The organism is Brachyspira murdochii DSM 12563 (assembly GCF_000092845.1).
In the GTDB taxonomy this organism is placed as follows: Bacteria; Spirochaetota; Brachyspiria; order Brachyspirales; family Brachyspiraceae; genus Brachyspira; species Brachyspira murdochii.
Genome location: NC_014150.1, coordinates 1614802 through 1672472 on the forward strand (window position 1 = coordinate 1614802; position 57671 = coordinate 1672472).

General features: G+C 27.2%; 58 protein-coding genes, 1 tRNA gene and 2 pseudogenes (2 of these 61 only partly in view). 54 read left to right on the forward strand and 7 right to left on the reverse strand.

Annotated elements, in window-relative coordinates; all coding sequences use genetic code 11:
- The 11 genes and pseudogenes from BMUR_RS07070 to BMUR_RS07120 form a co-directional block, all read left to right on the forward strand.
- On the forward strand, positions 1–368 hold the end of the coding sequence (locus BMUR_RS07070) for a hypothetical protein (RefSeq protein WP_013113918.1). 427 nt of this gene lie to the left of the window's left edge; only the last 368 of its 795 coding nucleotides appear in the window; the start codon falls outside the window, past its left edge; it ends in the stop codon at positions 366–368.
- Between the two features lie 8 nt (positions 369–376).
- Positions 377–1955, forward strand: a pseudogene (locus BMUR_RS07075) (hypothetical protein).
- Positions 1956–2013: 58 nt separating this feature from the next.
- Positions 2014–2895 carry a hypothetical protein gene (locus tag BMUR_RS07080; RefSeq protein ID WP_013113921.1) on the forward strand — a complete coding sequence of 294 codons (882 nt, stop codon included), beginning with the start codon at positions 2014–2016 and terminating at the stop codon, positions 2893–2895.
- Between the two features lie 155 nt (positions 2896–3050).
- Entirely contained in the window at positions 3051–5213 is a 2163-nt protein-coding gene (locus tag BMUR_RS07085; protein WP_013113922.1) for a hypothetical protein, read from the forward strand.
- A 9-nt stretch (positions 5214–5222) separates the two neighbouring features.
- Positions 5223–5837, forward strand: coding sequence for a glycoside hydrolase family 19 protein (locus tag BMUR_RS07090; protein ID WP_013113923.1), 615 nt, complete (start codon positions 5223–5225; stop codon positions 5835–5837).
- A 294-nt stretch (positions 5838–6131) separates the two neighbouring features.
- On the forward strand, positions 6132–6926 hold the full coding sequence (locus tag BMUR_RS07095; protein WP_013113924.1) for a hypothetical protein: 795 nt from the start codon (positions 6132–6134) through the stop codon (positions 6924–6926).
- Positions 6927–7187 (forward strand): hypothetical protein, encoded by a 261-nt coding sequence (locus tag BMUR_RS07100; RefSeq protein WP_013113925.1) that lies wholly within the window; start codon positions 6927–6929, stop codon positions 7185–7187.
- A 17-nt stretch (positions 7188–7204) separates the two neighbouring features.
- The gene (locus BMUR_RS07105; RefSeq protein WP_013113926.1) at positions 7205–7552 is read left to right on the forward strand and encodes a hypothetical protein; all 348 of its coding nucleotides are present in this window, start codon (positions 7205–7207) and stop codon (positions 7550–7552) included.
- Positions 7539–7748, forward strand: coding sequence for a hypothetical protein (locus BMUR_RS07110; protein ID WP_013113927.1), 210 nt, complete (start codon positions 7539–7541; stop codon positions 7746–7748). Before BMUR_RS07105 ends, BMUR_RS07110 begins: the two co-directional genes overlap by 14 nt.
- Before the next feature lie 172 nt (positions 7749–7920).
- Positions 7921–9807, forward strand: coding sequence for a methyl-accepting chemotaxis protein (locus BMUR_RS07115; RefSeq protein WP_013113928.1), 1887 nt, complete (start codon positions 7921–7923; stop codon positions 9805–9807).
- A 272-nt stretch (positions 9808–10079) separates the two neighbouring features.
- Entirely contained in the window at positions 10080–11930 is a 1851-nt protein-coding gene (locus BMUR_RS07120; RefSeq protein ID WP_013113929.1) for a methyl-accepting chemotaxis protein, read from the forward strand.
- A 71-nt stretch (positions 11931–12001) separates the two neighbouring features.
- Here BMUR_RS07120 and BMUR_RS14455 read toward each other — a convergent pair whose 3' ends face one another.
- Positions 12002–12169, reverse strand: coding sequence for a HepT-like ribonuclease domain-containing protein (locus tag BMUR_RS14455; protein WP_280513019.1), 168 nt, complete (start codon positions 12167–12169; stop codon positions 12002–12004).
- 102 nt (positions 12170–12271) lie between these two features.
- Here BMUR_RS14455 and der point away from each other — a divergent pair, with 102 nt between their 5' ends.
- The 22 genes from der (at position 12272) to BMUR_RS07230 (ending at position 30729) form a co-directional block, all read left to right on the forward strand.
- Complete coding sequence (der, locus tag BMUR_RS07125; RefSeq protein WP_013113930.1) at positions 12272–13726, forward strand: ribosome biogenesis GTPase Der; 1455 nt, start codon at positions 12272–12274, stop codon at positions 13724–13726.
- Positions 13727–13730: 4 nt separating this feature from the next.
- Entirely contained in the window at positions 13731–14378 is a 648-nt protein-coding gene (gene plsY / locus BMUR_RS07130) for a glycerol-3-phosphate 1-O-acyltransferase PlsY (protein WP_041750086.1), read from the forward strand.
- A gap of 135 nt (positions 14379–14513) precedes the next feature.
- A complete protein-coding gene (locus tag BMUR_RS07135) occupies positions 14514–14930 on the forward strand; it encodes a DUF3592 domain-containing protein (protein WP_013113932.1) in 417 nt (138 codons plus the stop codon).
- Between the two features lie 359 nt (positions 14931–15289).
- Positions 15290–16789, forward strand: a complete 1500-nt coding sequence (locus BMUR_RS07140; protein ID WP_013113933.1) for a DUF2828 family protein — start codon at positions 15290–15292, stop codon at positions 16787–16789.
- 141 nt (positions 16790–16930) lie between these two features.
- Entirely contained in the window at positions 16931–18172 is a 1242-nt protein-coding gene (locus BMUR_RS07145; protein ID WP_013113934.1) for a hypothetical protein, read from the forward strand.
- Between the two features lie 205 nt (positions 18173–18377).
- Positions 18378–18620, forward strand: a complete 243-nt coding sequence (locus BMUR_RS07150) for a hypothetical protein (protein ID WP_008728951.1) — start codon at positions 18378–18380, stop codon at positions 18618–18620.
- 5 nt (positions 18621–18625) lie between these two features.
- Positions 18626–19015, forward strand: coding sequence for an ImmA/IrrE family metallo-endopeptidase (locus BMUR_RS07155; protein WP_013113935.1), 390 nt, complete (start codon positions 18626–18628; stop codon positions 19013–19015).
- 832 nt (positions 19016–19847) lie between these two features.
- Complete coding sequence (locus BMUR_RS14955) at positions 19848–20108, forward strand: hypothetical protein (protein WP_244833407.1); 261 nt, start codon at positions 19848–19850, stop codon at positions 20106–20108.
- Positions 20109–20156: 48 nt separating this feature from the next.
- Positions 20157–20828, forward strand: a complete 672-nt coding sequence (locus tag BMUR_RS07160; protein ID WP_244833409.1) for a hypothetical protein — start codon at positions 20157–20159, stop codon at positions 20826–20828.
- A gap of 37 nt (positions 20829–20865) precedes the next feature.
- Positions 20866–21234 carry a hypothetical protein gene (locus BMUR_RS07165; protein WP_013113936.1) on the forward strand — a complete coding sequence of 123 codons (369 nt, stop codon included), beginning with the start codon at positions 20866–20868 and terminating at the stop codon, positions 21232–21234.
- A gap of 268 nt (positions 21235–21502) precedes the next feature.
- Complete coding sequence (locus tag BMUR_RS07170; RefSeq protein WP_008721534.1) at positions 21503–22546, forward strand: hypothetical protein; 1044 nt, start codon at positions 21503–21505, stop codon at positions 22544–22546.
- 662 nt (positions 22547–23208) lie between these two features.
- A complete protein-coding gene (locus BMUR_RS07175; RefSeq protein ID WP_013113937.1) occupies positions 23209–23505 on the forward strand; it encodes a hypothetical protein in 297 nt (98 codons plus the stop codon).
- Positions 23506–23568: 63 nt separating this feature from the next.
- Positions 23569–23952, forward strand: a complete 384-nt coding sequence (locus BMUR_RS07180) for a hypothetical protein (protein ID WP_013113938.1) — start codon at positions 23569–23571, stop codon at positions 23950–23952.
- A gap of 30 nt (positions 23953–23982) precedes the next feature.
- Positions 23983–24540: a hypothetical protein gene (locus BMUR_RS07185; RefSeq protein WP_013113939.1), complete on the forward strand. Its 558-nt coding sequence runs from the start codon at positions 23983–23985 to the stop codon at positions 24538–24540.
- Positions 24524–24796: a hypothetical protein gene (locus tag BMUR_RS07190; protein ID WP_013113940.1), complete on the forward strand. Its 273-nt coding sequence runs from the start codon at positions 24524–24526 to the stop codon at positions 24794–24796. The genes BMUR_RS07185 and BMUR_RS07190 overlap by 17 nt, the downstream gene beginning before the upstream one ends.
- 207 nt (positions 24797–25003) lie before the next feature.
- Positions 25004–26401, forward strand: a complete 1398-nt coding sequence (locus tag BMUR_RS07195; protein WP_013113941.1) for a hypothetical protein — start codon at positions 25004–25006, stop codon at positions 26399–26401.
- Between the two features lie 666 nt (positions 26402–27067).
- Positions 27068–27424 (forward strand): hypothetical protein, encoded by a 357-nt coding sequence (locus tag BMUR_RS07205; RefSeq protein ID WP_013113943.1) that lies wholly within the window; start codon positions 27068–27070, stop codon positions 27422–27424.
- A gap of 8 nt (positions 27425–27432) precedes the next feature.
- Positions 27433–27726, forward strand: coding sequence for a hypothetical protein (locus BMUR_RS07210; RefSeq protein WP_013113944.1), 294 nt, complete (start codon positions 27433–27435; stop codon positions 27724–27726).
- Positions 27727–27781: 55 nt separating this feature from the next.
- Positions 27782–28096 carry a hypothetical protein gene (locus tag BMUR_RS07215; RefSeq protein WP_013113945.1) on the forward strand — a complete coding sequence of 105 codons (315 nt, stop codon included), beginning with the start codon at positions 27782–27784 and terminating at the stop codon, positions 28094–28096.
- 76 nt (positions 28097–28172) lie between these two features.
- Entirely contained in the window at positions 28173–29321 is a 1149-nt protein-coding gene (locus BMUR_RS07220) for a hypothetical protein (protein ID WP_013113946.1), read from the forward strand.
- A gap of 290 nt (positions 29322–29611) precedes the next feature.
- On the forward strand, positions 29612–30163 hold the full coding sequence (locus BMUR_RS07225) for a hypothetical protein (RefSeq protein ID WP_013113947.1): 552 nt from the start codon (positions 29612–29614) through the stop codon (positions 30161–30163).
- A gap of 23 nt (positions 30164–30186) precedes the next feature.
- Positions 30187–30729, forward strand: coding sequence for a hypothetical protein (locus BMUR_RS07230; protein WP_013113948.1), 543 nt, complete (start codon positions 30187–30189; stop codon positions 30727–30729).
- Positions 30730–30806: 77 nt separating this feature from the next.
- Here BMUR_RS07230 and BMUR_RS07235 read toward each other — a convergent pair whose 3' ends face one another.
- The gene (locus tag BMUR_RS07235) at positions 30807–31643 is read right to left on the reverse strand and encodes a bifunctional 5,10-methylenetetrahydrofolate dehydrogenase/5,10-methenyltetrahydrofolate cyclohydrolase (RefSeq protein ID WP_013113949.1); all 837 of its coding nucleotides are present in this window, start codon (positions 31641–31643) and stop codon (positions 30807–30809) included.
- Positions 31644–31736: 93 nt separating this feature from the next.
- Here BMUR_RS07235 and BMUR_RS07240 point away from each other — a divergent pair, with 93 nt between their 5' ends.
- The 3 genes from BMUR_RS07240 to BMUR_RS07250 all read left to right on the forward strand — a co-directional run bounded on the left by BMUR_RS07240 (position 31737) and on the right by BMUR_RS07250 (position 34571).
- The gene (locus tag BMUR_RS07240; protein ID WP_013113950.1) at positions 31737–32933 is read left to right on the forward strand and encodes a tetratricopeptide repeat protein; all 1197 of its coding nucleotides are present in this window, start codon (positions 31737–31739) and stop codon (positions 32931–32933) included.
- Positions 32934–33005: 72 nt separating this feature from the next.
- Entirely contained in the window at positions 33006–34418 is a 1413-nt protein-coding gene (locus BMUR_RS07245; RefSeq protein ID WP_013113951.1) for an alanine/glycine:cation symporter family protein, read from the forward strand.
- 79 nt (positions 34419–34497) lie between these two features.
- Positions 34498–34571: transfer RNA gene (locus BMUR_RS07250), tRNA-Ile, on the forward strand.
- A 129-nt stretch (positions 34572–34700) separates the two neighbouring features.
- Here the strand turns inward: BMUR_RS07250 and BMUR_RS07255 are convergent.
- The 3 genes from BMUR_RS07255 to hisF form a co-directional block, all read right to left on the reverse strand.
- The gene (locus BMUR_RS07255) at positions 34701–35018 is read right to left on the reverse strand and encodes a hypothetical protein (RefSeq protein WP_013113952.1); all 318 of its coding nucleotides are present in this window, start codon (positions 35016–35018) and stop codon (positions 34701–34703) included.
- A gap of 419 nt (positions 35019–35437) precedes the next feature.
- A complete protein-coding gene (locus BMUR_RS07260; RefSeq protein ID WP_013113953.1) occupies positions 35438–37045 on the reverse strand; it encodes a peptide ABC transporter substrate-binding protein in 1608 nt (535 codons plus the stop codon).
- A gap of 234 nt (positions 37046–37279) precedes the next feature.
- Positions 37280–38035 carry an imidazole glycerol phosphate synthase subunit HisF gene (gene hisF, locus BMUR_RS07265; RefSeq protein WP_013113954.1) on the reverse strand — a complete coding sequence of 252 codons (756 nt, stop codon included), beginning with the start codon at positions 38033–38035 and terminating at the stop codon, positions 37280–37282.
- 660 nt (positions 38036–38695) lie between these two features.
- Here hisF and BMUR_RS07270 point away from each other — a divergent pair.
- From BMUR_RS07270 to BMUR_RS07315, 11 genes are all read left to right on the forward strand, one after another.
- Positions 38696–39382, forward strand: coding sequence for an ankyrin repeat domain-containing protein (locus BMUR_RS07270; protein ID WP_041750088.1), 687 nt, complete (start codon positions 38696–38698; stop codon positions 39380–39382).
- A gap of 772 nt (positions 39383–40154) precedes the next feature.
- Positions 40155–41096, forward strand: coding sequence for a TIGR01212 family radical SAM protein (locus BMUR_RS07275; RefSeq protein WP_013113956.1), 942 nt, complete (start codon positions 40155–40157; stop codon positions 41094–41096).
- A 79-nt stretch (positions 41097–41175) separates the two neighbouring features.
- On the forward strand, positions 41176–41400 hold the full coding sequence (locus BMUR_RS14960; RefSeq protein ID WP_244833411.1) for a winged helix-turn-helix domain-containing protein: 225 nt from the start codon (positions 41176–41178) through the stop codon (positions 41398–41400).
- 42 nt (positions 41401–41442) lie between these two features.
- The gene (locus BMUR_RS07280) at positions 41443–42132 is read left to right on the forward strand and encodes an HrgA protein (protein WP_244833413.1); all 690 of its coding nucleotides are present in this window, start codon (positions 41443–41445) and stop codon (positions 42130–42132) included.
- A 248-nt stretch (positions 42133–42380) separates the two neighbouring features.
- Positions 42381–43415 (forward strand): ankyrin repeat domain-containing protein, encoded by a 1035-nt coding sequence (locus BMUR_RS07285; protein WP_013113957.1) that lies wholly within the window; start codon positions 42381–42383, stop codon positions 43413–43415.
- A 343-nt stretch (positions 43416–43758) separates the two neighbouring features.
- Positions 43759–44628, forward strand: a complete 870-nt coding sequence (locus tag BMUR_RS07290) for a hypothetical protein (RefSeq protein WP_013113958.1) — start codon at positions 43759–43761, stop codon at positions 44626–44628.
- Between the two features lie 268 nt (positions 44629–44896).
- The gene (locus BMUR_RS07295) at positions 44897–45733 is read left to right on the forward strand and encodes a hypothetical protein (RefSeq protein WP_013113959.1); all 837 of its coding nucleotides are present in this window, start codon (positions 44897–44899) and stop codon (positions 45731–45733) included.
- 357 nt (positions 45734–46090) lie between these two features.
- Positions 46091–46648, forward strand: a complete 558-nt coding sequence (locus tag BMUR_RS07300) for a DUF4234 domain-containing protein (RefSeq protein ID WP_013113960.1) — start codon at positions 46091–46093, stop codon at positions 46646–46648.
- A 114-nt stretch (positions 46649–46762) separates the two neighbouring features.
- Positions 46763–47806: an AAA family ATPase gene (locus BMUR_RS07305; RefSeq protein ID WP_013113961.1), complete on the forward strand. Its 1044-nt coding sequence runs from the start codon at positions 46763–46765 to the stop codon at positions 47804–47806.
- Positions 47807–47808: 2 nt separating this feature from the next.
- Positions 47809–48345: a DUF3226 domain-containing protein gene (locus BMUR_RS07310; RefSeq protein WP_013113962.1), complete on the forward strand. Its 537-nt coding sequence runs from the start codon at positions 47809–47811 to the stop codon at positions 48343–48345.
- A 48-nt stretch (positions 48346–48393) separates the two neighbouring features.
- On the forward strand, positions 48394–50565 hold the full coding sequence (locus BMUR_RS07315) for a peptidase U32 family protein (RefSeq protein WP_013113963.1): 2172 nt from the start codon (positions 48394–48396) through the stop codon (positions 50563–50565).
- A gap of 20 nt (positions 50566–50585) precedes the next feature.
- On the opposite strand, the pseudogene BMUR_RS07320 reads toward BMUR_RS07315, so the two are convergent.
- Together BMUR_RS07320 and BMUR_RS07325 are read right to left on the reverse strand one after the other, a co-directional pair.
- Positions 50586–51247: pseudogene (locus BMUR_RS07320) on the reverse strand (Rpn family recombination-promoting nuclease/putative transposase); the annotation flags it as partial.
- 42 nt (positions 51248–51289) lie between these two features.
- Positions 51290–52864 carry an aryl-sulfate sulfotransferase gene (locus BMUR_RS07325; RefSeq protein WP_013113966.1) on the reverse strand — a complete coding sequence of 525 codons (1575 nt, stop codon included), beginning with the start codon at positions 52862–52864 and terminating at the stop codon, positions 51290–51292.
- A 387-nt stretch (positions 52865–53251) separates the two neighbouring features.
- Between BMUR_RS07325 and BMUR_RS07330 the strand changes: the two genes are divergently transcribed.
- The 7 genes from BMUR_RS07330 to BMUR_RS07355 form a co-directional block, all read left to right on the forward strand.
- On the forward strand, positions 53252–53971 hold the full coding sequence (locus BMUR_RS07330) for an ankyrin repeat domain-containing protein (protein WP_013113967.1): 720 nt from the start codon (positions 53252–53254) through the stop codon (positions 53969–53971).
- On the forward strand, positions 53874–54140 hold the full coding sequence (locus tag BMUR_RS14965) for an ankyrin repeat domain-containing protein (RefSeq protein WP_244833417.1): 267 nt from the start codon (positions 53874–53876) through the stop codon (positions 54138–54140). The genes BMUR_RS07330 and BMUR_RS14965 overlap by 98 nt, the downstream gene beginning before the upstream one ends.
- Positions 54107–54328, forward strand: coding sequence for an ankyrin repeat domain-containing protein (locus BMUR_RS14970; protein ID WP_013113968.1), 222 nt, complete (start codon positions 54107–54109; stop codon positions 54326–54328). Before BMUR_RS14965 ends, BMUR_RS14970 begins: the two co-directional genes overlap by 34 nt.
- A 30-nt stretch (positions 54329–54358) precedes the next feature.
- Positions 54359–55138 (forward strand): zinc ribbon domain-containing protein, encoded by a 780-nt coding sequence (locus BMUR_RS07335; protein WP_013113969.1) that lies wholly within the window; start codon positions 54359–54361, stop codon positions 55136–55138.
- A 675-nt stretch (positions 55139–55813) separates the two neighbouring features.
- The gene (locus BMUR_RS07345) at positions 55814–56194 is read left to right on the forward strand and encodes a DUF1232 domain-containing protein (protein WP_013113971.1); all 381 of its coding nucleotides are present in this window, start codon (positions 55814–55816) and stop codon (positions 56192–56194) included.
- Positions 56195–56222: 28 nt separating this feature from the next.
- A complete protein-coding gene (locus tag BMUR_RS07350; protein WP_013113972.1) occupies positions 56223–56630 on the forward strand; it encodes an A1S_2505 family phage non-structural protein in 408 nt (135 codons plus the stop codon).
- 578 nt (positions 56631–57208) lie between these two features.
- A protein-coding gene (locus tag BMUR_RS07355) for an alkaline phosphatase family protein (protein ID WP_244833419.1) crosses the window boundary here: on the forward strand, positions 57209–57671 show its 5' end (the start). Its footprint extends 1931 nt past the window's final position; only the first 463 of its 2394 coding nucleotides appear in the window; it begins with the start codon at positions 57209–57211; its stop codon lies beyond the right edge, outside the window.

A 57671-nucleotide genomic window follows, 5' to 3' on the forward strand; every position in this document is an offset into this window, starting at 1 on the left:
TTTTAATGCAAAAAGAAGAGGAGTATGAGATTGCCGTTACAGAAGATAATAAACAGGATATTAATTATAAATCATTAAGTTTAGTTCCAGTGCCTTTATGTTTTAATTTGGAGTTTATAGTTGTCGGGGGAGTTTTAGAATTTTTATTTGCCAATAGGGATAATTTCGGAATACAGTGCTATGCAGAATTAAGAAACGGAGTTTATAATATAGACTTTGACGGAGAGAGACTAAATATAAACGGTGTTTCATATGATTATAAAGGTATTCAGCCTGAGCTTAATGTCGGAAATAATATTTTTTATTTAGAAAGTAATCAGACATGTATTAAAGCGTTAGTAAGATATAAGAGAGGTATTTTAATATAATGCGAAAAATGCCTTATCATTTTTTAAGAAACAAAATATATAAACTTCCTCCTAGTCCTTATGTTAGTTTTGAAGAGTTCGGCAATTATATAAAGATTAATGATAATATATATGCAGAAAATGCTTATAATAGTTATTTAAGTTATGAGTTTATAGTTAATAAAAGAGGAGGCGATACAAGCAAAATAAGTTTCAGTATGCCTTTAAATTATTTTAGTATTAATGATAAAGTAGAATATTATCTTAACGGTAAAAAAAAGATTTGCTGGATATATTGAAAGTATAGATAATGCAGGACTTAATCTGAGTATTATACCTATATGGGGAAAACTTCTTCATCAGTATATACAGGGTGATTTGATATTGGAATCTACTAAAGGGGCATTGGATATAGTTTTGTCATTAAGAGAAAAAATTGAAGAGATGGGTATAATATTTGATGAAAAAAATATCACTCTTAATAATGATAAAAAAATAACAATGTCTTTCAGCGGAAAAAATATTTCGGATATACTTGATGAGGTTGAAGAGAGTATGTCAGATACTTGGTGCTGGGGAGTAGATTTTGACGGTTATTTTTATTTTAAAGAGTTTTCTGATATACCAAGTAAAAAATTAAATTGGCATAATAATGATTTTTCAGAAAGCGATTATGAAGAGGATTCTTCCGATTTGGTAAGCCGTTATATTATAAAGATGAAAGATGTTATTACAGATGATGAAGGAATTGAGAAAGAAGTATACAGAACTCTTCCAAAAATAGTAGGTGCTGATGAGTTTTATCCTGCTATACCTTTGGAAAAAGAAATAGGTATAAAGACTGATATATTTGAGATAGAATACAAGTTAGAAAATTATGATTTAGCTTATGAGTTTGCCTATAAGTTTTTAACTAGTCAGTCAAAAAAAGAGACTGTAAAAATAAAAGGACTAAACAGTAAAAATAATGATTTGAGTATTAATGAATGCGTAGAGTGCATATTAAAACCTACTAATAACTTTTATCAGATTATAGATTTTAATGATTTTACAGTATCAGAAAGCAGATTAAATGAAGTGTATTCATCAGATATAATAGATATTGATGAGAGTATAGAATACAGAAAATATCCCAATTATAAACAGCAGCATTCAGTAACACTCACAGATATAGACAGATACTATAAAGAGGTTTGCAATCAAAGCTATAATATCACAAAGATAGTAATATTTTTCTCAAACGGAATTGAAGGTGAGGATAATAAAAATATTTCAGCAGTGTTTCAAATAGAAGATAAAAATCATTTTCAAAGAAAGTATTTTCAGAATGGTTTCGGAGTATTTGATGTAAGAGGCTATGATAAAAGAGATATAATAATAACTTCAGAAAGAGGAAACATACTTTATGAAAAGTTTATTTGCTTTTTTGATGCAGCTTCTAGAATTACAGACATGAATATACGAACTATAGATTATAAATTTGAAAATAATGCTCTTAATATAGATTTGGAATTATCAAAGATGAATATAAAACTCACAAATTATTTATATAATCAGGAAGAGAAAAGAAAGAATCTTGAAAAACTTTTAAGCTATAGCGATTATTAAACTAATATTGCATGAATAATTTTATACAAATAAGTTTAAATAATAGGAGTAAATGTTTATGATATCAAGCACTAAAGGAACTATATTAAATTATTTCGGACTTGCAAATACATACAATCCTTTTACAGATGAAAACTCTCTCTATACAGCAGAAAATCTATATTTTGAAATACCTAATGACGAGCCTTTTGAGAATGCAGGATACGTAGCAGTATCAACAGGACTTTTAACCAATTCTCTAGCTTTTCTTAATGACTGTACATTTGAGATATATGATGATAATACAAAAATAGCTGATTTAGTAAATGTAATAGGAGAGGTGGGAAATAATAAATATATGCCTCAGAATGGGCAGATATTTTGGTTTAATAAAGACGCTCTTAGAGGCACTTATTTTTTAAATAGCACCTATAAAGGAAAAAAGCTGAAGATAGTAAGAGGGCGTTTTGTAACTACTTCAATAACTTCTGGAGTTTTAAATGATATTTTTGAAAGGACAGTTGGAGTTCCTTCATATATAGAGGAGATTAATAGTATGATAGACAGCATAAAAAATAATTCTGCTTTTATAATAAAAGAAACTATAACAAAAACAGACTCAGGTACGCAATATTGGGAATTGACTTTTAGAGATGATTTAGAGTATTTGCAGGTGTCTGGATATGTAAGAGGTAATACTGATGCTTTACTTTCTCTTTCTTCTTACGGACTTTATCAAAATATAAATGATTCTGCTCCTTTTATAGGCTGGTTTGGAAGCAGCTCATCTTATTATTATTATGGCGGAGAGTTTCAAAAAAGTTTTAGTAATTATCAGACAGGACTTCCTAATTTAAAATGGTTTCCTATACTTGAAAATAAACCAGTAGTTGGAATAAAAAATAATAGCGAAAATACTATAACAGCATATTTGTATTTTTTGGTAAGATATAAAGAGTAATTTTTTAATTATCATATTTATTGCAAATATGTAGTTTTTATATTTAAAGCAAATTTTTTATCATAGTTCTATTATATTTTTTAATTGCAACAACTCTAATTTAAAAATCTAGTAAAAAAATAAATAATAAATGAATAATGAAGGAAATATTATAAATGAATCTTAATGAAAATAATATACAAGCTCCTTTTCAGTATAAAATAAGCGAAAATACTTTTGAGCTTAAAACAGTTTCAGGAGGGTTTTTACTTAATGCTGATAATGTACAGGTAAAAGTGTTTTCTGGAGAGAGGCTTTTTTGTGCTGATATTGGTTATGCCATTGATGGGGCGGTTGAGGAAATGGAGTTTTTAATAGACAGTATAAAAGTTTATCCTCAAGTTTTAGAAAATCTTGATAATTTACAAACTGCAGAAGTTAAAGACAATGAAGTATACTTGATAAGAAATGAACTTGATTTTAAGAGTATAGTTTTCTTTCCGCCAAGTGATTTAAATAAAAATTTTAAATATACAATCACAACTTACAGCAATACATTTTCTTCTTTTATGTTTGATGATATTGCTAAAAAGTTAAATAGTTTAGATATAAATTATCCCATTAAAAATTATTATGAGAATACAGATTATAAAATTAATGACATAATAAAATACAACGGCTATTTATATAGAGTTTTTAAAGATTTTACAAGCGACAGTACGGATTATTATTTAAAAAGTAATTGTAATATTTTAACACCTTTCAAAAAATTAGAACTAGATACTGATTATAAAGCTAATGAATTAATAGAGTATAATAATAATTTTTTTATAGTTCAAGAGGATTTTTTATATAATCAGTCAAGCGGTATATTAACTAATTTAAACGGATTATTAAAGCCTTTACAGGATATAATTATTTGGTTTGACGGTATAAGTAAAATATATAAAAATCAAATAGTTATAAAAGATGATGTATTATATAAAGTGCTTGAAGATATAGAAAATCCCATTTGGGACAGTATTCAAAATAAAATAAATAGATTAATAAAAGCAGAAAATACTTTTTATGATGACAGCAATTCTTCTTTTGGAAATAATACTAATACGGTTCAAAAGGCAATAGAAAAATTAAAGTCAGCTAAGCAGGATAGTTTAATAGCAGGAAATAATATTAATTTATACGGTAATGCTATAAGTGTAGACGGAGGAGTAAATAAAGAATATATAATAGGAAAACAATATTTTATAAATGATTTAATAGTAAAAGAAGATACAATATATAAGGTAAATGAAGACTTTACTGCTTCTGACTTCAATACAGATAGAGCTAAACTTACATTAATAAGTTCAGTCATAGGCGTAGCTTCTTCAGCAATAGATGTGAGTTTTGATAATTCAAAAACTAATTTAGAATATTTATCAGGTTATGATTTTCCAAAGTTCAAAATAGAAATACCAGAAACTATTAATTTGGTATTAGCAGATGCTGATAATACAGCAGAATATCAAGCTGCAATTATAAAGCAGGCAGATGGTAGTTATGTATTGAATGCCAGTATAGAAAATTATACTCTTACTAGTCATAGTCAAAGTATATTTTTTATAATAAAAAGTATAGATTCTAATATTAATGTTTATCAAATATATTCTATATTGTCTCAATTCTTTAGTTTTAATTCTATATATAATTTAGAATTAAATGAATGTAGAATCTCTAATATAGAATATGAATTAAAAAGTACTATTGGCTTTATCACAGAAAGTTATACAGTTATTGCTATTTCAAAACAAGACTTAACAAATTTTAATCAAGGCAGTTATAATATAACACTTAATATAAAAAATAGAGTATTAAGAAATGAAGATAGAAATATATTTGCTTCTAGTTTTGCCTTTATGTCTAGTCAGTCAGTATTGGATTTTTATAATTTTACTTTAGAGCAAAATAATAATTCGGTAAAATTAAAAGGAGAATATTCTTTAAAAGAAGGAGCTGGAGTTGTTATTGGTTTTTACAGCCCTATTATAGAGAATTATTTTAATGTATCATCTGGGACAGTCAATATACAAAATACAACTGGTATAACTTCAAGCAATGGTAATCCTATGAAGTTTGGAATATATAAAAGCAGTAATAATGAAGTTTACAGAGGAATACCTCCTTATATTTTATTTGTAGGTTATCAAGATGACAGTACTATACAAGTTGGAGATACTATTACCTTTAATCTAACACCTGATAAAAACTCTACGCTTAATCCTATTTATCAGAATGTTACTAATGTTCAAGAGGCTGTAGAGGAAATAGTTAGGCGTTTAGCTATACTTGAAAGTTAAGGAGTTTATATGATAACTAAAGAACAAATAATAAAAATAGGCATTAATGAAAAATGGTTAGAGCCTTTGAACAATGCTTTTGAAAAATATGATATTACAAACACCGAAGGCGGACAGTCGTCTAAGAACGAAGTTTCTATGTTTTTAGCTCAGACTACTCATGAAAGCAATAATTATAAAAGGCTTGAAGAGAGTTTTAATTACAGACCCGAAAGGCTTTTTCAAGTGTTCAAAAAAAGAGTTGGAAGTTTGGATAAAGCTAAAGAGTTATGCTCTAAAGGTGCCAAAGCTATAGGAGACTTTGTTTATGGCGGTAGATTAGGAAACGCTCAAGATGAAGGATACAAATACAGAGGCAGGGGCATTATTCAGCTTACTGGAAAAAATAATTATAAATATTATGGGGAAAAATTAAATATTGATTTGGTAAACAGTCCAGACTTAGCTAAAGAGCCTGATACAGCGATAGAAATAGCTTTGCTTTTTTGGAGAGAGAAAGGATGCGGTTTATTGGCATGTAAAGGAGATGTTAAAGGAGTTACCAAACTTATTAACGGCGGTTACAACGGACTTGAAGATAGGCAGAATAGATTTGAGAGAATATTAAAAATATTGGGAGCATAGCAATAAAAAAGAAAGTGAAAACGAGCCAGCTAGTAACTTCGCCAAAGGCGGACACAGTCAGTTGCTAGCTATTAATTGGCGAGTTTGACCAAGTAGTCACCCTTTGGGTGGCATAGCAATAAAGGAGGAAAGCGAATGCGAGCCTCAAAGTAAGTTCACTTGCTTTGAGTTTATAGGCGAGCACGAGCATAACAATAAAGGAGGAAAGCGAATGCGAGCCTCAAAGTAAGTTCGCCGAAGGCGGACACAGTCACTTGCTTTGAGTTTATAGGCGAGCACGAGCATAACAACAATATGAGCGACTTTGCTATTGTATTTATTTGTATTTCTTCTATGGTAATAGCTTATTTCGTTTTTAATATTATTAAAAGCGGAAGACATGCTAATATGAAAGCTAATATTAAGGACGGCACTATAGAGTTTGGAAATGATAAAATTATTACAGAAAAAAGTATAGATAAGCAAAATAAAATAGTATCTAATGCCTTTGAATCGCCAAAAGAACTTTCTGCTTTATCAAATAAAAATAATAATGAGATAATTAATTATTATAATAATTTGAAATATGATGATAAAATTACTTCTTTAACTGTGTATAAAGAATATAGTAATATTATTAGTCAAAGCACACTTGAAGTACAAAGTAAAATTATAAGCTATATAGCCAGAAATCATATACTTAATAAAAATAAATCAGAGTTTGAAAGTTATTTAAAAGAAAAAAGAATTGAGATAATAGATATATATAATTCCGCTTTGTTTAATAGCAGTATAGAAAGTATAAAAAAACTGCAGTTGGAAAATATTTGTAATTTTTATTATATGATTATATTGGATAATATAAAAAATACTTATAAATCTATTTATAATAATCATAAAGTACAGTATATAAAGCGTAGGGATTTTATTAAGAACTTAAAAAATATTAAGCCTTCTGACAGATTAAAAAGCTATGATGTATTTATAAATAATAACTTTACAGAAACTGCTATAAGAGACAGTGAAATAGTTTTGGATAATTTAAAGCATTTACAGAAATTTTTATTAGGCATATTTCATGACAACTTAAAATACAATGGAGTTAGATAAATGAGCATATTTAATTTTACAGACAAGCATAATGCTAATAAAAAACTTTCTATATATACAAGCATAATAAGTTTTTTATTAGGCTGTATTTGGCTATTTGTTAATCTTATTTGGCGAGGCAGGGCTGTTAATAAAGAAGAGGCAATAGCTGTTGTAATAATTCTTCTTGGGCTTAATGCTGTGAGTTTCGGCAGTGATTTAAGAGGTTTTTTAAAGATATTAAGAAATAATAAAGATAATAGTAGAGAAGATATTAAATAAATATTTAAGGAAATTACATGTTTATAACGGTATTGATTAATATACTTAAGTCAAAGTATTTTTATATAGCTTTGATATTAATTGCTTTACTTGCTTATGTATCTTCTTTAAATATTAAATTAAATATAAAAAACAAAGAGATATATAAATTAAATAATGAAATATATAAGTTGGAGTATTCTAATATATTATTAAGTAAAGATAATGATTTTAGGAAAAAGCAGATTAATATATCAGAAACTTTTTCAAAAAGTGATGAATATATTAATGTTATAGAAGAAAAAAAATTAAGTGATAATACTATTAAAGCATTCAATAGTATTGTAAGTAATTATTATAGAAGTTTTGAATATGAAAAAAATTAGCTTTTTATTATTATTAATATTTTTAGTGAGCTGTTCCAGTGTAAAATATGTAACTGTTCCTATGTCAGACCCTCCAGAAATATATAAGCCCAATCTTATAAAAACTGAAAAAGATTTTTTATATGAATATAAACGATCCTTAATGAAAATAAGCGAATGGCAGAATTGGTATGCTATACAAACTAATAAATTTTAGTTTGATTAATAAACTCATAATTTTTATTATCGATAACAAAAAACATTGATTTTCTAAAATGTAAAGGTATCATATTTTTTATTAAATTATGAAAATTATATTGACATATAAGTGTTTTTTTGTATAGAATATGTGCGAATTTTCATAATGTTTTTTTGGGGTAATATATTATATGAGTAAAATAAACCTATCAAGTGTAAAATTAGGCACTTTTAAAATGGGTAAATTAAACAGCATAATGTTTAAAATACCATTTATGGTAACAGTAATGATAATTATGTTATCGGTTGTAATAATATCTGTATCCATAAGCCTTGCAACTAAAGAAATAAATGCAGCAACAGCTTCAGGTTTTGAAACTTCGGTAAATGGTTTTTCTTCCTTGATAGATAGCATACTATCTTATCAGTCTATTCTTATAGAGTCCTATGCTAATATTCCTACAATAAAAGAATATATGTCAACTAGAAGCGAAGCAGTTCAAGACAGGGCTATCAAAACTATGACAGTATTATTTGATAATAATTCTTATATAGTAGATTTATTTATGTTGAGTTTAGACGGAAAAGTAATAGAGTCATACAATGGAAACAAAGAAGAGGCAGGAGAGAATATCTCTTCAATGTATCCTGCATTGTGGCAGTCATTTGTTTCTAAAAATTATAATACAACATTATCATTTAATATATACAATCATGAAAACTATATTATACTTCCAGTTTTACAAGGTGTAAGAGATGATAATAATAATGTAGTAGGTGCTTTTATAGCGTATGTAAATTGGGGTAAAATCATAGATGAAAGTTTAAAAGATTCAAAGTCTCAGTTTTCAGAGGAAAAAACACTTTTTGTTATTAATAATGAAATGGATATAGTTTATCATAATGATAAAAACAGATTATTTTCTAAGGCTACAGGAGCTCTTGTAATACCTAGTAATGAAGATTCTGGTCTTCTTAGTTATATAAGGGAAGGAGAGGCAATATCAGCATTCTTCAAAAAATTATCTTCTACAGAATGGGTAATGGTTGAAAGAACAACAGACAGATTATTATATGCCCCCGGAAGAAAGATGACACTTATAGGTATTATTATAGGAATTATAGGAGTTACTATATCTGCAGCCATAACTATATGGTATATACATGGCACTATTAAGCCTATGAAGTTTATAGTTGAAGAGGCAAGAGAGATGTCTGAGGGTAATTTTTCTATAACTTCTTCTATAAATGATAGAAAAGATGAGATAGGGGAGCTTTCTCATTCTTTCCAAGTAATGCGTGAAAAAATAGTAACAGTTATAACCGATGTATTAGCCGCTTCTTCAGAGATAGCAAATGCTGCTAATGAAGTTTATCAGGGTACTGAGGATTTGGCACAGAGAACGGAGTATCAGGCATCAAGTTTGGAAGAGACTGCTTCTTCTATGGAAGAGATGGCTTCTACTATAAAGTCATCTGCACAAAACTCAGTAGACGGTAATAAAGTTATGATAGATTCAAAAAATGCTGTTAAAGAGGGCGGTATTGTAATAAGCGACACTACAAAGATGATAGAAGATGTTTATTCGGCAAGTGCCAAAATTAAAGATATTACTAAAGTTATAGAAGACATTGCTTTTCAGACTAATATACTTGCTTTAAATGCGGCAGTAGAGGCAGCCAGAGCAGGAGATCAGGGCAGAGGCTTTGCGGTAGTAGCAAGTGAGGTAAGAAACCTAGCACAAAACTCCCAGACTTCAGCTAAAGATATTACAGTTCTTATAGAAGATATTTATGAAAAAATAAATAAATCAGCCGAAATGGCAAGACATTCTCAGGATATTTTTAATAATATTGAGCTTAAAATAGAAGAGACTTCACAGATTATGAATGATATTAGTCAGACAGCAGTAGAGCAGGAAGCTGGAGTTGATCAAGTTAATACAGCGGTTACAAAAATGGATAGTATTACTCAGCAAAATGCAGCATTAGTAGAACAGTCTACAGCAGCTACAAAATCGCTTCTTGACCAAGCTAAACATTTGGAGGATTTGGTTGCTTTCTTTAAAGTGAAATAATATTATATTATCATATTATACAAAATAATACTTTATTGTTTTTCTGTATAATATGATAAGTTTTTTATACTACATAATACTATACAAATGTCATTTTTTGTATTTTACAGTAATTACTATAAAATATTTATATCATCAGAATTGACTTTTTTTAATAATTAAATTATACTATACAACTATAGTGTTAGTAGTTTTTATGTTTTAATTTTCATTATTAAACAATAACTATTTTTATAATATCTAATTTTTTGTTTTAGAGAGAGTGTTTATTTATGAGAAGATTTAATAGTATAGTTGTAAAAATTCCTTTAATAGTTAATATAGTTATTGTAATATTATCTTTTACAATAATTTTCACTTCAATAAAAATAGCTAATAAAGCTATAAATAATGCAACATATTCAGGTTTTGAAACTTCAGTTAATGGTTATTCTACATTGTTAGATACTATACTTAATGATCAATTAATCATTATGGATGCATATTCAAGAATACCCGAGGTAATAGAATATATGCAGACAAGAAACGAAGCTGTAAGGGAAAGAGCATTAAGTACTATGATAAATTTATTTGATAATAATGATTATATAGTAACATTAGATTTAATAGGTTTAGATGGTAAAGTAATAGAAGCATACAATGGAGATACTAAAAATGCAGGACTTGATATGTCTTCAACTTATCCTAAAATGTGGAAAGAGTTTGTAGCTTCTGGTTATGATCATGCTACAAGCGATAACATATACAAGTCAGATATAAATAAAGGGTATGTTCTTCCTATAGTGCATTCCATTTATAGTTTGGAAGGCGAGCTTATAGGAAGTTTTGTAGCGTTTGTTGATTGGTCAAGAATTATTAATGAAACTTTGGCAGATGCTAGAAATGAATTATCAGAAGCTAGAAGTATATTTGTTTTAAATGAAGATGACTTGCAGTGTGTATATCATAATATTAATGAAACTATAGGTGTTATTCCGAATGCTTCATTAAAACCTCCTGCAGGACAGTCTTCTGGTATATTTGCATATAATTTTGACAATTCCCCTAGAACAGCATTCTTTAAAAAGATGAAAAGTCAGCCTTGGTTTATGATGGCTGCAATTACACATAATATATTGTATGCAGAAAGCAAAAAAATGACAATTATTGGTATATTATTAGGTATAGCTGGCGTTATTATTTCTTCTTTGGTATCTGGATTTTATATAGGAAGAACTATTAAACCTATAAGCAATATAGTTGATGAAGCTCATCAAATGGCCAAAGGTAATTTCATGTTTAAATCTCAATTATCAAAAAAAGATGATGAGATAGGCGAGTTATCTAATTCATTTGATACTATGAGAAACAGATTTGTAGAGGTAATTTCAGAAGTACTTGCAGCTTCAAAAGAGATAGCAAATGCAGCTTCAGAGCTTCATAAAGGAAGTGAAGATTTGGCACAGAGAACAGAATATCAGGCGTCAAGTTTGGAAGAGACTGCTTCTTCTATGGAAGAGATGGCATCTACAATAAAATCATCAGCACAAAATTCAGTAGATGGTAATAATGTTATGATAGCTTCAAGAAATGCTGTTGTTGAAGGCGGAAGTGTTATAGCGAATACTACCAAAATGATAGAAGATGTTTATTCAGCAAGTGCTAAGATAAAAGACATTACTAAAGTTATAGAAGACATTGCTTTTCAGACTAATATACTTGCTTTGAATGCGGCAGTAGAAGCAGCTCGTGCAGGAGATCAGGGCAGAGGCTTTGCGGTAGTAGCAAGCGAAGTAAGAAATCTAGCACAAAACTCTCAGACTTCAGCTAAAGATATTACAGTGCTTATAGAAGATATTTATGAGAAAATAAATAAATCGGCAGAAATGGCAAGACATTCTCAGGATATATTTAGAGATATAGAAGTAAAAATAGAAGAAACTTCAAAAATTATGAGCGATATTAGTCAAACAGCTTTAGAACAGGAAGCTGGAGTTGACCAAGTTAATACAGCGGTATCAAAAATGGATGGCATAACTCAGCAGAATGCTTCTTTAGTAGAAGAGGCTACTGCAGCTTCAAAATCGCTTCTTGAACAGGCTAATCATTTAGAAGATGTTGTATCTTTCTTTAAGGTGCAGTAAATTATTTTTAATTATATATTTTAAGAAAGCCTGTAATTTACGGGCTTTTTTGTTTTTTAATAAGTTTATATTTATTTTAGTTTTATGCTGTTAATATACTCTTTTAATTTTGGAATATCTTTTTTTACTGTTTCCCAAATTATATCATTGCATACATCATAATATTGATGTATTAAAAAATTTCTCATATATGATAATAAACTCCATTCTATTTTAGGATTATTATTTTTGTGAAATATATTTTATTTATGATAGTATTATTATTATAAAAATATAATAGCAATATATTCAAAACTATGATATTATTTTATTTACACTTGATTATATAAAGGTTTTTATAAATGAAAAATATCGCTATACTTGGAAGACCTAATGTTGGTAAGTCCACACTGTTTAACAGATTTGCTGGAAGAAGAAAATCTATAGTTGACCCTACTGCTGGAGTTACCAGAGATATAAGTATGTCTTTAGCATATATTGATGATATAGCTTTTAATGTTTTTGATACTGGGGGACTTCTTGATATAAGCGATGATACTTTAAATGAAAAGGTGAGAGAGAAGGCATTAAAAACCGCTGCAGAAGATGCAGATATACTTCTCTTTTTAGTAGACGCTCATCAAAGCCACCCCGATGACAGACACTTTATTAATATCATAAGAAAATCTGGAAAGCCCATCATACTTGTAATTAATAAAGTAGATGCTGATTCTCATAACAATTTGATTAATGAATTTTATTCTTTAGGTATAAATGATGTTGTTCCTATAAGTGCTGAACATAATAACGGCATTGATGATTTGAGAGAGAAAATACTTGAAGTGCTTGAGAGAATAGGTGTTGATTTGGAGGCTGAAAGAGAAGAGCAGATTAATCAGATAAAAGATAGTAATAAAAGTTCATACAATTCAGAAAAGATGGATATTGAATATAATGAATTATTAGAAGAATATGATGAATATGATGAAGAAAGCACAATAGAAGAAGATGAAAATAAAATTATAAATATAGCAATAGTAGGTAAGCCTAATGCTGGTAAATCTACTTTATTAAATACCTTAATAGGAAAAGACAGAAGTATAGTTTCAGATATTGCAGGTACAACTCGTGATGCTATAGATGAAACTTTTAATTTTAAAGGCGATGATATTTGTCTTGTAGACACTGCTGGTATAAGAAAAAAGAAAAATGTTAATACAGATGTTGAATATTACAGCGTAAACAGAGCAATAAAAGCAATAGAATCTTCCGATGTATGCATACTAATGCTTGATGTATTTGAAGGTTTAACCGACCAAGATAAAACAATCGCCAATCTAATAATAGAGAGAAAGAAGGGCATTGTTATAGCTGCAAACAAATGGGATATAAGAGAGAAAGGCACTACTTGGAATGATTATGAGGCATATATGAAAAGTGCCTTTCCTATACTTAATTATGCTTTTTATGCTAGGGTTTGTGCTGCTAGAAAAAATGATGCTGAAAAACTTTTATCGCTTGCTGTACGTGTGGCAAAAACTAGAATGCAGAGATTTGAAACTCATGCTCTTACAGAGACTATGGTTAGAGCTACTAGAGAGTATACTATATCTGCAGGAGGAAATCCTTTTAAGATTTTTTATGTTACTCAGACTGGAGTAAATCCGCCAGCATTCGCTGTGTTTTGCAATCATCCGCATAAATTAAATTCGCATTATAAAAGATATTTAGAAAATAGATTTAGAGAAATGTTTGATTTCAGAGGAACTCCGATTATTCTTAATTTCAGGAAGAGGGGTAAAAAGTATGGAGGTTAAAAATATGCTTTTAAAAATTATCATAAGTATAGCAGTATCCTATATAATAGGAGCTATTCCTTTTTCATTTATAATAGGAAAAATAAACGGTCATGATGTAAGAAAAGAGGGAAGCTGTAATCCCGGTGCTAGTAATGTTCTTCGTGTATGCGGGAAAAAAGCTGGAATTCTTGCATATATACTTGACATAGGAAAGGGTATGATTGCTGTATTAGTACCTTCTTTTATACTTGCTGATATGGTTTCTACTCATAGCTATATTTTAGTGGCATGTGCTGTGGCTTCTATACTTGGGCATGTATTTTCTATATTTTTAGGATTTAAAGGCGGTAAGGGTGTTGCTACAAGTGCAGGTTCCATGTTTATGCTTGCTCCTATAAGCCTTCTTATTACTATGGTATTTTTCTTTATAGGATTATTTTCTTCCAAAAAAACTGTTGCTATAGGTTCTACATGCGGGGCTATAGCTTTTCCTATAGTTTTAAGTATTTTATATTTTAAGGCTAATTTCTTATACAGAATATTTTTTAATATAAATTATATTGTTCTTCTTCCTATAGCGATACTTCTTGCTATATTTATAATAATAAAGCATATACCTAATTATAAAAGAATGCTTAAAGGTGAAGAAAATAGTTTTTCTAAAAAATAATTAATTATTTATATTTTTGTAAGGCTCTTGCAATCTTAAAAATATTATAAAATAACTTTCACAAAGTTTTTATTAGATTTCAAACTTAAATTTCGCATATTGTTAAAATTATTAAAAAATATTGGAGTTATAACAATGTATAAAAAAAGATTTTCAATTATAACAAAAATATTAATATTTTTTGCAGGAATAGTTTTAACTTTAGATGGTGTAAGGGGATTGTTTTCTTTTATTAATACAAAAAATTATATTCATACTGTAGGAGTAGTTGAAGAGTGCGGTATAAAAAGGGTATATGAATCTGGAAAAATTAAATATAAAAATTCAATGGTAATAAGTTATGAAGCTGATAATCATGGAACATTATATGCTGCTTTAAGAAGTCATTATCCATTTAGAAAAGCAGGCGATGAATTGCCTTTATGGTATGATGCTGATGAACCAAAAAATATAAAACTTCCTTTTTCTGATAGTATTTCTAATATATTCACTATTGTTTTAGGACGTATATTAATTTCTTTTGGACTTGATATTGTAAAGAAAAATAAATAGCTATATTGCTGTTATTATCAATGCTTTTAATACTTGATACTTTGAAAGATTATAGTATTGAGATAAAAGACTAATGAGATAGTTTATAATTTACATACTCCATCTAAAAGATTGACAAAATTAATAATCAGTAATATAATGAAAAATAGATTCCAACAGCAATATATTTAAGCCACAATCTGGATTAAGTGGAATCTAGTTTTTTATTTTTTAGACACGAACAGCAATTTTATTTTATGGCAGTAAGAAGGTTCAAATCCTTTAGCCATTTTTAATGGTGTATATCGTGTCTAGTTTTTTATTCTATGCTTATTTTATTATAGGCATGGAATATTTTTTATTATAGGAGAATTAATTTTATGTCTTTTTTAGATTTGCTTAAAACTTCCTTTAATAAAACTTATACGCAGAATTTTGCTGATACTAATATTTCATCATTAAGCGGTGTAATAGATTTATTTGCAACTATGGGAGCAAGCAGACTAAAAACAGACGATGAATTATTAAAATATTTTATAGATGCTTGGAGAGAAAGTCCTGAACTTACAGCTAAATCTATAATGTATTTGAGAGATATAAGAAGAGGCATTGGCGAGAGAGAAGTTTTTAGGAAATATATAAATATTATGATTAGGCAAAATCATACTCTAACAGCAATAGAAATCTTAAAAACTATACCTGAGCTTGGAAGATGGGACGATATTATTTATATATGGTATAAAAACAGACAAAACAAAAAAATTTCTGATTTTACAAAAAATATAATATTAGAGCAATTAGAAAAAGATAAAACGGCTGATAATGTTTCGCTTCTTGCTAAATGGCTTCCTAGTGAAAACACATCATCACAAAATACAAGAAACATTGCAAAAGAATTAATACAACTTTTAAATATAAACACTAAAGAATATAGAAAAACTTTATCTTCTTTAAGAAATAAAATAAAAATAGTAGAAAATAATTTAAGAGAAAAAGATTATACATTTGATTATTCATCTGTTCCTTCTCTTGCTATGAGAAAATACTCTAAAGCATTTATTAGAAATGATGAAAAAAGATATAATAATTTTTTTGAAGATGTAAAACTAGGAAAAGTAAAATTAAATACTAGCGTCTTAACTCCATTTGATGTTATAAGAGAGATTTTAGACTGTGATGAAGAAGATAAAAAATCGAGAAGAGAAGAATTTGATTTAACTTGGAAAAATCTTCCAAATATTTTTGGAGATAATAATTTAAATGCCATAGCGGCATGTGATGTATCTGGAAGTATGGGAATGGCTTTGAATGGGGAACCATTAATATGCTCCGTGGCTTTGGCAATATATATAGCACAGTTAAATAAGTCTGCATTTCATAATCATTTTATAGATTTCTGCGGTAATTCTAAAATACATGACATATCAAATATAAATAATATTGTTGATGTAGTTGATTATGTTTTAAGGTCATCTGTTGATTATAGTACAAATATTAATTCTGTATTTAAAGCCTTGCTTAATACTGCTATCAAAAATCATGTTCCAGAGGAAGAGCTTCCTAAATATATAATAATAATTTCTGATATGGAGTTTAATCAATGCGAACTTACAAATAAAACTAATTTTGAATATTGGAAAGAAATATTTAATAAAAATAATTACAAACTTCCTAGAATAATTTTCTGGAATGTAAACTCATTAAGCAGAATAATGCCTGCATTAAAAAATGATGATGTATTATTTGTTTCTGGAAGAAGCCAGAATGTTATAAAAAATATAATCAATATAGATAAATACGATTTAGCAAATCAAGATGAACTTTCAATGATTTTAATATTAGATACTTTGAAAGATTATAATATTGATATAAAGGATTGATATTATTTAAAACCAAATTTGTTTTCTTATTTTTTACTGTGAGTATTTTTAATTAAGTTCATTACTAACCAAATAAAAACTTATAATCACTTATATTTTTTATTATTAGTATAAAGATTAATTTTTAATAGGTTTTCATTTATGCAAAATATAGAAAATAAACAATCACAAATAGAAAAAATTATTGAAGAATATGATAATAAATTAAAAGATAAAAACAGAGAAATAGAAAAATTAAATGATGAATTAAACAGAATATCCACAAGCAGTTATAATTCTGGCGTTCCGAATGTAATATCAAATAGGGGAGATGAAAGCGATGATTTTTCATTTCCTCATAAATGGGCATTAACCTGCAAGAGAATGGAGAGTTCTATTTATCTTGAGCCTATACTTCAGTTTTACAGAGGAGTTATTAATTCTTTTGATTATTTTGTAGAAAAGCCCAAAGAATGCGAAGATAATGAAAGAGTAAATAATGCGTACAACTTTTTTGTAAATCAGTTTGAAAGGTCTGGAGGACTTAAAAACTTAATAGTTAATGTTACTTATAATGCTTTGGTTTATGGATTTTGTTTTTTTACTCCGAAACTTGAAGTAGTATCTGCAAAGGCTTACGGATTTAAGGGAAGGCTTGACGGACTTAGAGGATTTAAGTATTATGATCCTTCTTCAATATACAGATTCAATTTTGATGAAAATGACAGTGATGAAATTAAAAGCATAAGTATTATAAAGAGCCGTAAAGAAATTTTTAATAGTTTGTATAGTGATGATGAAGCAAGCATTATAAATATAGATTTTGATTTAGCTTTAGCAGGTTATGCAAGCTATGGAAGTATTGAAGGTGATATTATAGGAAAGCCTTTTTTATACAGTTCATATTCACTTTGGCAGATTTTAGAATCTATGGATAATAGTTTTAACCGCAATTTAAAGAATATAGGCGAGCATAGTTTTAATTTTATAGCAAATACAGAGCTTAATGATTCAAAGCGTAAGGAGGCAGAGAGGGAGATAAGAAATTTCGTAAATAATGGAGGCGGAATTTTTATCTCCAAATATGGTAAGATAGAAAAGATAGAAAGTATTGATGCTAATGAATGGTATAATTTTAGAGACAGCATGCTTTCAGCTTTATTTAAAAATAAGGGAGTAGATATTAAAGCACTTGGTCTAAACAAAGGAGCTACTAAATCATTGGCAGAACTTACTCAGGACAATGCTATTCTTATGGCAAGCGATATTGTTTCTGGTATAATCAATTATATTAACAACAGCTTCATTAAAAGATATTTTGATTTGAATTTTAAAAGTTTAAGACTTTCAGGCGAATGCGATTATTTTAGAGTTTCTCATTCTGTAATTGAGAAATCAGAGTAGGTATCAATAAAAAACTTTGATAATTTGATGTAATAAATAGTAAAATAGAACTTATTATATATAATAATATGTTAAATATATTTAAATACGATTAAATTTTTATATGTATATGCAATTGCTAATTATTTAAATTTGTATATACTATATTTGTATAAATTTATTTCAAATTTTACGATATCTCTAAAATATATTTAAGGAGGCATTTATGGCAGTTAAACTTTTTAGCAAAGAAGAATTGCAGAGATGCACTACAAAAGAACAAGTTGAGGCATACTTTGATTCTTTGGGTATAAAAGAAGATGATTATGAAACAAAAATAGATGCTCTTACAAAAGCATGTAATTCTAAAGCCATAAAGTATTTTGGTAATATATCATTAGAGAAAAAATATAATGATATATTGGTAATGTTTTTAGATGAAGATGTTAGAATGTATAGAGGGTTTTGACAAAAATGTCAAAATTTAGATTGAAAAATATAGCTTTATATAAAATTTTTATAAAAGAAAAGGATATTAGTAGTTATGGTTTTTTGTCTCCAGATGAAGAACCTTATGTAGATATAATAATCATAAACAAAAATATGACAATACCTGAAAAAAGATGTGTTGTATCACATGAATTAGCTCATATTATAGTTGAGAGAATATTAAAAGAAAAAAATGTAGAGATAAATTGGGATATTATAGATGAAGAAGAATTGATGGATACTATTATGTGCTATATTTTATATGATAAATCAAATTTCTATAAAGATATTAGTAAATTGGAAGATTTTATAGTTGATGGAGTTTCTGAATTTAAGAAGTTAAGAGAAGCTATAATTAATAAATATGGAAATTAATTTTAGAATAAAAAATTAATAAAAGGCTTGGTATTAATTTACCGAGCCTTTTTTATTTTGATGAACTTATAATCACTTATATTTTTTGATATAGATATAGGAATAATAAATAGACAGATAATGTTTAATTAATATTATCAGAAATAATATATTGAATCTTTATTGAATATATGAGTATTACATTTATATATACCTAAACAAATACAGTTTGTCAAAATTAATTTTTTTTAATTTTAAATATTTGCAGGGCTTTGCCCACCACTCTGTGTGCTACGCAGCACCCCAGTTCTTTTATTGGTATAAAAGAACCAAAAGAACTGCATTTTTAGTCAAAATTTTAGGTGTTACCATACATTTAATACATATATTAAAATATAAAGTTCTAGTAATTGCGTTTTTTGCAACTTTTTTGTGCGGCAAAAAAGTTGATAATTCTATATAAAGTGTATCCGTTGACAAAATAAAATCGTTCCAGTATATATTGTAATAGCACTTGCGTTTTTCGCGAAGCGTATCTGAAAGATAAAAACTTTGGCGTGTGCGGCAAAAAAGTTGATAATAGATTTATAAAAATATAAAAATTGACAAAATAAATATGACTTATAATCACTTATATTTTTTGTTATAGGTATAGAGACAATAAATAATTTCTGATTGCTAACAATATTAAATAATTATAATTATTAAACTGCACATGTTTTTAGCTTTGTAAAATAATAAGTATTACCGTGTAAAATACCTGTTTGCTATATGTATATGGATAATAAATAATTTCTGACAGTTAATTATTAAACAACATCATTAAATTAAATATTTATATCAAGGAGATAAAATGATTAAAAAGAAATACAAAATTTTAGGAGATAGTTTCAAACAGTATATACCGCTTTCAAAAAATACTTTTGCTGAAACTAAAACTAATAAAATCACAGAAAAAAATATTGATGAGATTATAAACTCATTTATAAAAAGCACTATAGAAATATTTGTTTATAAGGGACATAAAGAAGATGATGAAAGAGAGGCTATTGGAAAAGTTGTAAGTTTAGAAAAAGATAATGAATCTATAGGACTTTATGCTGTTATAGAATAGTTTGATGAGAGCATAACAGAAAAGAAATCTTTTTATCCTTCTATTGAGATGGTGGGTAAAAAATCTTATGAAGATGAAGATTTTATTTATTGGGAGAATTGCGAGATAAAAGCAGTTGCTGCAGTGGAATATCCTGCAAGCCGTAATGTAGATTTGCTTTGTGCTAGTGCCATTATAAACAGTGAAGATAATATTAACGGAGGCTACATGCAAAAATTAAAAACTGTATTAGAAAAATTATTAAGCGAAGAGAAAGAAATAGAAAATCATGCTAGAGAAGAGTTTGTTTATTTATTTAAAAATGATGAAGAGATTCAAAATATTATTATTGATATTGTGGCAGAAAAATTGAGAGAAGATAATTTAAAAGTGAATAAAGATAGTAATGATAAAGCGTACAACAAAGATTTAAATAATTTATCTAACTCATCTAATAATACTGCCAATGATAAAGAATTAAATCTTTCAGCTATAACTTACGGTGATTGGTGTAATGAATATGCAGAGAGTCAGAATGCTGTAAGATGTTCTTCAAAATCAGAAAGCTCTACATACACAAAGGCAAGAAAACTTTTTAAGGCTGGACTTAGCAAAGAAGAGATAATGTCAATAGTGAGAAATGATTTAGTACCTATTGGAGTAGGCGGCACAGAGAAGATTAATTTATCAGCATTAAGCGAAGAAAATAAATACAGTGAAATAGCGAAACTTTTTAAATAAATATCAGAGTAGGTGGCATAAAACAATAGGAGTTATAATGGCACAAGGATCTATAATAAAATCAGGTATTCATAGCGATGAAGCTAATTTACCTAAAAAAGGTTTTCCTGTAACAATAAAAAATGATAATGGAAAAGGCGTTTTCTCACTCTACAGCGATGGAAGTGTATTTGTAGGCGTTGCTTTGGAAGACGCTTTTTCCTATCAAGAGTTTGGATTAAGGGCAAATACAATATCGGTTTGCTATGATGGAATAGTAAATGCAGTTGTAGCTGAAAGTGTTGTAGCAGGAGATATCGTAACAGCTAGTGATGTAGGATTCAAAAAATCATTAGACGGACATGGAGTAGGAGTAGTTATAAGAGGCGGCAGCAATTATGCAGAGATACTTTTGAAATCTGTATAATGTGTATTATATAGTTAAATAAATATTTATTAAATGTTTTATAATACTGAAATTTAGTTTAAAAATGCAGTCTTTTTGCTTCTTTGGGTCACCAAAAGAAGTGGGGTTTGGGGCAAAGCCCCAATTATTAAAACTATAAATATGATTTTTAAATTTATTATATAATAATATAACTATATATATGTATAAATTGCAACAGGCATAATAACTTTAGTTATAACTTAATTAAAATCAAGTTTATAACTAATAACAATAGGAGTTAAATAATATGAGCATACCTAATTTACAAAATATACAAAATAAACTTTTTCCAATTATCAATAAAGAAATGCCTAGATATATGGGGCAGACTAACTTTGTGAGCAAATATATACCAGAGATTTTTGTCGGTGTTTCTCAGGGAGCTATAGGAGGCGATTTAGACAATACAGCATTTAATCTCAAAAACATGTACGGTGGTACTTCTTTGGGGGATTTAAATATTTTTAATGAGTATCCTAAACATGAGGCTAGAGTTTTTAAAATGGAGCCTGAAGAGTATTATATCGGAATAGACATTAACAGAATAGAAGAGATTAATGAACTTTATTCAAGAGATGAGAAAAAAGCAGGTGAAGAGATTTTAAATTATATAGCTCAGAAACTTGTATCAAGACTAGGTCTTTTAAGAGAAAGAAACCTAGCTGCAAAAGTTACAGATGCAAGTCTTTACGGAAGTACAAACACTGTTGATTTAACAGCAAAACCTATAAGCACTTGGACGGAGGCTGATATTGATAATTTCTTCTCTTCATTTATAGATTTGGCTAAATATTTAAATTATGCTGTGGGAGGCAATCTATTTAATGACAGAATGGAGCTTCAAAATAACGGACAGAAACTTTATATAGTTATTCCAATAGATGTATATATTAAACTTCAAGGCTTATTCAGATTATTTTCTAATTATATATCAATGATTGGAAATGATGCCAACGGAAAATATAAAGCATTCAGACCAGATATTTTTAATGCGGTAACAAGCGGAATAACTGTTGTAGGCACAGCATTCAGAGTTGCAGATGATCATGAAGTGGATCAAATATATCAGCTAGAAAATCTTACAGATATATGGACAGGCTCATCAATTTATATGTTTACAACTTCATCTAATATACTTGATATGGCTTCAATAAAAGAGGTAGTATATTTAAATCATGATATAAGAGAAGTTGATATATTGGGCAATAATTTGTGGAGAACAAGAACAAAGAGATGCACAGTAGCTTCCAACCCTTACGGCTTCTGTAAAATAGACTTGAGCTTGTCTTAATATAATTAATTTCTAGAAATTTATATTGTAAAAATATGTATTAATCATGGTAATACCTGAAATTTAAACTGCTACTTGCTAAAGGCACGCATAGTGAGGCGGACTTTGTCAAATGCAGTTCTTTTGGTTCTTTTATACCAATAAAAGAACTGGGGTGCTGCGTAGCACACAGAGTGGTGGGCAAAGCCCTGCAAATATTAAAATTATGAATATATACTAAAAAATTTTAAGTTTGTAAATTTTTATTCAACTTTTTCCCGCCGCAAAAAGTTGCAAAAAGTGCAAGTATTTAAATTATTATTAAATCGTACTAATCATTTATTACATGTGGTATAAATTGTTAAATTTAGTATAATATATAGCCTTTCGCTGCCGAAGGCACGCAGAGCGGCGGGCTGTGCCTGCTTCTTTGTGGCACGCCACAGGCGGACAGCGTCAAAAAGAAGTGGGGTTTGGCACGACTGTGTACTTCGCAGCAAAGCCACAAATATAATAAAAAAATACTAAAATAAAAAACTATTAGTGTTAAAAAAATTTAGTTTTGAAACAAGTTTAATATAAATTAAATATTTATTTTGTATTTATATAATAGGAAGATTTGAATTTAATAATTACAATAAATTAATATTTAAGTAAAAGTTTTACTATAAAAAAGAGGCGTTATGTCAAAGAAATCTTTATTATTTTTTTTAGAAAATAGCATTACTAATAAAGAAATAAAAGCTAATGATTATGTGGTATCAAGAGTGGGATATTTCTTTAGAGATGTGCATGAGAGAAGATGCAAGGTAATAGTTGAAAGCGATTTAAATATATCTTTAAGCGATTCATTTTTGATTATAAGTAAAAATGAAGCAGAGGAGCTTATAAGAGAGAAGATGAAGCCTGATGATGTTATTAATTATCTTAAAGAAGAAAACAGAAAGTTAAAAGATAAGATAAAAGAGCTTGAGGCTTAATTTATTTTTATGTGCTGTATTATATTTTAAGGCAGTACATAAAAACTAAAAAAGGAAATTAATATGCATGAATATATTTACGAGCCTGATATAAATTATTTTAAAAGCATATTTAAAATGTTTAACTATGATGATATTGATACAGACTTTTTAGAAGAACAGCTTAAAAGTTATACTATTCAGTTTAGAAGAATGATTTTGAATATGAATTATACAGAGCCTACGGAAGAAAACGGACTTCCATATATATCTATAAAAAATTATATATGCTATGAGGCAGCAAGGCTTTTGACTGTTAATTTTGTATCAAACAGCGACTTGATAAACTTTATTCGTACAGAGAGTCTGCGTTTAAAAGAGCTTGCTATAAAAGATTTATCAAGCATTGTAGTTGGAGAAAATAGTTATGATAGTGTTAGTTTAGAAGGCAAAATAAAAAAGCCTTAGATCGTACTAAAAAATATAAAAAGGTTTATTATGATACATTTTAAAAACAGCGTTATATATGTTTTAGATAATTTTATGAACTTTATGGCTGATGAATATATTGATTTGTCTGGAAATAAAGTTGAAGGCGATAATCAATTAAATAAACTTTTAGATGATAAATTAAAAATAGAATATTTCAGTTTAGGAGCTTTGAGGTCTATGAGCAAATCATTTCTTTGGGCTTCAATAGCAGAAGGTGAGAGCAGGGGAAGCAATTCATATATAGGGGACTCTGCAGGTTTTGCTGATGATATATGTTTAAAAGCAACAGTATATAAAGAGCTTAAAGCTGGAGAATCATTTTTGGCTTATAATATTATACCTTTAGCACTCAATCAGGCAGCACGTTATTGGATATCAAAACTCAATGATGAGGGTGAGCGTATAGCGTTATCTCCTATTATAAAATGGGAAGCCCCTTCATTTGACAGTGAAAACAGCAAAAGACAGTTTAATGATTTTTCATCTATAAGGGGAGTTAATTTTTCTCTTAATATTAATTTCAAGATTATGACAGGGAGTTATTTAAATGAAGTTCTTTACTAATTTAATCAATAATTCATTTAATAAAAAAGTTTATGATTATGTTCAAAACAGAGATAAACTTTATAAAGTAAAAATCACTTCTTCTCCAGAGAATGCCAAAATAATAATGAATGAAGAAGAAAAATATTTTGGTGCTTATAAGAATGCTGAAGTGATAAATTATCAGGTTAGTCTTGAAGGCTACAGTACTAAAGAGGGAAGCATAACAGTTGATAACAGAGATGTTTTGGAGAATGTTGTTTTAGATATAATTTAATATTATTAATAATTTTTTTATCCACGCGTTGAACGGAATTTTATATATAGTTGGTATTAGAATTATTATTTTATTTATATTGTATGGGTTAAGTTTAACGCGTGTTAATTTATACATTTTGCGTAGAGTATATTTTGGGTCGGGTGGGCGGGAATGTATAAAATATTTTTTACGTAAAATAATTTTTAAAATTGTGAGTGTATAATAATGAGCATTTTTGATTTAAAAGGTAATTTAATGAATGATGAGGACGGTTTAAAAGTTGTAAGTGGTTCTAGTTATAAAGTAAGAATAGCAAAAACAAAAAATAGAAATGAGAAAATAGATTTCTCTTCTGATGATGTTAAAGGAAAATATTTAATATATCCTTCTCAAGTGGGACTTACTCCTGCTACAGAATCAATGAGTAAGGAATATATAGGATCTCCTTCTTCTGAAAGTTATGCTGGAGCTACCACTTATGCAGGAGATATTTCCTACGGGGCTTTTCCAAATTCTAATGCATACTATGCGAGTTTAATATGGGCTAATGTGCATACAAAAGAAACATCTGGAAATCTACTATGCATTAACTCTTTTAATAATTTTGCCATTAGATTTAATAAGTCTTCAGAAGATGAAAGTATTAATATGCTTGAAATTATAATAGAAGAAGATGATGGTTATAGCAGTAATTTTATTGATATTTATACTTCTATGAAGCAGAAAGATTTGATTGATGCTTTAAATAAAATAACAAATGTAAAAGCATTTTTAATAACAGGAAGCGAAGAAGAAGAGATTGATTTTACCAATATAATAAATGAATTAAAAGAGTATAATACGGAAAACAATAAAACAGAATATTTACTTAGTTTTAAAAGAGTAGGACTCATAGAGAGCGGAGTATTTACAGAAGAGAGTAAAAAGAAATATCCAAAATATCAAAGCATAATACACCCGCGATTTGGAGAGGCACAATATTATAATATAGCTTTGTATGACAGTTCAAAGAATATGGACGGAAATCAATATATAGGCTGCGAAAGTAAATCAATTAATTTTAATTTTGCAAATAAGGCTATGACAGAAATAAGTTCTTCATTATGGGCTTTGGACGAAGAAAAAATAGATAAAGATGCAGTTTTATATGAAGAGAGAGCAGAAGAAAGAGATGTTGTAATGGCACAGACTTCTAAATATCCTACTAAACTTTTTATTAATGGAACAGAGGCTTCTTCTGTAAGTGATGTTGCTTTATTATTTGAATGGACTAAAGAAGAGAAGTTTAATATTTCAGCAAAGAGATATGGTTTTCCAAATTCAAAGTTTACACTTAGTTTTTCAGGCAATGCAGTTTTTAATGCTCAGTCAAAAGAGCTTTTTTATGACAGGGTTTTAAATGGAGACAAGCAGTCATTTATAATATCATCAAAAACAAGATTTAAAAATAAAGATTATCCATTTGTGTTTGTAAGTTCAGATGTAGGAGGAAGCCCTTCATTTCCAGCAATAGAGCCTAAAGAGCTTTCAATATCTTTAAATAATTTTAAGGCAGCAGAGCAGTCAAATGATATGAACAGTAATTATTTGATAGCATTTACAGATAGGGAGGATTTATTTTGATGTAATTTACCTTTTTATTAATGAATTATATTTATCTTTTTCTAGTGTTATTATATTTGATAGAAATGTACTGTTTGAATATTCAAAATTAATTTTATTTGGTTTGTATTTAAATTCAAAAGTATTTTTGGAGAATGAATATAAATTATAATATATATTTGATTGATTATGTATAGGATTTTTTTCAGTTAAAATATTTTTATTATAAGTGATATCAAATATAGAAAAATAATTATTTATATTTTGTGAAAAGAAAATATTATTAAAATTGAAAGAATATAATTTTAAACAGTAAAAAATTAATATAATAACTTTTATTTTCATGAAAATATTATAAAACAAAAATTAATTATATCAATATAAGATATTTATTTTTTATAATATTATGATTATAAATTGTCATAAACTTTTGGTGAAAAAATTAAGGAGTATATAAAATCTCCTTATATTTTTGAACCTATGACAATGTAATTGTCATAGCCTATCAGTAAAAAAAATTAAGGAGTATATAAAATCTCCTTATATTTTTTGAACCTATGACAATGTAATTGTCATAGCCTATCAGTGAAAAAAATTAAGGAGTATATAAAATCTCCTTATATTTTTTGAACCTATGACAATGTAATTGTCATAGCCTATCAGTGAAAAAAATTAAGGAGTATATAAATGGAAAAGTTAGAATTTAAATGCATTGACTTTTTTAATAGATATATTGTAGAAGAAATTGTTTATAAAGATGACGGAGAAAATATTGTACCTGTTAAGATCTTTAGCCGTTCTACTTTAGGCAGTAAGTTTAAAAGTGATGATGTTATAAGTATTAATCGTCCTAGCTTTAATGAAAATATCAAATATGTAAGAGAGAAAGAAGAGAAGATTATTGATGATGATATTTTTAAATGGCTTGATGTTAGAATAAATGGTGTTCTTGCGGTAAGTCTTCTTGATGAATGGAGTACAAAGGATATTAATGAGTTCGCTCAAGTGATAAAAAGTTTTTTGCTAGAGAGAAGAATTATGTAGCAAGTAATTTGTCTCATTTCTCTATAATAGAGCAGACAGAAATTGATAATCTTACCCATTATGCTTTTAATAATAGAGAAGTTAAATATGATGACTTTTGTTATTTTGATAATGGGCTTATAAGTTTGTATACAGCTTCTTTGTTTTGGAATAAAATAATACTTGAGGCTTGGTATCAGATAATAAGCGGAAGATTTGTATATTGCCGTTATGATGACGATGATTATTTGAGATTAGGTCTTAATTATGCTATTTTTAGATTTAAGATTTTGATAGATAAAACATTAAATAATAATAATTGATTTAATATATAAAATAATGTATTATAGGAAATAATATTAATTATATGAGGGAATGATGAAAAAGTTAATTATATTATTTTTATTATCAATAGTATTCATATCTTGCCGCTATGGTTTTACATTTTATGATTTGGGCGGAACTTGGAAAAAAAATGGAAGTACTGAAACATTTATAGTTGATACATCATCTAAAACTATAGTAAAAGGAAATTTAACTTGTACTATTAATGGTGAAATACCAGAAACAAAGTCAAATATATTTAAAGTAATTCTTATATCTGGCAGCATTAATGTAGGAAGCATAACATTTACAAGTAAAACAGAAGCTAATGGAACTGATGATTTTTATGGAAATTGGACTAAGCAATAATTGTTGAATACTTTATATAACATACAAGGGCTTAAATATTTTTTATTTAAGCCCTTTTTTATGGGGTAATTATATTATGAATAAAAATATTTATGATACAAATAAAGAATTACAGAATATAGAAGAAAGTATAAAGAAAATAAATTCGGCATATGAAAAATCTTCATTTTTTAGTTCAAAAGATTCTTTTGATGAGTTTTCAAGTTCAGCAGCGGAGGCAAAAACTTCAATAGACAATATAGAAACTTCTATAAACTCACTTGATAATAGTATAAATAAAGCTGATATAAAAAGCTTTTCTAGTGAAATAAAAGACTCTCTCTCAAGCATATCAAGTATATATAAGGATTTAAGTGCTAGTTTTTCAGATTTTTTTCATTATGATTTAAGCTCTTATGATAATGCAATAGAAGAAGCTAAGAATAAGTTACAGGAGTTTGATGATTATCAAAAAGAGTTAAGAGAAAATAAAAAAACTCAAGATGCTGAGGATTATGAAAATTATTTATCAAGGCTTGATGAAGAGCTTGAACTTGCTATTGAAAGCAAAGATGTCATGAGTGCTGAAGCTATACGCATAAAGCAGGAAGAGTTAAAAAAGAAACAAGAAAAGGAAAAAGAAGATTTACAGAAAGAAAAAGAGATAGAAGTTCAAAGAGAATTGCTTGAAAAACAGCTTGCACAGGCAGAGTATAATAAAGCATATGCCGAGTGGGATAATGAAGTAAAACTAGCAGAAATGGAGAAGTCAAAGGCAATAGCGGATGCTGTGTTGATACCTTCGCTTGCTATAGCACAATCTGCTTTGGGAGTTGCATCTTCATTTGCTCAGGGCGGACCTGTTGGTTTTGCCGCTGGGCTTGTAATATCGGCTACTGCAATATCATCTGCCATTTCTGCAGCTTCTGGTATAGTGTCATCAGCTAATGCTTTAGACAGTGTAAAATCTAATCCGCCTAAGGCTCCGCAGTTTGCATTTGGTACAACAGGATACATTATTCCAGACGGAGGTTCTGCTATAGTAGGGGAGATGGGAGCAGAGATTGTAACAAATAAAGCTGGTAAAATACAAGTTCAAAGTAATGCTCAGTTACAGGAGAGAGGTTTTTCTAAAGGTGATATTTGGAATGTTACTATTAATGTTGAACAGGCTTTAAATCCTGATGAGGTTTATAAACTTATGAATAGTTATAAGGCAAGAAACAGTCAGATGTATGCTAGATAATTTTGTATTATTTATTAAAAAATAAATTAAAAATTAGTTTTTTATATTTTTTTATTTTAAAAATATTTTACATGATATTTTGTTTTTTTATTATTTGTAAATATAATTTATTTTAAGTCTTTAGTAATATGCGTGTTTTGTAAAAAATATTTGGTATTATTTTTTTATTATGATATTTAGGTAAAGTTATATAAATAAATATTTTTATAACTTTATATTATAAAGGTTTGTCTTTTTATATAAAAATATTATATTTAATTTGTAATAAAAAAAGCATAAGGAAATAAAAAATGAAAACAAAAATATTTTTAATACTAATGGTGATAATATTTGCAGTATCATGTACAAAAAATAATCCGGTAAATCCTGTAAATATTTCAAACAATGGCGGAGAAAATAATAAAATAGAAAGCGGCAATAATTTTGAAACAAAGGATAATACATCATCTTCACAAGGTTCAGATGGTTCAGAAAATGAAGTTAATACAAAGGCTTCTAATGTTAACGAAGATATAGAAGATATATATATAAAAGAACCGATATCAATATTTGAGGGAGAAGGTGAATATTCAATAGATGGTGCAAAATTTCAAGATAAAGAAAATATCAAAATAGAAATTTATGATGATTGTATAGAGGTATACAGATCAGCTAAGTATTTTAGATTTGATATAACTGAACAAGATAATAAATATAATTTAGAGAAGTATCAAGGTTCAGAAAGACATACTTTAGATATGACAATTAACGGAAATACAGCTTCAGTTACTTATACTATTACTGTACAAGGACATAGAAATGAAAATTATCATTTCCATTCTGATAGTTTGACTAAAAAATAATAAAATATTAAGGAAATAAAAAAATGAAAACAAAAATATTTTTAATACTAATAATGATAATACTTGTAGTATCGTGTACAAAAAATAATCCTGCAAACCCAGTTAATGTTTCAGGAAATAGTAGCGGCAATACTGAAATAAAAGATACATCCTCTTCAGATAATCAAAAAAATTCAGATAATAATACAGCTAATGATAACGGTGCGGAAAATTCAGATACTAAAAGTTATGAAAATCATTATAATGATAGAGCTTCTGTATATAAAGGTACGGCAAAACATACTATAAGAATTGAAAATGTTACTACACAGCCTGAAGATGTTGAAATATATGCTGATATATATGAAGATGAAAATACTATTGAATTGTATGTACCAAAAAGAATATTATTTGAAAATGCCAAAAAAGAAAACGGCAAGTATAACTTAATGAAAACAGAAGACGGAAAAACGTATATATTGTCTATGACTATTTCAGGCGATTCTATATCTAATTTTGATCTTACTATACAAGGACAAGGAGAGACAGCATATATCAAAGCTGATAAATTGAATAAAACAGAATAATTATCATATATTCTATCTTTTTATTTGAAAATGCTAAAACTTTATTATTTTAGCATTTTCTTTTTTATTTATAAGTTTTATATATTATTATATTTCTTATGAAGATAAAGCACATTACTTAAAAGCATAGCTACAGTTACACTTCCAACCCCATTAGGTACAGGTGTAATACTTGAAGCTATTTTTGAAGCCTCTTCAAAGTTTACATCACCTTTTAAAGATCCGTCTTCCATTACATTAATACCTATATCTATAACAACAGCATTTTCTTTAATATAATCTCCAGTAATAAACTCTGATTTTCCTATTGATACGCATAATATATCAGCATTTTTGCAAATCTCTTTTAAATTTTTAGTTTTTGAATGAGCTATTGTTACAGTAGCAGATTTTTGAAGAAGTAAATGAGCTAAAGGTTTTCCTACTATCTCACTTCTTCCTATTACAACAGCATTTGCACCTTCTATATTTATGCCCGATTTTTCTATTAAAGCCATTGCACTTTTTGCTGTGCAAGGAGCTAAATCATTTTCTCCCATCAATATCCTTCCCAAATTAATATGTGATATAGCATCAGCATCTTTTTCTACTGATATAGTTTCATATACTCTCTTTTTGCTTATATGTTTAGGCAGAGGCATTTGTATCATTATTCCGCTTGTTTCTTTTTCTTTATTTAAATATTCTATTAAAGTAAGAAAATCTTCTTCTGTAGTACTTACCGGCAGATTATGAAGAGAACCTATCATTCCTACACTTTCCGCCTGCTTTTTGGCTCTTGTAAAATATACTTCTGTTGACTTATCATCATCAAAATATATAAAGTCTATTCTTGGTTTTTTTTGAAGCGTTTCTACATCTTTTTTAATATTTTCTTTTATACTTTTTGATAGTTCTCTTCCGTCTAATATCATATAATCTCCTATTATAATTTTTTATAATAATATAGTGTTCATAAATAAAATACAAGTATGGATTTTTTTATATTTATATTGTATATTTTTTAAATGATAAAAAAAATTATTATTTTATTTTTAATTACTTTTTTGTACGCTTCAGCAGAGAAAAGAATTATTATATTTGAAACTTCTTACTCTAATAATTATACTCTATATGCTGTAAATGACCTTGTAAGGAAGAATATATTTTTGTATTCTGATTTTGATATAGTTCCTAATGATAATATAAAAGCTGATAATTATAAATCAATAAAATCAAAAATTAAAGAGCTTACTTTGATAAACAATGCCGATGTTTCTGTAACCTATGATATATTAAGATATAAGAACGAGTTTATACTTAATTATGTGATTTTTGATAAAAGCAAATCTGATATGTGGCTTGAAAAGAGACTTTATTCTAAAGAGGATAAATTGTTTGAATCTATTAATCAAATGCTTAAAGATATATACGATTATACTTCTGTACACAATGACAAAGTATATATTAAAGAAGATGAATATATTTCTTTGATAGGCTACTATTCTCAAAAGATATATGAATCAGAAGACAGCAAAAATACTTATGATATGTTTTTTAATTTTTATAAAGACAATATTTATTTTAATATAGATTATTTGGAATATTTAATATTTAGAAGTGATAGAACTGCAGTAGATAATATTAAAATAATGACTGACAATATGAATAAAAAACTTGATAAAAACAATCATTATTATTTATCAGCTTTGGGAGATTATTATTACAGCAGATATAAAGTTAATGTTATACCAGATGATATAGAGTTAAGTATAGAAAATTATATTAAGGCAATAGAGGCAAAAAAGAATAATTATATTTATTATAAGAAATTAGCAAGTGCCTATATATTAAAAAATGATTATGAGAATGCTGCTAAAAGTTATAATAGGGCTATAGAGATATACGATAAAGATATAGCTCTTATAAAAGATGCTGTATATTTGCTTAAAAGAGACATGAATAAAAACGGTAATATTGTAATAGAATATTTGAAAAAAATCATTGATGTAAATAAAAATGATGATGAGGCTTTAGAGAGTCTTGCTCAAATATATGATACTTTGGGAGATAAATATAATTCAGAGATATATTATAATAAACTTCTTGATGCTGTAAATTATAATCTCTATATTATTAATAACGAAAGTCCTAATCCTATATTATATGATAAATACATGAAAAAGCGAAATGAAGTATCAAAAAAGTTAAACAGCTTTAAATAATAATATATGTTATCATTTGCACATTATAAGTATTTGATATATAATAAAAAAATACTATAATGGGGATAAAAAATGGATATTATTAATAATATAATCACATCAGTAAATAATGTAATGTATGGTTATTTGCTTCTTATTGTGTTTTTGGTTGTTTCTATATTTTTTACTTTCAGATTAAGGGCAATACAAATTTCTCATTCTATACATGCTCTAAAACTTTTACTTTCCACGCATGAAAAAGGAGATGGTGTTTCTGGGTTTGCTAGTTTTTGTATAAGTACAGCCTCAAGGGTGGGAACTGGCAATATTACTGGGGTTATGGCGGCAGTTTCTGCAGGAGGACCTGGAGCATTATTTTGGATGTGGCTTATGGCTATACTTGGAGGAAGTTTAGCTTTTACTGAAAGCACTTTAGCTCAGCTCTATAAAGAAAAAGATTCTCAAGGTAAGTTTATAGGAGGAGCTTCTTTTTATATAAAAAGTAAATTGAAAAAGCCAATACTTGCGGCAGTATTTGCTGTTTGTATGATATTTACTTATACCACATTTAACGGCATGCAGGCTAATACTATATCAGGTGCTTTATCAAAATACAATATATCTGTTACAATTACCGCTGTAATTTTAACGGTTATAACTGGATTAATTTTATTCAGCAAAAGAAGAGATACTATAACTCATGCATGCGTATTTATAGTACCAGTAATGGCAATACCTTATATACTTATAGGTCTTTATATATTTGTTGCCAATTTGCCGTCTGTACCTAGCGTATTTCAAACTATTTTTGTTCAGGCATTTAAACCTAGTGCATTTTTCGGAGGTGCTATAGGTACTACAATTTCTAACGGATTAAAAAGAGGATTATTTTCAAATGAGGCTGGTATGGGAGGTGCTCCTCATGCAGCAGCTGCAGCACATTCTTCGCACCCTTGCAAACAAGGACTTATACAAATGTTCTCAGTATTCACTGATACTATATTAATCTGTTCTATATCTGGATTTATACTTCTATTATCTCCAGAAGCTATGAAGGCAATAAAAGATATGGAAGGAATTAATTTATTTCAGTATGCTATGGAATCGCATCTTGGAAGTTTCGGTTCTTATTTTATAACAGTATGTATATTGTTTTTCTCTTACAGTTCTATACTTGGTAATTTCTTCTATATAAAAACAGGAGCCTTTGCTTTGAAAGACAGTATAGTTTCGTATATAATAGTTGGAGCTATGACGGTGATAATGGTATTTGCAGGTTCTCTTGCCGATTTTAAAACTATATGGGGAGCAGGAGATATGTTTATGGGATTTATGGCTTTACTCAATATTATTGTTATAGTGATACTCAATAAACCGGTATATTTACTGACTAAGCATTATGTAAGCAAATTGAAATATCATAAAGACCCTGTTTTTAATAAGAACTCCATTGAAGAGTTGTCTAATGATGATGCTGTAACTCAGTGGAATGAAAATATACAATAAAATTCTGATTTTTTGTTTTTTGGGTATTGACATTTTTTGAGTTTTTTGTATAATACTTAAATCTAATGACAAAATTTAGGGGCCAGTAGCTCAGTCGGTTAGAGCAGATGACTCATAATCATCGGGTCCGGGGTTCAAGTCCCTGCTGGCCCAATCCCCTTAATTTTTTTCCTTATTATATTTATTATTATCTCCTTTAATTTGACTTATAAGGTTAATTTTTTGGGGCTTAAAAAAGACACTTTATATCTTTCAGTGTCTTTTTTTATTTTTCTAAAATTATTATACTCTATTTAGCGTTACATTTCTTGTTACTATTAAACTGCCGCTTATATTTTCCGGAAGTTCTATATTTATAGATTCATTAGAATTAAATTTTATATAAAAATTATCTTCATTGAATTTCATATTATAATCATCTTTATCATAATCAGAACCCAAAGATATGCTATGACTTAATTTGCCTACTATTGGTGCTAATGTATTAACTGTAATATCTCCCTGTTCTGAGATAATAGCCTCTAAATCTATATCTAATTTTACGAAATTTTTAATTGTAGCTTTCCCTTTATAAACACCATTTCTATCTTTTAATAACATAAAATAATCTCCATACATAATATTTATATATTATATAATAACATTTTTTAGAAAAAAGACAAATTTTAATAAATGTCTATATTATCTAAAAGTATTAATTCTAACCTCACACCTTCCTCATTATGGATTTCATAAAAGCTGCAAAGGTTCAAAACTACTTGACAAGATTGAGTATGAAATTATTTACTTTTAAAATTATAAACATGATGTTTTACATGCTGTATAATTTATTATTTTAGTATATAAATACGCAGTCTTTCGCTGCCGAAGGCACATTCTTTATGCCAGCGTTATAAAAGAACTGGTGGTGCGGCACAATTATAAATAAAATTAGTTTTGAAACAAATCTATTATTTTATAATAAAAAAGAGCCTCTAAATGTAGAAGCCCTTTTTATTTTATAATGATATTAATAGAAATTATTTATCCAACTTTGCATAGAAGAACTTATGAGAGCCTAGAGGATCAAAAACAACATCTGATAATTTTTTACTAATCATAATAGGATCAGTATAAAAATAAATTGGTATTAATCCCATATCATTCATAAGTATATCTTCAGCTTCATGCATAGCTTTCATTCTTATATTCTGATCTATAGTAGACATAGCCAATTTTAATTTATCATCATAGGCCTTATTTGAATATCCTCCGTTATTTTGAACACTGTAGCTTAAAAATACTCCCAAAAAGCTCATAGGGTCATTATAATCAGCAATCCAGCCATGACGGGCTATAACAAAGTTTTTATGCTGTCTTGTATCTTGGAAAGTAGCCCACTCCTCCTGTGATATAGTGGAATCTATACCCAAACCTTCTTTCCACATCTGCTGTACGGCTTCAAATATCTGTATATGTTCTCCAGAATTGGATTTAAACTCTATTACTGGAAAACCTGCACCATTAGTGTATCCTGCCTCTTCCATAAGTTTTTTAGCCTCTTCAAGATTTTTTTGATAATCTTCAGGCTTTACACTATAATAATCACCGCCTACTTTTCTAAAATCAGCATCATCAATATCACTTACTCCGCTAGGAACCCAAGCACTTGCAGGAAGCTGTCCGCCTCTTGTTACCTGCTCTGTCAAATAGTTTCTATCTATTGCAAGTGTTAATGCTTTACGTACTCTCTCATCTTTTAATGCTTCATTTGTGATATTAAGGCAATAATAATATGTACCTAAGTATGGTGATATATGCATTAAACCTTCACTTTTTAAGTTTTCAATATCCTGAAGCGGAGGATTATTAGCAAAATGTATAGAGCCTTCTTTTATACCAGCAACTGCAGCAGTACCATTTTGCATAAGAATAAATACTAATTTTTCAGGTACTATACTTGATGAATTCCAGTAATTAGTATTTTTTGACATTATTAATCTGTCATCAGTTCTTCTTTCAGTCATTACAAAAGGACCGTTTCCTATATAAGTTTCAGGAGATAAAGTCCAGTTATCGCCGTTCTCTTCTATTATATCTTTTCTAATAGGGTAGAAAGTAGGAAATGCAGCAAGCTCTAAAAAATAAGCTGTAGGAGCATTTAATTTTACCTCCAAAGTATTTTCATCTATTGCTTTTACTCCCAATTCAGAAACTTCTTTTTTGCCGGAATTAATATCCATAGCATTTAATACAGGTTCAAACTGATAAGCATATTCACATGCTGTTACAGGGTCTACTGCTCTTTGCCAAGCATAAACAAAGTCTTCAGCAGTTACTTTTTTACCGTCTGACCATTTGGCATTATCTCTTATATGAAATGTATAAGTTAAACCATCTTCGCTTATATCCCAGCTTTCAGCAACACCGCCTACTATTTTATTATCCTTATCTCTTGTCGCTAATCCTTCAAAAGCATGCTGAATATAAATGCTTCCGTCAACTGTAGAGTTTAAAGCAGGGTCTATAGTTTTTGGTTCCGGACCAACATTGATATATATTGCTCCTTCATCAGTTTTACTTCCGCCGCATGATAATACAAATATCATTAGGGCAAAAGAGAGTATTAATAATAATTTACGCTTCATAATAATGTCCTATGATTTTTTTTATTTATATAAAATTATATTTTATATAATATATTAGTCAATGATTTTTTAAGTTAATATTAATATATTTAATATTTATAAAGATAATAGAATTATTTAAAAAATAGACGGAATTACAAATATTTATTAATTATTTTACATTATGCATAAAAAAGTTTATTTCAAATCTATTTTTAATATGAAGTCTATATATAATTAAATAAAATATAAAAGTTAAAGCCTTACATTGATATTATTTTTATTTAGATATTCTTTTAAATCTTTTATATCTATTTCTTTATAATGAAATATAGAAGCAGCAAGACCAGCATCAACACCTTTTACAGAAAATACATCTTTGAAATGCTCCATATTACCAGCCCCGCCTGAAGCTATTAAGGGTATAGATACATGATCAGATATTTCTTTTAATAGTTCTATATCAAAACCGTTTTTTACTCCGTCTGTATCTATACTATTTATAACTAGCTCCCCAGCACCATTTTTCTCTCCATCAATAGCCCATTTAACAGCATCAATTCCTGTATCTTCTCTTCCGCCTTTTGCAAATACAGAGTATTTACCATTAACTCTTTTTATATCTATTGAAAGAACAACACATTGATTACCATATTTTTCTGCAGCTTCTTTTATAAGATTAGGATTTTTTATTGCACCTGAATTTACGCTTACTTTATCAGCTCCTGATTTTAAAACTATATCAAAATCTTTTATACTATTTATGCCGCCTCCTACAGTAAGAGGAATGAATATTTCTTTAGCTACATTTTCAAGTACATTTACGAATAAACTTCTGTCTTCATAAGAAGCGGTTATATCATAAAATACAAGTTCATCTGCTAATGAATTATTATAATATTTGGCAAGTTCTACTGGGTCATCAACATCTTTCAAGCCTTCAAAATTTGTACCCTTTACAACTCTGCCGTCTCTTACATCCAAGCAAGGTATAATTCTTTTTGTTATCATAATAAAAAACCTAATTTGATATATTAAAAAAATTATATAATAAAATTATTATTTCGTAAAGGGAGATATTGCATTTTATTAACATTATTGAGTGTTATTATTTAACGCACGTTTAATCGATTTTTGTAATAACTAAATATGCGTTCTAATTTGTATCGTATATAAATGTTTCATGCTGCGTGCGTAGTATAAATGCCAATTTAAATAAAGCTAGGGTGGGGTGCTTTTGATGGGGAGGCTTATATATTTAATTAAATATAATAAAAAAATAAAGCTTTTAAATCTGAAAGGGAGGGGATTAAGATAAAGTTAAAAATTTATTTTAATTCCCGCCCTCTAAATTCTTTAATCCCATACTATTATTTTTAGACAATTTTTATTTCTTTATATTTTACTGTTACTATAGCTGCCCGCCCAAGTGCTTTTTTTATTTATAATATTCCTAAACGCACGTTTAACTTAATTTTTTTATTTTGATAAAAATTGAATTGTTGATTAGACTGTATCTTAAAAATACATTCTGCGTGCGTATAGTAAAAGTTAAAATTAATTTCTTAAATATTAATTTATGTAATTGTTTTGTTTATGATAGATTTTACCATTTATTTAATTATATTGTTTATAGCGTATAAAATATATATATTATATACTAAAACATTTATGAAAGATTTTTTTGAAGCGAGTAAAAACGGCAGTATTAATAAACTTATAGAATGCATTGAAAAAAACATTGATATAAATAAATTTGATGATGAGGGTTTTAGTGCATTAATGCTTGCTTGTATTTTTAATAAATATGATTCGGCAGAAGTATTAATAAAAAATAAAGCAGATATTAATTTAAAAACTTCAGAGAATTGGACAGCTTTAATGTTTGCTTCATTTTACGGTAACTACAAAATAGCAGAGCTATTATTAAAAAATAATGCTTGCTTTAATATTAAAAATAAACAAGGCTTTGATGCTTTGCTCATATCATTATTCTATAAAAGAGAAGATATTGCAGAACTTTTAATAAATTATGGAGCTGATGTAAACACCAAAAATAATGAAGGATATACTCCGTTAATTTATTCATGTAATTATAATAATTCTAAAATAATAAAAATGCTTATAAATAACAATGCCGATGTAAATGCCTACAATAATAACGGCACTACAGCATTAATGTATGCATGCTTAATGCTTAAAGAAGATATTATAACGGAGCTTCTAAAACATAATGCTGATATTAATAAAAAAGATAATAACGGTGATAATGCTTTTGATTATTTAAATAGTAATGGAAAAAGGGAAGAAACAGAGAGAATATACAAAATGATTATGTCGTTTAATAATAAAAAATAAATAGAAATATATAAAATTTTATTTACATTCCCCCCCTTTTAGATTGAGTGCTTTATTTTTCTTATTAGGTTTTAATTAAATATAAAAGCCTATATTTTTTAAGCACACCCGCCCAAAACGTAATTTAAATTTGCACTTCCTCTACGCACGTAAAGCTAATTTTTAAAATATAGGTTAATTAATAATTCTAATTTTGCCATATATAAGAATCAATTAAACGTGCGTTGGTCATAATTATAAAATTTACAACGCACTTGGGTGGGCAGCCAAAAATAACAGTAAAAGTTAAAAAATAAAAATCATACAGAAATAACAGATAGTATTAAAAAAATTTAAAGGGTGGGGAATGAAAATAATTTTAAAATAAAAATACGATTATAAATCTCACAGTTGACAAACTTAAAAATTTTCATTATATACCTAAACAAATACAGTTTGCCAAATATTAGTTACTTATAAATGTAATTATAATATATTATTGTTAATCAATAAAATATGTTTTATATGTATAGTAAATTACTTGTTTTGTATAATAATAGGTAATCAGCCGCATACCCTTGCCACAGGCGGACTTCGTCTCGGGTACTTCCTTACTTCGTTCGGTAGCGTTGACATTTGATATAGAGTAGATAATACCGTGCTGTAAGGTGCCCGCGAAGCGTCCCGAACGAAGATGAGGGAGAGCTCGCTGTTGACAAACTTAAGAATTTTTAGTATATATTAATAAAAACTATTTTAAATATTAATAAAGATTTATAAAAAATACATATATATGCAAAAAACATACTATTCATTTTCAGACTATGTAAAAAATAAATTTGGTGTTAAGGTAGGAAAAATTTCTATAGATACAGATTTCGGCTGTGCTCATAAAACTAATGACGGAGGATGCAGATTCTGTAATTTAAATAGCTATAAACCGCCTTATATAATAGAGGAAAATATCAATAAGCAATGGATAAACGGTGTGGAAAATTATAAAAGAAGATACCAAAAGTTTTACGCTTATTTTCAGCTAGGCACTCCATTATCTCCGCTTGCCTCAAAAGAGTCCTTACTTTATGCTAATAAGTTAATACATTTTGATAACTGCGTGGGACTTATGTTTGGGGCAAGGAGTGATATGCTTGAAGATAATGTTTTAAAAGAGCTTAATGATTTATCTTCTTCTTTTAATAAAGAGATTTGGCTTGAAATGGGGCTTCAGTCTTCCAATGATGAAACTTCTCTTTTTATAAACAGAGGTCATAATTATAAATCATTTGCAGATACTGTAAAACATATAAAGAAAAATTATCCTAATCTTATAATATGTACGCATGTAATATTCGGTCTTCCTAAAAAGTTTATAGATGAAAAAAATATAGAGCTTGAAAGAAGAGAGGATATGCTTCAAACTGTCAAAGATATTTCTTCTATTGAAATAGATGCTGTAAAGTTTCATCAGCTTGATATAGTAAAAGGTTCTTATTTTGAGAATATGTATAAAGAATATCATTTTCCTGTTTTAGATGAAGATTTTTATATAGATTTGATGTGCGAGGCTATTTCTTTAACTAGAGAAAACATTATAATAGCGAGATTAATGGGCGACAGTTTAGGTGACACATTAATAGCCCCTAAGTGGAAGAAATCCAAGGGCGAGATAATAAATCTTATAAACAAAAATATGAAGCTAAAAAATCTTTATCAGGGCAGCAATTTTATTTTGTAATTAGAATTATTATACTATATTTGGTTTAATTTTTATATAAATATAGTATAATTCATAGATGAAGTTTTAGGAGTAAGTTATGACATACTATGATGCAGCAAAAAAAGTTTTGGATCAAAGCGATGTTCCTATGAAAGTTGATGAAATATGGGAAAAGGCTATTGAGTTAGGTTATGATAAAATTATAGCTGAAACTCTAAACGGAAAAATGAGTAAAACACCTATTGCCAGTTTGGGTGCTGTAATATATACAGATATAAAGTTTAATCCAGACACTACAATATTTGTAAAAGTTGGAAAATGAAAGTTTTTATTAAAAAGTAAAATAAATAATTCTAATCAAAATTTGATAAATGAAATTAATAATTTAAGCGAAGAAGAAGATACAGAAGATATCATTGAAAATACAATTACAAATAAAAAAATATTAGAAGAAGATTTGCATACACCTCTTACAAAATATTTATATTCAAGAAAAATATATTCTAAAACTATAAATGCAAATGCTACAGATGTAAACTTAAAAGGAAAAATGAAATGGGGTACTCCTGATATAGTAGGAGTTACATTTAAAGACTATATTAATAAATCAGTTTTAGAATTATTTAATCATATAAACTTGCCAACTACAGAAATTTATGCTTATGAATTAAAATTAAAAATTACACTTGGAAGTTTGACAGAATATTATTTTCAGGCATTATCAAATTCCGGCTGGGCTAATGAGGCTTGGCTTGCTGCTATGCAAATAGATGAAAATAATTATGATGAACTTATGGAAGAGATGAAAAGGCTTAATCAGTCTTTTGGTGTTGGTATAATGAAATTAAATTATGATAATCCCGAAGATTCAGAAATATTATTTTCAGCACAGAAGAGGAATTATTTAGATATAGACACTATGCATAAACTTTGCTATAACAGACAGTTTCAGGATTTTATTAATGATGTTAATAAAATCCTAAAAAATAACGAAGCAAAAAATGATATAATATCAAATTTGATAAACAGCAAGAGATTTAATAGTCCAAATTAAAAAATAAATATTTCTGATTAGTATTGATAATCATTAATTATACTACACACACCTATATTGACTTTTTTGCTTTAATGTTTTATCTTATAAGTAAGAGAGGTTTATATTATTTTTTTTGAAAAATTGTATTATGTCGTTAGTGCCATATTATATCAATGTAATCAATATAAAATAATTTAAATCTTAAAATTAATTTATCATTTAGCTAATAACAATTTTTATTAGTAATAATAAGCGAGTAAACGAAAATGTTAAAAAAATATATTGTGTTAATGATTATAGGATTAGTTTTTATGGTGAATAATTCTTATGGTATATCTCAAGATGAAAACATTTTTCTGAATGCATGCCGTTATGGTCAAGTTTATAGAATTGAAGAATTAATTGATAAAGTTAATATCAATGTTCAAGATGAAGAAGAAGGATATACTCCTTTAATGAATGCTATAAGAGGAAGAGAAATAGAGGCTGTTAAAATTTTATTAGAGCATAATGCTGATGTTACTAAAATAAAAGATAATAGCGGAAGAAATGCATTTTTCTGGGCGGCTGCTTTAGATGAACTTGAAATGCTAAAACTATTTGAAAAATACAATCCTGATTTTAATACTGTAGATAATAACGGTTCTACTGCTTTATTTTATGCTAGTAAAATAGAAACTATGTATTATCTAATAAAAAACGGTATTGATGTTAATAAAAAAGATATAACTGGAAGAACTGCTTTAATACAATATTCGTTAGCATACCAAAGTCAAAATATTGTAAAGTTTTTAATTGAAAACGGAGCAGATGTTAATGCTCAGGATAATGAAGGAATAACAACATTAATGTTTGCTGTTAAGGATTATAATATTGAAATAGTAAATATGTGTTTATCAGCAAATGCCAATCTTCATATAAAAGACAAAGAAGGAAAAACTGCTTTATTCTATACATTATTATATTTTCATGCAATAGATTATGGTAAAAATATGACATATAATATGTTTGGAAAAATTAACACTGAGATAACTGAATTGATAACAGGAAATAGAAAAAAAGAACAAGAAGAAGCAACTAAAAACGTTATTAAATTTGTAAAGCTATTAATAGATAATGGGGCAGATATCAATGCACAGGATAACAAAGGAAACACTTTATTAATGTATGCTATAACCTTTAAATATAAACCTCTTGTAGATGAGATATTAAAATTAAATCCTGATGTGAATATAAAAAATAAAGAAGGTAAAACAGCTAATGATATAGCGAGTATGTACGGTTATAAAATAGTAAAATAGTAAGTATTTTATAAATTTGTAATATTTATGTTTTAATTTAAATATAAGGATAATAAAAATTATATAGAACTAATAAAAAACTTGTGAGTGTAGTAAAAAATAAGTTTTTTATATATAATAAAAAATGTAGGTAAGACACCATTACGGGTGGCATAACAACAAGCAAGTGATCCGAGCACAGACATGCTTATTCACTGCTTTAAGGCGGCTGCACCTGCTTCGCAATGTGGACTTCGTCGCGAGCATAGCAACAGAATAAAAAATTACGAGCCTCTAGCAACTGACAAAGGAAGTTGCTAGAGCTTATTAGCGAGTAATTTTTTATATATTAACAGGAGTTATTATGAAGAAAATTATTTTATTTCTTTTAAGCATTAATTTATTATGGGCATTTCCGCCTAGTGAAGCGTATTTTTCTGAACTTTTAAGCGATAATGGTAAAGTGACAAAAAATACAATGCAAGCTTATGATGTAAACGATTATGGTATGGTTTATTTTGATGGAGAGATTACATTAACAGGAGTTCTTGAAAGATCTGATAATGAAGATATGGGAGATAATTATACTGCTTTGAGATTTTATCCTGATAATAATGTAGATCTTCCTTTTTTATATGCTTCATTTGAAATGGGTTTGAAAAATCAAGGTGCTTCTAAATATGGTGATTCTTGGGATTTTAGCGGCGTTGAATTTGACAGATTGGATTTCGGTGTTTTATTAAAAAATATTGAAGTAAAATTACCAGAACCTTTGAATAAAAGATTTTTAGGTGTTTCTGCTGTAAGAGCTGAAGTTACAATTAAAAATTATCGTTTTTATGAAGAAGGTGATGCAGGAAGAGAGGCTTACGGTGATATTGTAGGTTTTAAGGCTTTAGGTGATGTAGAAACAAAGTATTTTAGTAAAAATAATTATAATTCAGGAAATGTTTCTTACAACGAACTTCAATATAATTCTCAAGACAATTATGTGAATATAAGAGATAAAGCAAATGGAAAAATAATAGGAAAGATTTTGAAAAGAGATATGATTTATAATGGGGGAGTTTTATTATCTATCAATGGAGCAGGTATTGATTATGAGAATTATAAAGATATCGAAACAAAGTGGCTTGAAGTATTTTATCTTCCTCCAGAGGCTGAAGACGGAAAAGATGCAATTCATGGCTTTGTGCATGGTTCGCAGGTAAAACTTGAAAATGTAGGCTATTAAAAGAGCATAACAATACCAAGTGAGCCGAAGCAGCCAGTAACTTTAGTTGCTGGCTTATATTAGCGAAGGCGAACATAACAAAAGAATAAAAAATTACTAGCTTTAGACTAACAAGTTTTTACATTTAATAAATAGGTTTTTAATATGCACTTTTTGCAACTTTTTGCGGCGGGAAAAAGTTGAAAGAATATAAAATTTATTGATTCTTATAATTTTAATCAGTAGTAAGAATTGAATAATTATTATTTATAAACAAGGAGCTATTGCAATGAAAAAAATTATTTTATTTCTTTTAAGCATTAATTTCTTATGGGCATTTCCGCCTGATGCAGCATACTTCAATGAACTTTTAAGCGATAATGGTAAAGTAATAAAAAATACACTTAAAGTAAAAAAAATTGACGGCGGCAATTATTCTGCTTATTTTGATGGTGAAATTACATTAACAGGAGTTCTTGAAAGAGCTGATAATTCTGATATTGATACTATTTATAGTGCTTTAAGATTTTATCCTGATAATAATATTGATTTGCCTTTTTTATTTAGTATATATTCAGATAATATGGAGGATTATAAAGAATTTGAAAGATTGGAATTTGGGGTTTTATTAGAAAATATTAAAGTAAAATTACCAGAACCTTTAAATAAAAGATTTTTAGGTGCTGCTGCTGTAAGGGCGGAGGTAACAATAAGAAACTATTCTATTTTTTGTGAAGGTGAAGCAGGAAGAGAGGCTTATGGCGATCTTGTAAATATTAAATTACTTGATGATGTACAAATAGAATATTTTTCTAAAGATAATTCTGCAGACAGTTATTATCATGCTGGAAATTCTTATTATACTAAACTTAAATATAATTCTAAAGACGATTATGTGAATATAAGAGATAAAGCAAATGGAAAAATAATAGGAAAGATTTTGAAAAACGATATGATTAATAATGGAGGAGTTTTATTAGCTATTGATAATTATTATTATTATGAAATAGATGATAAAGGTTGGTGTGAAGTATATTATATGCCTCCGAATGCTAAAGATGGAAAAGATGCAATTCATGGCTTTGTGCATAATTCACAGATAAAAATTGAAAATGGAGACTATTAAAAGAGAATAGCAATAATAAAAAAAGTGGGCCTACCTGCCGAAGTTCACTTATGGTGTTGGCAGGTGTATGCAAGGCACCCTTATTGGTGAGATAACAATACCAAGTGAGCCGAGCACAGATGTGCTTATTCACTCTTTAAGGCGGCACCTTGCTTCGCAATGTGGACTTCGTCGCGAACATAGCAACAACCAAGCGAGCTAAGCCAGCCCCACAGGCCACAGAAGTGTGAGTGAGTTTACTCACTAGCTTATTTAAGGCGAAGTGAGCATAGCAACAACTAATGAGCCGAAGCAGCCAGTAACTTTAGTTGCTGGCTTATATTAGCGAAGGCGAACATAACAATAATGGAAAACAATATGAATATAGGGGTTATAAGATCTATCCCAACAATGTTTATTCTAAACTTCATAACTTTAGGAATATATCATTACTATTGGGTTTATTATATTACTTTAGAAGTTGTAAAGTTTACAAAAAGAAAAGATATATCCCCTGCTTTGGAGCTTTTACTTTCTGTTATGACTTGTAATCTCTATACAATATATTGGTATAATAAATACGGAAATATTATTCATAAAGAAATAGCGTTAAAAATAGATGAAAATGATAAAGATGATAAAACTCAAATAGTTATGACTGCAAGTATTATTGTATTATTAGCAGGAGTTCCTATTATAGGAGCTTTAATATTTGCTTTTGTTATGGGGGCATTAGTAAGCGGTATGTCTTTAGTTTATAGTGATTTCAACTTTATTGATTTGATTGATAAGCCTGAAGCATTATTAATATTTTTGGGTACTATATTGCTTGGTTTTATTATTCTTTTTGTGATTATTTCCTCTTTGCTCATTCCAGATATAATTATGCAGAAAAAATTAAACTCTATATGGGAAAAAATTAGAAGTAAAAAGTAATTTATTTTATATTATAAAGTCATAAAACATAACTAATAATGCTAATATATTGCATGTAATCATAAACAAATATATAATATATATAAATAAAAAATTAAGAGAATTAAAATAAAAATGTTAGAAAGTTTAGAGATAGAAAATTTCAGAGGAATAAAGAAATTAAAAATAGACAATTTCAAAAATATTAATTTCTTTATAGGCAATGCTAACACTTCAAAGACTTCTCTTCTTGAGGCCATATACACGGGATTTTCAAGAAATGCTTTATCTTTTTTAAATTTATTAGATGCAAGAGATATTGCAAAAGATGATGATGCATTTGAGGCATTATTTTATGACCATAATTCAGATAATACTATAAAAATTAATTCTTTAATAGATAATGAGTTTTTTGAACTTGAAATAAGTTCAGATTATAAAGATTATGATAAACTTACTGTGTCAATAAATAATATAGAAGCTGTAAATAAACTAAATTATCTTGTTTATAAAATAAAAAATAAAAAAGGATATGATACAAGTATAAATAGAATTGAAGAAAAAAATGATTATAAATTTGAATTTAAAGTTCTAAATAAAAAAGAAGAAAATATACAAATAAAAAAACATGATGTAGAATTTATTTCTGTATTTCATTATACAATGAGCATTCTATTTATTTTAAAAGCAATTTTTGCAGATAATGAAAAAAGAAATATTTTAAAAAATATATGCCGCCAATTTGATTCTAAAATTAATGATATTATATTTGTTGATGATAGGTTAATGATTGAAATAAAAGATTTAAAACATACTATTAATATAAAGAATATGGGGCAGGGATTTCAGAAATATTTAACCATAATAGCTTCTATAATATATCAAAAAAAATATATTATAATTGATGAAATAGAAAATGGAATGCATTTTGAAAGCGTAAAAATAATGCTTGAAAATATTTTATCTCTATCTAAAGAATACGGGCTTCAGTTTTTTATAACCACTCATAATAAAGAACTGCTTGAAATTTTAAATGACTGTTTAATAGAAAAAGATTATAAAGATATGCTTTCGGTTTATAATTTATATTACAATAAAGAAAATAACATTGACGTGATAAATTATAGTCAGGAAAATTTTTCAAACCTCATAGAAAATAATAATGAGATGAGGGACTAATAATGAGAATTATTGTTGAAGGTGATTCAGATAAAAAATTTTTAGAATGCTATTTAAAATATTTAAATATTACGAATTATACTAAAATAGTAGCAATAGGCGGAAAGAATAATATTATAAATCATATTGAATTAAAAAAAGAAGATTTTATAATAATATTCGATGCTGATGATGATTATAATAAATCAAAAATTAATATAGAAAATCAGCTTGATAAATTAAATATAAAAAATGATAAAATATTTCTATTTCCAAACAACAAAGACAATGGCGATTTGGAAACATTAATTGAAAAAATAGCAATACATAAAGAAGTGATTCATTGTTATGATAATTATACAATCTGTATAGATTCTTTAATTAATAAAATACCAAATTTAAAACATCAGGCTAAAAAATCAAAAGTATTTGCATATATGAGCGGATTTGGTTTTAAAAATAATATTAAAGCAGAAGAGTTTGATTTAACTCCTTATGCTGATTTTGATAATATTTATTTGAATGATTTAAAAGAATTTTTACTAAATATTTTTAAATGAATAATAATTAAAATTTATTTAAATCATAAAATAATAAACTAAAAAATAATGGAAAATAACTTGAATATAAAAACTCAAAACAAAAAAATAGAATTACTCGCACCTGTTGGAGATGAAAGAGCTTTGAAGGCTGCTGTTAATGCTGGGGCTGATGCGGTGTATTTTGGTACTAAAAGTTTTAATGCCAGAGTTGGTGCTGCTGAAAACTTTGGTGAAAAGGCACTTGAAGAGAATATAAGATTTGCTAAATTAAGAGATGTTAATGTTTATATAACTGTTAATACTTTAGTTTATAATGATGAAATTGATAAAGTGCTTCCTCTTATAAAAAGTGTTTATAATATGGGAGCTGATGCTATTATAGTGCAGGACTTGGGTATTATTGATATAGTAAGAAATAATTTAAATATTGCTATGCATGCAAGTACGCAGATGTCTTGTAATAATTTAGACAGCGTAAAACTTTTAAAAAGTATTGGACTTGATAGAGTAGTTTTAGCCCGTGAAATGAGTTTGGATAATATAAAATATATTAGAGACAATACTGATATAGAGCTTGAAACTTTTGTGCATGGGGCTTTATGTGTAAGTTTTTCAGGTCAATGTGCTTATTCATATTTGCATGGAGGAAGAAGTGCCAATAGAGGAGCATGTGCTCAGCCTTGCAGAATGGAATACACAGGAGGTAAAACTAATTATCCTTTAAGCACAAAAGATTTGATGACTATTGATATAATTCCTAATTTACTTGAAAGCGGAATAACATCTTTTAAAATAGAAGGACGTGCTAAAAGAAGCGAATATGCCGCAATTACAACTTCTATATATAGGCATGCTATTGATTTGGCTTTGGAAAATAAGGATATACCAATTGAAAAGTATAGAGAAAGTCTGATGAAGATTTTTAATAGGGGAGGTTTTTCTCAAGGGTATTATTATAATTCAAAGGATATTTTTGAAAATTATAAACCTAGCCATGATGGTGAATATATAGGAGAGGTTACAGCATACAAGAAAAATAAAATATATATACATGCGGATAAAGAATTAAATGTTTATGACGGGCTTTCGTTCGGAGAGAGCGGAACAGTTGGAATGCAGATTTCTGATTTGTATAAAGATAATGAGAGGGTAAAAAGAGCTAAAGGAAATTTGAGTTTTTCTGCTGTTATAAAAAATGTCAATGTAGGCGATAAAGTTTATAGGACTACAGACAAACTGCAGATTGATGAGGCAAACAAAATAATTGAAAATGATAGTTTTAAACATATTCTTGATTTGAAATGCATAATCGGTTTTAATAATGACAAAATAAAATTGGAAGTTCATAGCAAATACAATGATAGATTAAACAATATAGAATACATAAGCGATTATATTATTCAAGATGCCAAAACAAAATCAACTACTAAAGAAGATATTTTTAATTCTCTTTCAAAGACTGGTGGTACAGTATTTGAATTTGAAGATATTATTATAGAAGAGAATTTTAAAAATCCTTTTATACCTGTAAAAGTTTTAAATGAAGCTAGGAGAGGATTAATAGAAAAATTGGAAAATATCTTGATTAAGCCTAAAGAAATACATTATGATAAAAATATTTTTAATAATATTAATTATCCTAATACTGATATAAAAGTTTTGATTGTAAACAGCGAAGAGAAATTAAAATTATATTCTGATATTCATTATGATAAAAGAATATTATTTCCAAGTGTTTATGATGAAAATATAATAACGCTTTTTGAAAATAAAAAAATAGATGGTATAATACTTCCTCATGTAACATTTGACAAGGATATTGAAGTTATAAAAAGCATAGTAGAAAAAACATACGGCATGATAGTAATATGCAATAATTTGGGGCATATTGAGGCATTAAAAGGAAAAGCTCTATTATGGTCTGGAATAGGACTTAATGCCATTAATAATTATAGCGTAAACTTTTTATATAAGTTAGGAGTAAATACTGTAATATCTGCCATTGAAGCGGGTAAAAAATTAAAAAACACTATAAGCATAAAAGAAGGTTTTATACCTGCTATGAACTTTGCCTTCTGTCCAAAAAGCATGTCGGTTGGCTGCTCTAAATGCAAAGAAGAGGATATTATTGACCACAAAGGAAATACTGTAATATTTGACTGCGTGAAGATGTATAATAAAACTAGCTTTATATTAGAAAATATAAAAAATAAAAACGGTAATATTTATTGTTATTAGATAAAGTTTCAATCTATTTATTATAGTTTTCCTATTTTCTCTATACTTAAGCCTGTATATTTTGAAATGCTGCTCAAATCTACTTTATCATTTTTCATATTTTTAGCTAATGAAATTTTTTATTTTTCTATACCTTCTTTAACACCTTCTTCTATTACTAATCTCCTCTCTTCTTCAAGCATTATTTGATTACCATATAAATAAGCCTCTCTTTTATTGTACTCATTCATCATAAGTCTATCTTTAATAAAATTATTATATCTTTTTTGTACTTCTTCCATTATAGGTTTTTCTTTTACTAATTCTGACATAATTTCCTCCTTGCTGTCTTTCTCTTTCATAGTAAAAAATTTAAGCCAACAGTTTAAATTATATTCCAATAAATTATATTTAAATTTTTTAAGTTCAATTATATGAATTTGTAAATGATCTGTTATAAGTTTTTTATTATTTATTTTATAAATCATATAACATGAATGTATATTATTAGTATCGTCTAAATTAAAATCTAATAAATTTATACTTATAACTGGTGTTAAAGCATCATATTTTTCTCCATGCTTTAAGAGTTTACTATAATTTTATTCCAATAATATAATATTCTTTCTGGAAATCTTGAATTACCTTGAAACTGTATTTCTATTATAACAACAGTACCATTTTGTGTAATACATTTCATCTCTATATGTCCACCTTCGGTGCTATTGTTTCTTTATTTAAATTTTTATTCTAAAAAAGAGCAGTCCTTGCTGAATTTATGCATATCAGAGTAATAGAAAGGCATTTTATCTATTCTATAAATACCCCAAGTTTTTATGCCAAATTCCAAATGATAATAAACTTCTTTTGTTTCTTTATTTACTTCCATTATTTGACAATTATTCCCAAAGTCAAGAAGCATATTTCCATTGCTTAAAAAATCTATATCTGATATATAGTGAGAATATAATTTATTTTCGGTTTTATATTCATAAATTTTTTCAGCTTTCCAATTTCCATGTGAACCAGTAATTTTATATTCAACATATCTTGAGCCATTAGGATTAATATCTTCATCGCCCTGATTATCAAACATGCCTATTACATTAGTAGATATCAGAAATAAAGCATGCTGGCTTTTAGGTCCGTCTGTATTTCCATCGCCTAAAACTTTATAAGGATCAAATGATTTTAATTCTTTTAAGTATCTTCCATATGGATTATATGCTTCCATAGTATCTAATGTATCATCAGCCATATACCAAATAAGTTCCCATTCACTGTAATCAATTGCCATAACCGCCAAACTTCTTACAGATAAATAAAGTATATCATTAGCCTCATCATAAACTAAAGAATTACAATGTGCCCAGTCCATAGGAAAATCTCTTTTTCTTCCTATACTGTAGTATTTATTATCTTCATCAAATATTAACTTTTTCAAATACTCTTTTTCTCTCTCATCTCCATTTTTGTTAACTATCTTTTTTATCAAATCTCCTACATATAAGTCTCTTATTAAGTCTCCGTTATTATCAACTTCGCAAATCCTGTCTTCAACGCCCCAATCAGAATTGGCAAGCATTATATAATTACTATCAGATTTTTTTCTTATAGTGTCATGATGAACTCCTATATCGAGTTTTGTAATGTCTAATTTGGCATTTCCAAGCAAGCCGCTTACTCCCATAGTATCATAAATAACTATATCATTATCTTCATCAATAACCTTTGCTATTTCATTAGTAAGATAGAAGTTGGAATAATTAACATATCGTAAATTACCGTTTCTGCTTACCCCCATTAGGAAAAGCCCTTTCCAGCTTCTGTTTATAACAGGGCTTGCAAAATATATCTCTTCATTATTGTCTTTTAAATTGCTTATTGAATTTTTATCATTAATACTATTAAAATATATATTTTCTTCAGGAATTAAATTTTTTATAACTCTGTTAGTAGCTGGTATATATATACCGTCAATATAAAGTTTGTCTATTATTATATTAGTAGCTATTCTATTAGTGCCGTTAATAATATAAATAGTATTTGTATTTTCAGAGTACATGCCATGTATAGCAAAATTAGATCCGTAATTTTTAGGGTAAGTAAATATTATATCATTATCGCCGAGCATTCCTTTTGTTATCACTGTAACGGGGTAATTATTATTCGTTTCTGTTTTGTATACTAATGATAATGGTGTTTGTCCAGTAGGGTTTAGTATAATCTTTCCGATTTTATCATCAGGAAGCGGATTTTCATTTCTAGAACATGAAAATATTAAAATCAAAATAAAAATATTAAATAAAAATTTTGTCATATAATGAAATAACCTATTAATTATATAAATAATTAGTTATTTTAAATAATAATTTCTTTTTATGCAACAAATTATGCATCAAAAAAATTAATAATATTAGCTTTATCTTTGTTATTTTAGAATAAAAAAGTATTACTCTTCATTAAGAATATGAAAAATATAAATAATTAATAGTATCATAGTAAAAAATATAATTAATATAATGTTTTTTGATATTTTTAATATATTAAAATATATGTAATAATATTATTATATAATACCTTTTGTATAAAATAATTTAATTTCAAAAAATACAAATATATTTTATGTTTTAAAATATTTAATAGTTGACTTTTTATGTATATTTTTGTATTATAAAGCATGTAAATATATTGTTAAGGAGAGCCTATGAAAATTACTAAAATATTAATAATCATAATATTTTCATTAGCTTTATTTAATTCATTAGCATTCACTCAATATAATGAAAAAGAGTTAATAGAGGCTTGTAAAAATGGAGATTTAGAAACCGCAAAAAAATTAATAAGAACAGGAACTGATGTTAATACTAAAGATGGTGAAAAAGTAAGTGCATTAATGTATGCTGTTAAAAGCGGGAATTTAGACTTAATAAAAGAATTAGTAAGATTTGGTGCTGATATAGGTTATTATTATGGTTCTTATAATGACAGAGGTAAAAGTGTTAATATTGATATTGCATTCTTTGCTATTGAAAACGGCAATAATGATATTATTGAATATTTATTAAGTAAGGGAGATAATCCTAATGATTTTTTATTTTTTGCTATATACAAAAATTATATAAATAGAGTGAAAGAATTTATAAAAAAAGGAGCTGATGCTGATTATTATCTTCCTTATGCATCTGAAAGAGGTAATGTTCTTATAATGCCGGAACTTATAAAAGCAGGTGCTGATGATTTTAACAATTTTTTAAGAAGGGCAATATTTGAATATATTTATCAGGACATTGATAATAGTGAAGCCATAATTGAATTGATAAAAAGAAATGCTGACATTAAGTGTAGATATATCAGAAACAGACAACTACTCAGGATATGTTCAAGTACCAATATTCTTTTACGCTATACAAACAAAAAATTATAATATCGTTAAGGCTTTTTTAGATAAAGGGGTAAAACTTGAAGGTACAAATTCGGATAATCAAACTGTAATAATGGCTGCAATAATAACTAATAATGCTGATATAGTAAGAGAGATATTAAAAAAGATAAAAGTTTATTGGAAGAAAAAATTGAAGATGAGACACTATTAACTTGGGCTATAAAGAATAATAAAGGTTTTCGTTATAATTATAGTGTAGATGTAAAAGTTATTGATGCTCTCTTAGAAGCAGGGGCTGATTATGAAGCAAAAAATTCTGATGGTAAAAATGCTTTAATGGTGGCAGCTTCTATGGGCAGAGAAGATATTATTGAATTGTTGGAAAAATACGGGGCTTAAAATTATAAAATATATTTTAGGAGATTAAATATGTTATGCAAAAAATGTTTAAAAGAAATTAAAGATGATTCTATATTTTGCAGTTATTGCGGAGTAAAATTGGAAGATATAGAAAATATGTCAGATGTAAAAAGTTCTATTAATGAAGAGTCTACTATTAACAAAGAAGCTAATAGTAATAAAGAGTCTACTATTAACAAAGAAGCTAATAGTAATGAAAAGTCTAATATTAACGAACAAGATAATAGTAATAATAGTTTTTATATTCCAATATCTGGTATAAAATCAAAATTTGATCATGGTTATGAACATATGTTGTTTTCGGCATTTATATTACCTATTGTTATAATGTTACTAATGATGACAATGAATGTTAATTTTCCATTTATAGCTATTGTTGTTCCGTTTATTTTTGTTATTTTAGCTATAAAAATGAATCCAAGAGGAGTTTATATAGATGTTAGAGAAGGACGTTTAGTAAAAAATCATAATGCTAAATTTGGTTTTTTAAAAGATGTTTTATATTTAAAAGAAGTATTTTTTATAGAAGTAAAGAGTTTTCAAATAGATGCTATACCATTTCCAAAAGGTAATTTTTTTAATGCATTATTGGGAAGCGGTACTTTTTACAAATTCTCATTTTTTAATAAAGATGGATATAAAATATTATCTTTATGCGTTTCAAATATAAATGAGAAAAATAAATTATTAGATGCTCTTTCAAAAACTTTGATTTCATTAAATAAAGCTGATATTAAAGTAGATATTATTGATTCTGTAAGCAGAGATTTTGATGAATTAGCTAAATAATTTATATAACTTTATATTATACTATAAATGCTATTAATTTGTAATTATTGCATTATACTCTCTTATAGTAAAACACTATTGACAGGTACTTAGAGCGAACAATTTTTATTAGTGATAATAAGAAATAATAATTTTACAAGGAATATTTATGAAAAAAATAATGATGATTTTTTTCATTTTATTTTTGATGATAGGATGCAGTAAAAAAAATAAAATAGAAACATATATAGACGATAAAAAAAACAGTGATATAATTTTCAGTTATGATGAAATGATTATATCAAAATCATCTCCTTCGTTAAGGTATAAAATTAAAACCTGTAGAGACTGATAAGGATATAAATTTACTGCCGTCAGATTTTGCAATAATTCCGAATTATACATTAAACCTAAAAAAAGGTGAAGAAAAAATTATGGAAGTAGCAATAAATAAAAATGGTTTGAAAAAAATATACGATAAAGATTTAAAAAAATTAATTTAAAATTAAAAATTAAATCTAATTTAAATACAGGAGAAAGCAGTAATAAAACTTCTATTATGTATTATTGCTCTTTTTGCTATGTTTTTAGTACCGCTTTTTTTGTTTGAATTATTATTTGAGTTAATATAGTTTCTAATTATTGCATTATGCTGTTTTTATAGTAAAATAGTTTCATTACTTAGGACTATTGATAATGAAAAAAACATATAATAAAAATAAAGATTATATAGAAATACCTGATGAAGATTTGGAGATACTAGGAAAAGATGGTATATACAGAAAATACAGCACATATAAAAAAAATAATAGAAAAAGCAAATTAATATATTGGATTCCTTTTTTACTTGCTGTTATTTATACTATATCTCCTATAGATTTAGTTCCAGACAGGATACCTATAGGAAAATTAGATGATATAATACTGCTTGCTATAACGCTTTATTACGGATTAAAAAAAGCTGACTTTTCAGACAATCCCATTATCAATGTAATAATAAGAAATATCATACTCTCTACAACTATCACAGTATTTGTTATGATGATTATCATATACTGTTTGGCAGTTTTTCTATAATCAAATTATTATAAACGGAGAATTTTTTATGAAAAGAATATCATCTGATAATATAACTAAATTAGAAGATAATGAAGTTTTTGTTTTTGGAAGCAATACTCAAGGGGCACATGGCGGCGGTGCGGCAAGATTCGCTATGAATTTTGGGGCAGTGTATGGTCAGGCATTTGGACTTCAGGGTAAGACATTTGCTATACCTACTGTGGATTATACTAAAAGCGGTAAAATGAAAGTATCAGAAATAAAAGAATATGTTGATAAGTTTTTGGACTTTACTTTAAATCATAAAGATAAAAAATTTCTTGTAACGGAAATAGGATGCGGTATAGCAGGATTTAAAGTAGAAGAGATGGCGGAGCTTTTCAGAGCATCTTTAGAGTATGATAATGTTTATCTTCCTAAAAGGTTTTATGATTATTTAACTTCAAATAAATAAAAAAATTACAATGTTGCTAAAGTGATTTTAAAATTGATAATATTATTCAACGCACGTTAAACTTAATTCTTATATATAATGAAATTAAAATTATTAATTAATTTGTATTTAAAAAATCCATTCTGCGTGCGTTTTGAAAAGTATTAAATTTAAATAACGCTTGGGCGGGAGTGCTTGAAAAAATATATACTCATAGATTTAATCAAAGTCCATATAAAAAAACAAAGCTTTTAAATCTAAAAGGGCGGGGATTTAAATAAAGTTTAAAAATCTATTCTCACTCCCCACCCTCCAAATTTTAAAATATTATCTTTTATTTATAAATCGTTTTTAGTACTTTACTTTTACTGTTATTCTGGCTGCCCACCCAAGTGCGTTTTTTATTTATAATATTATATAACGCACGTTAAACTTAATTTTTATATATAATTAAATTAGAATTATTAATTAATCTATATTAAAAAAATACTCTCTGCGTGCGTTTTGGAAAGTGTTAAATTTAGATGGAGCATTAGTAATATTTAACTTTAAATCCTAAATACTGTTATAATAAAATATAAAAAATGAATAATTTAAACATGAATAAAAAAATATTTTTATTATCATACATAATATTTATATCATCTATAGTTGTTTTTATAATTATTTTTTTCTTACTTGGAAATGTTGAAAGAAAAGGATATTTATCAAATTTTAATCATATAATTGAGAATAAATATTATTTTACACTAAAATTTGAAAGTAAGCTTTTTCAAAATAACCAAATATACAGAGTATTCCCAAATACAAATGAAATGCCTGATAATGTTGCTAATATTATATGGAGCGGAAGTTATTATGGGAATTTAGTTCTTGATAATGATCATATTCAATTAAAAGAAAATGATAAAATAGAAAATATCAAATATAAATTAAGAATAAAAAAAGATGTATTTTTATTTTTGATATTTATTATAATACTTTTTCCAATACTCTATCTTTATATAATACCTAATATTTATCATCATTATAAAGTATATATATTATTTTTTATATTAAATT

Coding starts and splice junctions, on each gene's coding strand:
- BMUR_RS07100 (WP_013113925.1), top strand. CDS start 6,927: ATGAGCATATTTAATTTTACAGACAAGCATAATGCTAATAAAAAACTT.
- BMUR_RS07235 (WP_013113949.1), bottom strand. CDS start 31,643: ATGATATTAGACGGAAGAGAACTATCAAAAAGTATAAAAGAAAATATT.
- BMUR_RS07185 (WP_013113939.1), top strand. CDS start 23,983: ATGATACATTTTAAAAACAGCGTTATATATGTTTTAGATAATTTTATG.
- BMUR_RS14960 (WP_244833411.1), top strand. CDS start 41,176: ATGACATACTATGATGCAGCAAAAAAAGTTTTGGATCAAAGCGATGTT.
- BMUR_RS07145 (WP_013113934.1), top strand. CDS start 16,931: ATGCAAAATATAGAAAATAAACAATCACAAATAGAAAAAATTATTGAA.
- BMUR_RS07120 (WP_013113929.1), top strand. CDS start 10,080: ATGAGAAGATTTAATAGTATAGTTGTAAAAATTCCTTTAATAGTTAAT.
- BMUR_RS07090 (WP_013113923.1), top strand. CDS start 5,223: ATGATAACTAAAGAACAAATAATAAAAATAGGCATTAATGAAAAATGG.
- BMUR_RS07150 (WP_008728951.1), top strand. CDS start 18,378: ATGGCAGTTAAACTTTTTAGCAAAGAAGAATTGCAGAGATGCACTACA.
- BMUR_RS07195 (WP_013113941.1), top strand. CDS start 25,004: ATGAGCATTTTTGATTTAAAAGGTAATTTAATGAATGATGAGGACGGT.
- BMUR_RS07095 (WP_013113924.1), top strand. CDS start 6,132: ATGAGCGACTTTGCTATTGTATTTATTTGTATTTCTTCTATGGTAATA.
- BMUR_RS07105 (WP_013113926.1), top strand. CDS start 7,205: ATGTTTATAACGGTATTGATTAATATACTTAAGTCAAAGTATTTTTAT.
- der (WP_013113930.1), top strand. CDS start 12,272: ATGAAAAATATCGCTATACTTGGAAGACCTAATGTTGGTAAGTCCACA.
- BMUR_RS07300 (WP_013113960.1), top strand. CDS start 46,091: ATGAATATAGGGGTTATAAGATCTATCCCAACAATGTTTATTCTAAAC.
- BMUR_RS07080 (WP_013113921.1), top strand. CDS start 2,014: ATGATATCAAGCACTAAAGGAACTATATTAAATTATTTCGGACTTGCA.
- BMUR_RS14965 (WP_244833417.1), top strand. CDS start 53,874: ATGCTGACATTAAGTGTAGATATATCAGAAACAGACAACTACTCAGGA.
- BMUR_RS07285 (WP_013113957.1), top strand. CDS start 42,381: ATGTTAAAAAAATATATTGTGTTAATGATTATAGGATTAGTTTTTATG.
- BMUR_RS07110 (WP_013113927.1), top strand. CDS start 7,539: ATGAAAAAAATTAGCTTTTTATTATTATTAATATTTTTAGTGAGCTGT.
- BMUR_RS07325 (WP_013113966.1), bottom strand. CDS start 52,864: ATGACAAAATTTTTATTTAATATTTTTATTTTGATTTTAATATTTTCA.
- BMUR_RS07270 (WP_041750088.1), top strand. CDS start 38,696: ATGAAAGATTTTTTTGAAGCGAGTAAAAACGGCAGTATTAATAAACTT.
- hisF (WP_013113954.1), bottom strand. CDS start 38,035: ATGATAACAAAAAGAATTATACCTTGCTTGGATGTAAGAGACGGCAGA.
- BMUR_RS07290 (WP_013113958.1), top strand. CDS start 43,759: ATGAAGAAAATTATTTTATTTCTTTTAAGCATTAATTTATTATGGGCA.
- BMUR_RS07245 (WP_013113951.1), top strand. CDS start 33,006: ATGGATATTATTAATAATATAATCACATCAGTAAATAATGTAATGTAT.
- BMUR_RS07310 (WP_013113962.1), top strand. CDS start 47,809: ATGAGAATTATTGTTGAAGGTGATTCAGATAAAAAATTTTTAGAATGC.
- BMUR_RS07115 (WP_013113928.1), top strand. CDS start 7,921: ATGAGTAAAATAAACCTATCAAGTGTAAAATTAGGCACTTTTAAAATG.
- BMUR_RS07170 (WP_008721534.1), top strand. CDS start 21,503: ATGAGCATACCTAATTTACAAAATATACAAAATAAACTTTTTCCAATT.
- BMUR_RS07330 (WP_013113967.1), top strand. CDS start 53,252: ATGAAAATTACTAAAATATTAATAATCATAATATTTTCATTAGCTTTA.
- BMUR_RS07205 (WP_013113943.1), top strand. CDS start 27,068: ATGGAAAAGTTAGAATTTAAATGCATTGACTTTTTTAATAGATATATT.
- plsY (WP_041750086.1), top strand. CDS start 13,731: ATGCTTTTAAAAATTATCATAAGTATAGCAGTATCCTATATAATAGGA.
- BMUR_RS07085 (WP_013113922.1), top strand. CDS start 3,051: ATGAATCTTAATGAAAATAATATACAAGCTCCTTTTCAGTATAAAATA.
- BMUR_RS07305 (WP_013113961.1), top strand. CDS start 46,763: ATGTTAGAAAGTTTAGAGATAGAAAATTTCAGAGGAATAAAGAAATTA.
- BMUR_RS07335 (WP_013113969.1), top strand. CDS start 54,359: ATGTTATGCAAAAAATGTTTAAAAGAAATTAAAGATGATTCTATATTT.
- BMUR_RS07220 (WP_013113946.1), top strand. CDS start 28,173: ATGAATAAAAATATTTATGATACAAATAAAGAATTACAGAATATAGAA.
- BMUR_RS07230 (WP_013113948.1), top strand. CDS start 30,187: ATGAAAACAAAAATATTTTTAATACTAATAATGATAATACTTGTAGTA.
- BMUR_RS07160 (WP_244833409.1), top strand. CDS start 20,157: ATGGTGGGTAAAAAATCTTATGAAGATGAAGATTTTATTTATTGGGAG.
- BMUR_RS07345 (WP_013113971.1), top strand. CDS start 55,814: ATGAAAAAAACATATAATAAAAATAAAGATTATATAGAAATACCTGAT.
- BMUR_RS07175 (WP_013113937.1), top strand. CDS start 23,209: ATGTCAAAGAAATCTTTATTATTTTTTTTAGAAAATAGCATTACTAAT.
- BMUR_RS07165 (WP_013113936.1), top strand. CDS start 20,866: ATGGCACAAGGATCTATAATAAAATCAGGTATTCATAGCGATGAAGCT.
- BMUR_RS07135 (WP_013113932.1), top strand. CDS start 14,514: ATGTATAAAAAAAGATTTTCAATTATAACAAAAATATTAATATTTTTT.
- BMUR_RS07155 (WP_013113935.1), top strand. CDS start 18,626: ATGTCAAAATTTAGATTGAAAAATATAGCTTTATATAAAATTTTTATA.
- BMUR_RS07240 (WP_013113950.1), top strand. CDS start 31,737: ATGATAAAAAAAATTATTATTTTATTTTTAATTACTTTTTTGTACGCT.
- BMUR_RS07255 (WP_013113952.1), bottom strand. CDS start 35,018: ATGTTATTAAAAGATAGAAATGGTGTTTATAAAGGGAAAGCTACAATT.
- BMUR_RS14955 (WP_244833407.1), top strand. CDS start 19,848: ATGATTAAAAAGAAATACAAAATTTTAGGAGATAGTTTCAAACAGTAT.
- BMUR_RS07295 (WP_013113959.1), top strand. CDS start 44,897: ATGAAAAAAATTATTTTATTTCTTTTAAGCATTAATTTCTTATGGGCA.
- BMUR_RS07260 (WP_013113953.1), bottom strand. CDS start 37,045: ATGAAGCGTAAATTATTATTAATACTCTCTTTTGCCCTAATGATATTT.
- BMUR_RS07350 (WP_013113972.1), top strand. CDS start 56,223: ATGAAAAGAATATCATCTGATAATATAACTAAATTAGAAGATAATGAA.
- BMUR_RS07180 (WP_013113938.1), top strand. CDS start 23,569: ATGCATGAATATATTTACGAGCCTGATATAAATTATTTTAAAAGCATA.
- BMUR_RS07315 (WP_013113963.1), top strand. CDS start 48,394: ATGGAAAATAACTTGAATATAAAAACTCAAAACAAAAAAATAGAATTA.
- BMUR_RS07225 (WP_013113947.1), top strand. CDS start 29,612: ATGAAAACAAAAATATTTTTAATACTAATGGTGATAATATTTGCAGTA.
- BMUR_RS07140 (WP_013113933.1), top strand. CDS start 15,290: ATGTCTTTTTTAGATTTGCTTAAAACTTCCTTTAATAAAACTTATACG.
- BMUR_RS07215 (WP_013113945.1), top strand. CDS start 27,782: ATGAAAAAGTTAATTATATTATTTTTATTATCAATAGTATTCATATCT.
- BMUR_RS07190 (WP_013113940.1), top strand. CDS start 24,524: ATGAAGTTCTTTACTAATTTAATCAATAATTCATTTAATAAAAAAGTT.
- BMUR_RS07275 (WP_013113956.1), top strand. CDS start 40,155: ATGCAAAAAACATACTATTCATTTTCAGACTATGTAAAAAATAAATTT.